This window comes from Pseudarthrobacter cellobiosi (assembly GCF_023913755.1).
GTDB lineage: Bacteria > Actinomycetota > Actinomycetes > Actinomycetales > Micrococcaceae > Arthrobacter > Arthrobacter cellobiosi.
This window is the reverse complement of record NZ_JAMXBJ010000044.1, coordinates 57672-114328: the sequence shown is the minus strand read 5'-3', so window position 1 is coordinate 114328 and position 56657 is coordinate 57672. Positions and strand designations below refer to the sequence as shown.

Annotated in this window: 56 protein-coding genes, 1 tRNA gene and 1 pseudogene (2 of these 58 cut by a window edge); 37 read left to right on the top strand and 21 right to left on the bottom strand. The window is 65.1% G+C overall.

Annotated features, from left to right (window positions below; all coding sequences use genetic code 11):
- The 3 genes in view from NG696_RS11000 to NG696_RS10990 are tightly spaced (each overlapping or abutting the next) and all read right to left on the bottom strand, a layout consistent with a single transcriptional unit that may run on beyond the window.
- Nucleotides 1–862: the 5' portion of an SURF1 family cytochrome oxidase biogenesis protein gene (locus tag NG696_RS11000; protein WP_252575386.1), read on the bottom strand. The gene continues 32 nt to the left of window position 1, outside the view; only the first 862 of its 894 coding nucleotides appear in the window; its start codon is at nt 860–862; its stop codon lies beyond the left edge, outside the window.
- On the bottom strand, nt 863–1138 hold the full coding sequence (locus NG696_RS10995) for a hypothetical protein (RefSeq protein WP_252565330.1): 276 nt from the start codon (nt 1136–1138) through the stop codon (nt 863–865).
- Nucleotides 1135–1569, bottom strand: a complete 435-nt coding sequence (locus tag NG696_RS10990; protein ID WP_252565332.1) for a DUF3099 domain-containing protein — start codon at nt 1567–1569, stop codon at nt 1135–1137. Before NG696_RS10990 ends, NG696_RS10995 begins: the two co-directional genes overlap by 4 nt.
- 144 nt (nt 1570–1713) lie before the next feature.
- On the opposite strand from NG696_RS10990, the gene fabG reads away from it, so the two are divergent.
- The 4 genes and pseudogenes from fabG to NG696_RS20965 all read left to right on the top strand — a co-directional run.
- Complete coding sequence (gene fabG, locus NG696_RS10985; RefSeq protein WP_252565333.1) at nt 1714–2439, top strand: 3-oxoacyl-ACP reductase FabG; 726 nt, start codon at nt 1714–1716, stop codon at nt 2437–2439.
- A 300-nt stretch (nt 2440–2739) separates the two neighbouring features.
- Entirely contained in the window at nt 2740–3492 is a 753-nt protein-coding gene (locus NG696_RS10980) for an SDR family oxidoreductase (protein WP_252565335.1), read from the top strand.
- A 190-nt stretch (nt 3493–3682) separates the two neighbouring features.
- Entirely contained in the window at nt 3683–4132 is a 450-nt protein-coding gene (locus NG696_RS10975; RefSeq protein ID WP_308291965.1) for a VOC family protein, read from the top strand.
- Nucleotides 4133–4165: 33 nt separating this feature from the next.
- Nucleotides 4166–4336, top strand: a pseudogene (locus NG696_RS20965) (VOC family protein); the annotation flags it as partial.
- 53 nt (nt 4337–4389) lie between these two features.
- Here NG696_RS20965 and serB read toward each other — a convergent pair.
- Nucleotides 4390–5283, bottom strand: coding sequence for a phosphoserine phosphatase SerB (gene serB / locus NG696_RS10970; protein ID WP_252565336.1), 894 nt, complete (start codon nt 5281–5283; stop codon nt 4390–4392).
- A 166-nt stretch (nt 5284–5449) separates the two neighbouring features.
- Here serB and NG696_RS10965 point away from each other — a divergent pair, with 166 nt between their 5' ends.
- The 5 genes from NG696_RS10965 (at nt 5450) to lplAB (ending at nt 9457) form a co-directional block, all read left to right on the top strand.
- Nucleotides 5450–6241, top strand: coding sequence for an ABC transporter ATP-binding protein (locus tag NG696_RS10965; RefSeq protein WP_252565337.1), 792 nt, complete (start codon nt 5450–5452; stop codon nt 6239–6241).
- An 18-nt stretch (nt 6242–6259) separates the two neighbouring features.
- A complete protein-coding gene (locus tag NG696_RS10960) occupies nt 6260–7045 on the top strand; it encodes a sulfite exporter TauE/SafE family protein (protein ID WP_252565338.1) in 786 nt (261 codons plus the stop codon).
- A gap of 7 nt (nt 7046–7052) precedes the next feature.
- The gene (locus tag NG696_RS10955) at nt 7053–7862 is read left to right on the top strand and encodes a TrmH family RNA methyltransferase (protein ID WP_252565339.1); all 810 of its coding nucleotides are present in this window, start codon (nt 7053–7055) and stop codon (nt 7860–7862) included.
- 137 nt (nt 7863–7999) lie between these two features.
- A complete protein-coding gene (locus NG696_RS10950) occupies nt 8000–8257 on the top strand; it encodes a type B 50S ribosomal protein L31 (protein WP_111909496.1) in 258 nt (85 codons plus the stop codon).
- A 108-nt stretch (nt 8258–8365) separates the two neighbouring features.
- Nucleotides 8366–9457, top strand: a complete 1092-nt coding sequence (lplAB, locus tag NG696_RS10945; RefSeq protein WP_252565340.1) for a lipoate-protein ligase LplAB — start codon at nt 8366–8368, stop codon at nt 9455–9457.
- Nucleotides 9458–9474: 17 nt separating this feature from the next.
- Here lplAB and pepN read toward each other — a convergent pair whose 3' ends face one another.
- Nucleotides 9475–12090: an aminopeptidase N gene (gene pepN, locus NG696_RS10940; protein WP_252565341.1), complete on the bottom strand. Its 2616-nt coding sequence runs from the start codon at nt 12088–12090 to the stop codon at nt 9475–9477.
- A gap of 53 nt (nt 12091–12143) precedes the next feature.
- A complete protein-coding gene (locus tag NG696_RS10935; RefSeq protein WP_252565566.1) occupies nt 12144–13133 on the bottom strand; it encodes a YeiH family protein in 990 nt (329 codons plus the stop codon).
- 205 nt (nt 13134–13338) lie between these two features.
- Here NG696_RS10935 and NG696_RS10930 point away from each other — a divergent pair, with 205 nt between their 5' ends.
- The 3 genes from NG696_RS10930 (at nt 13339) to NG696_RS10920 (ending at nt 16745) form a co-directional block, all read left to right on the top strand.
- Nucleotides 13339–14895, top strand: a complete 1557-nt coding sequence (locus NG696_RS10930; protein ID WP_104061462.1) for a circularly permuted type 2 ATP-grasp protein — start codon at nt 13339–13341, stop codon at nt 14893–14895.
- 75 nt (nt 14896–14970) lie between these two features.
- The gene (locus NG696_RS10925; protein ID WP_056339904.1) at nt 14971–15897 is read left to right on the top strand and encodes an alpha-E domain-containing protein; all 927 of its coding nucleotides are present in this window, start codon (nt 14971–14973) and stop codon (nt 15895–15897) included.
- Complete coding sequence (locus tag NG696_RS10920) at nt 15894–16745, top strand: transglutaminase family protein (protein ID WP_252565343.1); 852 nt, start codon at nt 15894–15896, stop codon at nt 16743–16745. Before NG696_RS10925 ends, NG696_RS10920 begins: the two co-directional genes overlap by 4 nt.
- 45 nt (nt 16746–16790) lie before the next feature.
- Here the strand turns inward: NG696_RS10920 and NG696_RS10915 are convergent, their stop codons facing one another.
- The 3 genes from NG696_RS10915 to glgC form a co-directional block, all read right to left on the bottom strand.
- Complete coding sequence (locus tag NG696_RS10915) at nt 16791–17318, bottom strand: pyridoxamine 5'-phosphate oxidase family protein (protein WP_252565345.1); 528 nt, start codon at nt 17316–17318, stop codon at nt 16791–16793.
- Between the two features lie 45 nt (nt 17319–17363).
- Nucleotides 17364–18815, bottom strand: a complete 1452-nt coding sequence (locus NG696_RS10910) for an SDR family NAD(P)-dependent oxidoreductase (RefSeq protein ID WP_252575384.1) — start codon at nt 18813–18815, stop codon at nt 17364–17366.
- 83 nt (nt 18816–18898) lie between these two features.
- Nucleotides 18899–20308 (bottom strand): glucose-1-phosphate adenylyltransferase, encoded by a 1410-nt coding sequence (glgC, locus tag NG696_RS10905; RefSeq protein WP_252575382.1) that lies wholly within the window; start codon nt 20306–20308, stop codon nt 18899–18901.
- A gap of 101 nt (nt 20309–20409) precedes the next feature.
- On the opposite strand from glgC, the gene glgA reads away from it, so the two are divergent.
- Entirely contained in the window at nt 20410–21606 is a 1197-nt protein-coding gene (gene glgA / locus NG696_RS10900; protein ID WP_252565351.1) for a glycogen synthase, read from the top strand.
- Between the two features lie 113 nt (nt 21607–21719).
- Here the strand turns inward: glgA and NG696_RS10895 are convergent, their stop codons facing one another.
- Both NG696_RS10895 and NG696_RS10890 read right to left on the bottom strand, forming a co-directional pair.
- Complete coding sequence (locus tag NG696_RS10895) at nt 21720–23837, bottom strand: acyl-CoA dehydrogenase family protein (RefSeq protein ID WP_252575381.1); 2118 nt, start codon at nt 23835–23837, stop codon at nt 21720–21722.
- Between the two features lie 53 nt (nt 23838–23890).
- Nucleotides 23891–24583 carry a TetR/AcrR family transcriptional regulator gene (locus NG696_RS10890; protein ID WP_374208656.1) on the bottom strand — a complete coding sequence of 231 codons (693 nt, stop codon included), beginning with the start codon at nt 24581–24583 and terminating at the stop codon, nt 23891–23893.
- A gap of 61 nt (nt 24584–24644) precedes the next feature.
- Here NG696_RS10890 and NG696_RS10885 point away from each other — a divergent pair, with 61 nt between their 5' ends.
- The 3 genes from NG696_RS10885 to NG696_RS10875 are packed head-to-tail and all read left to right on the top strand — an operon-like array spanning nt 24645 to nt 28270.
- Nucleotides 24645–26012, top strand: a complete 1368-nt coding sequence (locus tag NG696_RS10885) for an acetyl-CoA C-acetyltransferase (RefSeq protein ID WP_252575380.1) — start codon at nt 24645–24647, stop codon at nt 26010–26012.
- A gap of 9 nt (nt 26013–26021) precedes the next feature.
- Entirely contained in the window at nt 26022–27362 is a 1341-nt protein-coding gene (locus tag NG696_RS10880; protein ID WP_252575378.1) for a 3-oxoacyl-ACP reductase, read from the top strand.
- Nucleotides 27359–28270: a MaoC family dehydratase gene (locus tag NG696_RS10875; RefSeq protein WP_252575376.1), complete on the top strand. Its 912-nt coding sequence runs from the start codon at nt 27359–27361 to the stop codon at nt 28268–28270. The genes NG696_RS10880 and NG696_RS10875 overlap by 4 nt, the downstream gene beginning before the upstream one ends.
- Here NG696_RS10875 and NG696_RS10870 read toward each other — a convergent pair.
- The 4 genes from NG696_RS10870 to NG696_RS10855 all read right to left on the bottom strand — a co-directional run bounded on the left by NG696_RS10870 (nt 28267) and on the right by NG696_RS10855 (nt 32418).
- Nucleotides 28267–29319: an FUSC family protein gene (locus tag NG696_RS10870; RefSeq protein WP_252565568.1), complete on the bottom strand. Its 1053-nt coding sequence runs from the start codon at nt 29317–29319 to the stop codon at nt 28267–28269. The genes NG696_RS10875 and NG696_RS10870 overlap by 4 nt on opposite strands.
- A 93-nt stretch (nt 29320–29412) precedes the next feature.
- Entirely contained in the window at nt 29413–30522 is a 1110-nt protein-coding gene (locus NG696_RS10865) for a serine hydrolase domain-containing protein (protein WP_252575375.1), read from the bottom strand.
- Between the two features lie 17 nt (nt 30523–30539).
- Entirely contained in the window at nt 30540–31670 is a 1131-nt protein-coding gene (locus tag NG696_RS10860) for a glutathione S-transferase family protein (protein ID WP_252575374.1), read from the bottom strand.
- A gap of 10 nt (nt 31671–31680) precedes the next feature.
- A complete protein-coding gene (locus NG696_RS10855) occupies nt 31681–32418 on the bottom strand; it encodes a M50 family metallopeptidase (RefSeq protein ID WP_256472127.1) in 738 nt (245 codons plus the stop codon).
- 124 nt (nt 32419–32542) lie between these two features.
- Here NG696_RS10855 and NG696_RS10850 point away from each other — a divergent pair, with 124 nt between their 5' ends.
- On the top strand, nt 32543–33007 hold the full coding sequence (locus NG696_RS10850; protein ID WP_252575373.1) for a GatB/YqeY domain-containing protein: 465 nt from the start codon (nt 32543–32545) through the stop codon (nt 33005–33007).
- A gap of 111 nt (nt 33008–33118) precedes the next feature.
- Here NG696_RS10850 and NG696_RS10845 read toward each other — a convergent pair whose 3' ends face one another.
- The 3 genes from NG696_RS10845 to NG696_RS10835 all read right to left on the bottom strand — a co-directional run bounded on the left by NG696_RS10845 (nt 33119) and on the right by NG696_RS10835 (nt 34395).
- A complete protein-coding gene (locus NG696_RS10845; RefSeq protein WP_252565365.1) occupies nt 33119–33421 on the bottom strand; it encodes a DUF4193 domain-containing protein in 303 nt (100 codons plus the stop codon).
- 203 nt (nt 33422–33624) lie between these two features.
- On the bottom strand, nt 33625–34239 hold the full coding sequence (locus NG696_RS10840) for a hypothetical protein (protein ID WP_252575372.1): 615 nt from the start codon (nt 34237–34239) through the stop codon (nt 33625–33627).
- A 73-nt stretch (nt 34240–34312) separates the two neighbouring features.
- Nucleotides 34313–34395, bottom strand: a tRNA-Leu gene (locus NG696_RS10835).
- Between the two features lie 172 nt (nt 34396–34567).
- On the opposite strand from NG696_RS10835, the gene NG696_RS10830 reads away from it, so the two are divergent.
- On the top strand, nt 34568–35872 hold the full coding sequence (locus NG696_RS10830; RefSeq protein ID WP_252575371.1) for a M20/M25/M40 family metallo-hydrolase: 1305 nt from the start codon (nt 34568–34570) through the stop codon (nt 35870–35872).
- 12 nt (nt 35873–35884) lie between these two features.
- On the top strand, nt 35885–37045 hold the full coding sequence (locus NG696_RS10825) for an acyl-CoA dehydrogenase family protein (RefSeq protein WP_252565370.1): 1161 nt from the start codon (nt 35885–35887) through the stop codon (nt 37043–37045).
- 51 nt (nt 37046–37096) lie between these two features.
- Here NG696_RS10825 and NG696_RS10820 read toward each other — a convergent pair whose 3' ends face one another.
- On the bottom strand, nt 37097–37330 hold the full coding sequence (locus NG696_RS10820) for a DUF5703 family protein (RefSeq protein ID WP_056339951.1): 234 nt from the start codon (nt 37328–37330) through the stop codon (nt 37097–37099).
- A 39-nt stretch (nt 37331–37369) separates the two neighbouring features.
- Between NG696_RS10820 and NG696_RS10815 the strand changes: the two genes are divergently transcribed.
- Nucleotides 37370–37636 carry a hypothetical protein gene (locus NG696_RS10815; protein WP_056339953.1) on the top strand — a complete coding sequence of 89 codons (267 nt, stop codon included), beginning with the start codon at nt 37370–37372 and terminating at the stop codon, nt 37634–37636.
- A 74-nt stretch (nt 37637–37710) separates the two neighbouring features.
- Here NG696_RS10815 and NG696_RS10810 read toward each other — a convergent pair whose 3' ends face one another.
- On the bottom strand, nt 37711–38646 hold the full coding sequence (locus tag NG696_RS10810) for an aldo/keto reductase (protein WP_252565372.1): 936 nt from the start codon (nt 38644–38646) through the stop codon (nt 37711–37713).
- Between the two features lie 50 nt (nt 38647–38696).
- Between NG696_RS10810 and NG696_RS10805 the strand changes: the two genes are divergently transcribed.
- Together NG696_RS10805 and mshC are read left to right on the top strand one after the other, a co-directional pair.
- Nucleotides 38697–39530, top strand: coding sequence for an undecaprenyl-diphosphate phosphatase (locus tag NG696_RS10805; RefSeq protein ID WP_252575370.1), 834 nt, complete (start codon nt 38697–38699; stop codon nt 39528–39530).
- A 15-nt stretch (nt 39531–39545) separates the two neighbouring features.
- On the top strand, nt 39546–40823 hold the full coding sequence (gene mshC, locus NG696_RS10800; protein WP_252575369.1) for a cysteine--1-D-myo-inosityl 2-amino-2-deoxy-alpha-D-glucopyranoside ligase: 1278 nt from the start codon (nt 39546–39548) through the stop codon (nt 40821–40823).
- On the opposite strand, the gene NG696_RS10795 is transcribed toward mshC, so the two are convergent.
- The gene (locus NG696_RS10795; protein WP_056339966.1) at nt 40820–41725 is read right to left on the bottom strand and encodes a PAC2 family protein; all 906 of its coding nucleotides are present in this window, start codon (nt 41723–41725) and stop codon (nt 40820–40822) included. The two genes, mshC and NG696_RS10795, sit on opposite strands and share 4 nt — an antisense overlap.
- 150 nt (nt 41726–41875) lie before the next feature.
- Here NG696_RS10795 and NG696_RS10790 point away from each other — a divergent pair, with 150 nt between their 5' ends.
- The 15 genes from NG696_RS10790 to tatC form a co-directional block, all read left to right on the top strand.
- The gene (locus NG696_RS10790; RefSeq protein WP_256472126.1) at nt 41876–42613 is read left to right on the top strand and encodes an HAD family hydrolase; all 738 of its coding nucleotides are present in this window, start codon (nt 41876–41878) and stop codon (nt 42611–42613) included.
- A complete protein-coding gene (locus NG696_RS10785; protein WP_252565378.1) occupies nt 42610–43776 on the top strand; it encodes a site-2 protease family protein in 1167 nt (388 codons plus the stop codon). Before NG696_RS10790 ends, NG696_RS10785 begins: the two co-directional genes overlap by 4 nt.
- Before the next feature lie 113 nt (nt 43777–43889).
- The gene (locus tag NG696_RS10780) at nt 43890–44951 is read left to right on the top strand and encodes a tRNA (adenine-N1)-methyltransferase (RefSeq protein WP_252565380.1); all 1062 of its coding nucleotides are present in this window, start codon (nt 43890–43892) and stop codon (nt 44949–44951) included.
- A gap of 83 nt (nt 44952–45034) precedes the next feature.
- Entirely contained in the window at nt 45035–46786 is a 1752-nt protein-coding gene (arc, locus tag NG696_RS10775; protein WP_252565382.1) for a proteasome ATPase, read from the top strand.
- Nucleotides 46783–48456: a depupylase/deamidase Dop gene (gene dop, locus NG696_RS10770; protein WP_374208657.1), complete on the top strand. Its 1674-nt coding sequence runs from the start codon at nt 46783–46785 to the stop codon at nt 48454–48456. Before arc ends, dop begins: the two co-directional genes overlap by 4 nt.
- Nucleotides 48457–48538: 82 nt before the next feature.
- Nucleotides 48539–48742: a ubiquitin-like protein Pup gene (locus NG696_RS10765; protein WP_056339984.1), complete on the top strand. Its 204-nt coding sequence runs from the start codon at nt 48539–48541 to the stop codon at nt 48740–48742.
- 82 nt (nt 48743–48824) lie between these two features.
- A complete protein-coding gene (gene prcB, locus NG696_RS10760) occupies nt 48825–49646 on the top strand; it encodes a proteasome subunit beta (RefSeq protein ID WP_252565384.1) in 822 nt (273 codons plus the stop codon).
- A gap of 1 nt (nt 49647) precedes the next feature.
- Nucleotides 49648–50379: a proteasome subunit alpha gene (prcA, locus tag NG696_RS10755; RefSeq protein WP_252565386.1), complete on the top strand. Its 732-nt coding sequence runs from the start codon at nt 49648–49650 to the stop codon at nt 50377–50379.
- Between the two features lies 1 nt (nt 50380).
- Nucleotides 50381–51745 (top strand): Pup--protein ligase, encoded by a 1365-nt coding sequence (pafA, locus tag NG696_RS10750; protein WP_111907600.1) that lies wholly within the window; start codon nt 50381–50383, stop codon nt 51743–51745.
- Between the two features lie 110 nt (nt 51746–51855).
- Nucleotides 51856–52797: an FKBP-type peptidyl-prolyl cis-trans isomerase gene (locus NG696_RS10745; RefSeq protein ID WP_252565387.1), complete on the top strand. Its 942-nt coding sequence runs from the start codon at nt 51856–51858 to the stop codon at nt 52795–52797.
- Between the two features lie 41 nt (nt 52798–52838).
- Nucleotides 52839–53234: an FKBP-type peptidyl-prolyl cis-trans isomerase gene (locus tag NG696_RS10740; protein ID WP_056340002.1), complete on the top strand. Its 396-nt coding sequence runs from the start codon at nt 52839–52841 to the stop codon at nt 53232–53234.
- A gap of 106 nt (nt 53235–53340) precedes the next feature.
- Entirely contained in the window at nt 53341–55326 is a 1986-nt protein-coding gene (locus NG696_RS10735; protein WP_252575368.1) for a helix-turn-helix transcriptional regulator, read from the top strand.
- A 10-nt stretch (nt 55327–55336) separates the two neighbouring features.
- On the top strand, nt 55337–55690 hold the full coding sequence (locus NG696_RS10730; protein WP_252565389.1) for a hypothetical protein: 354 nt from the start codon (nt 55337–55339) through the stop codon (nt 55688–55690).
- Between the two features lie 32 nt (nt 55691–55722).
- On the top strand, nt 55723–55998 hold the full coding sequence (gene tatA / locus NG696_RS10725) for a Sec-independent protein translocase subunit TatA (RefSeq protein ID WP_056340008.1): 276 nt from the start codon (nt 55723–55725) through the stop codon (nt 55996–55998).
- A gap of 48 nt (nt 55999–56046) precedes the next feature.
- A protein-coding gene (tatC, locus tag NG696_RS10720; protein WP_252565390.1) for a twin-arginine translocase subunit TatC crosses the window boundary here: on the top strand, nt 56047–56657 show its 5' portion. It continues 184 nt past the right edge of the window; 611 of the gene's 795 nt are visible here — the first part of the coding sequence; the start codon lies at nt 56047–56049; the stop codon falls past the right edge of the window.

Below are 56657 nucleotides of genomic sequence, written 5' to 3'. Positions count from 1 at the left end.
CCTCTTCTTCGGCGGTCGCCTTCTTGCGCTTGCGGGCAACGGGCGGACGACGGCGGGCGGCGGCAGCCGCAGAGTGGACGGTACTGCCCGAATCCGTCAAGCCTTCTTCGGCTTCTGCGGCGTCCTCGGCGTCGATCGCGGCATTCCTGGCCTGCTGCCGTGCGGCGTAGCCGAAGCCCACGAACATCAGCACGCCGAAGGCGAACCACTGCAACGAATAGGACAGGTGCGTGCCTTCTTCGGTGGTCGGCTTCGGGAACGGGAACGGCATGTCAGCGGGGGCGGGAGATTCTGACGCCAGCTGTCCGTAAGCCCCGGTGAGCACCGGATATCCCAGCTGGTCCGCGTAAGTGGGGAGGTCGATGGAGGCAAGCTGGCCGTCGGGGGCGCCGCGGTCCAGTCCTGGCTCGCCGTGCTTGAGGCGGACCACGGCGGTCACGGGGCCGGCGGGAGGCGCCGGAATGGAATCGGGGCTGCCCGGGTTCTTGTTGCCGATGGGCAGCCAGCCGCGGTCAATTACCACGGTTTCGCCGGTCTCGAGCTTGAACGGGACAACCACCTCATACCCGGGCTGCCCGTTCAGCGGACGGTTGCGGACAACGCGCTGGCCGTCGGGATCGTAGGTGCCTTGGAGTTCCACCTGGGTCCATTCCTTCGACGGGTCCAGCGCGGCGAACTCGTCCCTTGCCTCGTCGAAGGAGATGGGAGTGGCGGAGTAGTTGGTGACCACGCGGTTGATCTCCGCGAGGGTCTCTGCGCGGCGGTCCATCTGCCAACGGCCAAGGAACACGCAGGCAGCTGCGAAGATGGCGGCCAGCAGGAGGTATCCCAGCCACTTGCTGGAAAAGAGGAAGCGGTACATTCAGCCGCCCTGCCCTACCGACGCCTGGCCGGCGTCCTGCCCCGAATGGAGGACCAGGGTTTCCTTCCAGAGCCCGCGGGTCTGGAGGTAGTCTTCGAGCCAGTCGCGGTGGTCGTTGCAGGCAAGCCAGGTTTTGCGGCGTTCCGGCGTATGGATTTTGGGGTTGTTCCAGAGCAATTGCCAGGAAGCTTCTGAGCGGCAGGCCTTGCGGGAGCACATGGCAGCCATGGCCGGCGGGGGACCAGCAGTCCCTGCAGCCAGGTCAAAAATGTTCATGAGGCGCGCCGTTCCTGTCCTTGCGTGGGTTCGTCGTCGTCATCAATGAGCTCGCCCTGGATGACCGCGGACGTGGAGCCGTCCTTTTCCGGCGGCCCGGACGGGCTTTCCAGCTCGGCAAGCGGCGCCGAGTCCAGCAGCGAGTCGCTGTGGACCTCCGCCTGGTCGCTGCCGTTCGCGATCACCACCGCGATCCATGGGAGGAAGACGGCACCGGCGACCATAACGAGCTTGAACCAGCCGTCCACCACAAAAATGAGGATGAGGCAGATCATGCGGATTCCCATGGCCAGCGCGTACTTGATCATGCGCTGGCGCATGTCCTCCGAGTGGGCAGCCGCCGCGTCCGTAATGCTGTGGACCCCGGAATCCCCAGAGAACCTTTCGGGGTCTCCGGGCACGGACTGTCCAGCATGGTTTTCAAGGGTCACGGCTGATTGATCACGCTCCAAAGGCTTGCCTCAATTCTCTCACCATCGGCAGTGGCGCCCAAACGCGGGCTAAGATCGGAGGCAGCAAAAATCACACCTGTTACTACCCGCGGCTGCACATGCCGCAGAATCCCGGAGCGTTTAATGTCTGAAGCAGCTACAACGGCCCGCAGTGTCCTGATCACCGGTGGAAACCGCGGCATCGGCCTGGCCATCGCGCAGGCTTTTGTGGCCAACGGCGACAAGGTGGCCGTGACTTACCGGAGCCCGTCGGAGCTGCCGGCCGGGATTCTGGGCGTGAAGGCGGATGTGACTGATGAGGCCTCTGTGGATGCGGCCTTCGCCGAGGTGGAAGCTGCGCACGGGCCCGTTGAGGTCTTGGTGGCAAACGCGGGAATCACCAAGGACACGCTCCTGATGCGGATGAGCGAAGACGACTTCACATCGGTGATCGACACCAACCTCACCGGCGCTTTCCGTGTCATCAAGCGCGCCTCGAAGGGCATGATTCGGATGCGCAAGGGCCGTGTGGTCCTCATTTCCTCGGTCTCCGGCCTCTATGGCGCGCCGGGCCAGATCAACTACTCCGCTTCCAAGGCCGGTCTGGTGGGAATCGCCCGGTCCCTGACCCGCGAGCTGGGTTCACGCGGGATCACGGCAAACGTGGTGGCCCCGGGATTCATTAACACGGACATGACGGCGGAACTGCCCGAAGCCACCCAGAAAAACTACCTTTCCGGCATACCTGCCGGCCGGTTTGCCGAGGCTTCGGAAGTGGCGAACGTGGTCCGTTGGATTTCCAGCGACGAGGCGGCCTACATTTCCGGCGCCGTCATCCCCGTTGACGGCGGACTCGGCATGGGCCACTGACCACAGAACACTGACCAAGAGGTCTTCCGGAACCGGCGCGGATTCCAGACGTAGGCGAAGCCGCGCCGGTTCGGGAATTCCGGCAGGTGAGTCCCTGAAGACCTCCTCCGGTGTGGATGCAGTTCCGGCGCTGCCCGTCATAGGGGGAGCATACGCCGGGCGGAACACTGCCAGGAGGCTTCGTGGAACTAGCGCAGCCGGGCTTCTTTGTCGGGGTCGAACAAGCGAATGTGGAGAAGGCGCTGGCATGATGGACTCCAGACCTCAAGCGATTTAGACGTTTCGAACAAAGGAGCCCATATGGGACTGCTGGACAACAAAACCGCCATTGTGACCGGATCCTCACGGGGAATCGGCGCTGAGGTGGCCAAGAACCTCGCTGCCGAAGGCGCTGCCATCGTAGTTAATTACCGCCAGAAGGCGCCGCGCGCCAACAAGGTGGTCGCAGGAATTGAAGCTGCCGGCGGCCGCGCCACTGCCGTGGGCGCGGACCTCACCACCCAGGAAGGCGTACAGGCCTTGGCCAGCGCGGCCATGGAGAACTTCGGTTCGCTGGACGTCCTGGTGCTCAACGCTTCTGGCGGCATGGAGTCCGGCATGGCAGACGACTACGCCCTGAAGCTGAACCGCGATGCCCAGGTCAACATGCTCAACGCCGCGGTGCCCCTGATGAAGGAAGGCTCACGCGTGGTCTTCGTGACCAGCCACCAGGCGCACTTCATCAACTCCGTGCCCACCATGCCCGAATACGAGCCCGTGGCCCGCAGCAAGCGTGCCGGCGAGGACGCCCTGCGTGAGCTCCTTCCGAACCTGGCTGAGAAGGGCATCTCGCTGGTGGTTGTGTCCGGCGACATGATCGAAGGCACCGTCACGGCGACGCTGCTGGACCGCTCGAACCCGGGCGCCATCGAAGCCCGCCGCGCCGAGGCCGGAAAGCTCTACTCCGTGGAGGAGTTCGCTGAAGTTGTGGCCAGCATGGCGACGGCGGATGTCGAATCCGGCCACACGGAGTACGCCGGCGGCTCCGACTACTTCGGCAAGGGCGCCGAGTAGCCCTTCCGGGCATCCCGGAAGGGCCGTATTTCCACGCGGCAAAAACCTCATCACCACGACGAGCTCCGGGCAGTACTCCTGCCCGGGGCTTTTGTCTGTCGCTGGAGCCTAGCCTGTCTGTCCGTGTGTCTGTGGAGGGCATTGTCGAGGGCGTTGTCTATGGGGGGCAGGGCCGCTTAGGGTTTTATGCATGGCACAGCAACCAGAGGTGACGGGCCGTAGCTATCCGGCAGGTGTTCCCTGTTGGGTGGACACCCAGCAGCCCGACGTGGAAGTCGCCATGCACTTCTACGGCGGAATCTTCGGGTGGGAGTTCGAGGACACCGCCCCGTCCGGCGGCACTGGCAGATCCCGACGGCGCCGAGTTCCGCATCTGGCAGACTCGCGGGCGACTCGGCGCCCAGGCGGTCAACCTTCCCGCGGATGGAACTTCAGTGACCTCCACACCACAGACACCGAGGCAGCAGTCGCCTTCTACACGAAGGCATTCGACTGGCAGTTCGACAACCTCGACTTCGGAACGATGATCCGCCGCCACCCCGGATACGGTGACCACCTCGAAGCCGCCGTGGACCCCAACATCCGGGTTCGCCAGGCGGGCGACCTCGTCCCCCGCGGCTTCGAGGACGCTGTCGCCTGACTTGCCTCCGCGGCGCCCGGTGAGCGTCCGCAGTGGCACGTGACGTTTACTGTCGCAGACCGGGACCGTACGGCCCGGGATGCTGAGCGCCTCGGCGCCGTCATCCTGGGGCAGGACGACACCGAATGGACGCGTACCGTCCTGATCCGGGATCCCGGCGGAGCCGTATTCACCGCGAGCCAGTTCACGCCGCCGACCGGCTGAGCAGACCCGGGTGATTTCGACCCGGCCGGCTGCGGGACGAGGCCTGCGGAGCTTCAGACGCCGGCGATGTGGCGCACGGCGTCGAGGTACGGCATGTTGATCGCAGAGTCCGCAACTGCCCGGACCGCAGGTTTGGCATTGAACGCCACTCCGATCCCGGCAGCCCCGAGCATGTCCAGGTCGTTGGCGCCGTCGCCCACGGCAATGGTGTGTTCCATCGCGATACCTTCGGCGGCCGCCCACTCGCGCAGGTACTTTTCCTTCGCCGCACGGTCGATGACGGCACCGAGCACCTTGCCGGTCAGGGCGCCATCCACAATCTCAAGCTCGTTCGCCAGCCAGTGGTCCAGGCCCAGATCCTCAGCGATGGGACCCAGGATCTGGTTGAACCCGCCGGACACCACGGCCACCACGTGGCCTGCAGCCTTGAACGCCGCAACCAGCTCAGCGGCACCTTCGCTCAGCTTCACTTCCGCCCGGACGGAATCGACGACGGCGGCCGGCAGCCCTGCGAGCACGGCCACCCGCGCGTGGAGGCTCTGCGCGAAGTCCAGTTCACCGCGCATCGCCGCTTCGGTAACTGCCGCCACCTCCTCCCGCTTGCCCGCATAGGCCGCCAGGAGCTCGATGACTTCCTGCTGGATCAGCGTCGAATCAACGTCCATGATCAGCAGCTTCCGCGGAGCCGCCCGCAGGCCAGCGGGAACGATGGCGGTGTCCAGGCCATCCTGCGCCGCCTCGCCCAACGCCCTGCGGAGGGCCGAAATACCAGCGTCCGTGCCATCGGCGAGGGCGAGCTCGGCAGTGTGGACCTCAAACCGGCTGTCCCCGCCCCTTGATTCGGATTGGAGCGTGGCGCCACTGCCCGTCAGGGCGGAGCGCAGCTTGTCGAGCCCGGAGGCAGTCAGTTTTGGGCCATAGCTGACCGCAGTCACGTTCGAAGTCATGGCTGCAATCTTAGCCAGCGGGGGAGAGCCGCCCGAATTGATTGCGCCACGTTGATGGCGAACCCGTGGGCCAGCCACCAGACGGGCGTGGCCGGGACTGTGACAAGCGTCGCTGTCCACGTTTCAGTTATCAGTCCGTCCCTGTTTTGTCCTAGTGTCTACTCTTATGAGTGATGTTCTTGAATTGGCCGCCGTCAGCGTTGTCCGTGGGTCTAAGACGCTCCTGAACAAGGTGGACTGGCAGGTCAAGGAGGGCGAGCGCTGGGTCATCCTCGGACCCAACGGCGCAGGCAAGACCACTCTCCTGCAGATTGCTGCAGCCCGTCTTCACCCCACCAGCGGCATGGCCGGCATCCTGGAGGAAATCCTCGGCTCCGTGGACGTTTTTGAACTCCGTCCCCGTATTGGACTGTCCTCTGCCGCACTGGCCAATCAGATTCCCGGACACGAAACGGTCCTCAACGTTGTTGTCACCGCGGCTTACGGCGTCACGGGGCGCTGGCGTGAGGGCTATGAGAAGGCTGACGAACGCCGGGCTTTCCGGCTGCTGAATGACTGGGGCATGGGTCCGTTCCTGAACAGGGCGTTCGCGTCCCTGTCCGAGGGTGAGCGCAAGCGCGTCCAGATTGCCCGTGCCCTCATGACTGACCCGGAACTCCTCCTGCTGGACGAACCTGCCGCCGGCCTGGACCTGGGTGGGCGCGAGGACCTGGTGCACCGCCTCAGCGAACTGGCCCGTGATGAGGCCGCTCCGGCCATTGTCCTGGTCACCCACCACCTCGAAGAAGTGCCGCCTGGCTTCACCCACGCCATGCTGCTCCGTGACTCCAACGTGGTGGCAGCCGGACCCCTCGAGGGTGTCCTGACGGCGGAGCACCTCAGCAAGACCTTCGGTGTGGACCTGGACGTCAGCGCCAACGCCGGCCGCTACACCGCCACCGCCACCGCCCGCCGCTAGGCCGCGGCGCCGCCAACCGTGGATCTTCTCAGCAGCATCTTTGTGTTTTTTGCCGGCCTGTGGGCCGGCACCATCAACGCCGTTGTAGGCTCCGGCACCCTTGTCACCTTCCCGGTCCTCATCGCCCTCGGCATTGCGCCGGTGACAGCGTCCATCAGCAATGCCATGGGGTTGGTGGCAGGCAATGCCGCCGGCGCGTGGGGGTACCGGAAGGAACTCAAAGGCCGGGGCCAGCAGCTGCTCAGGCTGCTTCCTGCCTCCCTGTTGGGGGGCATCAGCGGTGCTTGGCTGCTGCTGCACCTTCCGGAAAAGGTGTTCCACTACGCCGCTCCGGCCCTGATCGTGCTGGCACTGCTGATGGTGGTCTTCCAGCCCCGGCTCCAACAGTGGGTGCGCACCAGGGAGGAAAACCCCGAGCACGCCATCAGGGACAAACGCCACGGCCTGCTTCTGGTGGTACTGGTGTACTTGGCCGGCGTCTACGGCGGCTACTTCGTGGCCGCCCAGGGGATCCTCCTGGTGGGCATCCTGGGCGTGTTCCTCACCGGCACCATCCAGAACGCCAACGCCATGAAGAACATCCTGGTCCTGGGCGTGAACATCGTGGCGGCGGCCTCCTATCTTCTGTTCGCGTTCGGCCGCATCAACTGGGCTGTGGTGGCCATCATCGCTGTCAGCTCCCTCATCGGCGGCGTCGTCGGCTCCAAGGTGGGGCGCCGGCTTTCCCCGCCGGTCCTTCGCGGCGTGATCTTTGCGCTCGGACTGGTGGCGCTGGGCTTTATGATCGCTAACCTGCTGAAATAATCAGCCGGTGACAATCCACTATCTTGAATCCGCCGGGGACCCCCGCGTCTCCGACTACACGCAGCTGACGGACGTTCACCTGCGGAAGCTCCGTGAACCGGCTGAAGGAATGTACATCGCCGAATCCTCGCGGGTCCTCCGCCGGGCGTTGGCAGCGGGCCACCGGCCAAGGTCGTTCTTCCTGGCGGAGAAATGGCTGGCTGACCTGCAGGATGTCCTCAGCGACTATCCGGACGTTCCTGCATTCATTGGAAGCGCCGCCCTGCTCGAAGAGATCACCGGATTCCACCTCCACCGCGGCGCCATGGCAGCCATGCAGCGGCCCGAACCGGTGCCCCTCCGCGAGCTGCTGGCCGGCGCGCGCCGGGTCGCGGTCCTGGAGGACATTGTGGACCACACCAACGTGGGCGCCATCTTCCGGTCGGCCGCTGCCCTCGACATCGATGCCGTCCTGATTTCGCCGCGCTGCGGCGACCCGCTCTACCGCCGCAGTGTCCGGGTCAGCATGGGAACGGTCTTCCAGGTGCCCTGGGCGCGGCTGGAGTCCTGGCCGCAGGACCTGTCCCTGCTCAAGGACGCCGGCTTCACAGTGGCCGCGCTGGAACTCACAGAGGACGCCGTGGACGTGGACGCGCTGGCCGGGCGGAATCCGGACCGGCTGGCCCTGGTACTCGGCACCGAAGGCGCCGGCATGAGCGCCGGGACGCTTGCCGCCGTCGACCTCGCCGTGAAGATCCCCATGCGCCCTGGCGTGGACTCCCTCAACGTGGCGGCGGCCTCCGCTGTGGCGTTCTGGGAACTCCGGCCCCGCGGTTAGCAAGGTCTGCGTTGATCAGCTATTATTAACAGCTGGCTGTCCTGCGCTTTCTGCCTTGCGGCAGTGAAGCAGACACCAGCCATCCCATTCATACCTGGCAGCTGGCAAAATCCAGTTGTGCGAACAAAGGCCCCATTATGAAGTCTGATATCCACCCGAAGTACGAAGCTGTTGTTTTCAACGACCTGGCTTCCGGCGTCAGTTTCCTGACCAAGTCCACCGTGTCTTCCAAGAAGACCATCGAGTGGGAAGACGGAAACACCTACCCGGTTATCGACGTCGAAATCTCCTCCGAGTCCCACCCGTTCTACACGGGCAAGCAGCGCATCATGGACTCTGCAGGCCGCGTCGAGCGCTTCAACGCTCGCTTCAAGGGCTTCGGCGGCGCGAAGTAATTCACCCCCCAAGGTTCTTTGGAAAGCCCGCACCGGCAACGGTGCGGGCTTTTTGCGTCCGGGCTTTGTCGTTTCGGGGAGCCCTGATCATGGGGCAGGATGGGAGCCATGACTGCCTCGCCATTTGCCGCTGAAGACCGCCCCCGCAGCCACCACGGTGAGTACAAAGTCCCGGGCGGCAAACTTGTGGTGGTGGACTTCGATGTTGTGGACGGTGTCCTGGCCGACGTCTCCCTCAGCGGCGACTTTTTCCTCGAACCCGACGAGGCGCTCCCTGCCATCAACCGGGCGCTGACAGGACTTCCGGAAAGCACGACGGCGGCGGAGCTGTCCGCGGCCGTCACCGGTTCGCTGCCACCCGGCGCCGTCCTGTTCGGTTTTTCGGCCGACGCCGTGGCCGTCACCGTCCGCCGCGCCCTGGCGAAGGCAACGGCCTGGACCGACCACCACTGGAACATCATCGCCCCCACGGTACTGCCCACGCATATCAACGTGGCCCTGGACGAGGTGCTGACCGAAGAGGTGGGCGCCGGCCGTCGCAACCCCACCCTGCGGTTCTGGGATTGGGAGGAACCGTCCGTGGTGATCGGCAGTTTCCAGTCCTTCCGGAATGAGCTGGATCCCGACGGCGTGGCCCGGCACGGCATCAGTGTGGTCCGCCGGATCAGCGGCGGCGGAGCGATGTTCATGGAAGCCGGCAACTGCATCACCTACTCCCTGTACCTGCCGCAGACGCTCGTGGACGGGATCAGCTTCGCGGACTCGTACACGTTCCTGGACGCCTGGGTGATGGCCGCCCTCGAGAAGATCGGGGTGACTGCGTTTTACGTGCCCCTGAACGACATCGCCACGGACCAGGGAAAGATCGGCGGTGCTGCCCAGAAACGCCTCGCCAACGGGGGCATGCTGCACCACGTCACCATGAGCTACGACATCGACGCCGACAAGATGGTGGAGGTGCTGCGCATCGGCAAGGAGAAACTCTCGGACAAGGGGACGCGCAGCGCCAAGAAGCGGGTTGATCCGCTGCGCCGGCAGACCGGACTGGCCCGCACGGAGATCATCGCGGCCATGATGGAAGTGTTCAGCGAACGGTACGCCGCCACCCCCTCCGAACTCACGGCCGCCGAGCTCAGTGCCGCCCGGGACCGGGTGGTCACCAAGTTCGGCGCCGAGGATTGGCTGCACCGGGTCCCGTAAGCCCTTGCCGGTGTGACCTACTGCAGCTGTGCGGTGAGTGCCCGGAGCAAGTGGCTGCGCTGCTCAATGATGATCCTGCGCAGGGCCCGCGGAGCGTCGGTATTGGCCTCCAGCCAGGCATCCGCGCGGAGCACCATGGGGTGGTCCGCTGGCAGGGTCCCCGCCGGCAGATCCTGCGCCATGGGATACAGTCCCCGGACGATCCGGCTGGCGATTTCGATGCTCCGCTTGTCCCAGACACCGCGGAGGCACTCGAAGTAGGGCTCCACATAGGGGTCCAGCAGGGCAGCCGGAGCCGTGGCAAAGCCGACGATGGTGGCACTGAGAAGCTGGTTTGACAGCCCCGTCCCCTCCACGGCCTCCTGCCAGGCGGCGGCCTTCACCTCAGGCTCCGGACGGGCGGCCAGCGCGGTGGCGTGGCCCGCCCGGCCCGAGGCGGTGGTGTCCCGTTCGAGTTCTGCGTCCAGCTCGTCGGGGGTGGCCTGCCCGTTGGCCGCCAGGGCGTGCCAGAGGCTCCAGCGCAGCTCGGCGTCCACGGCCAGGCCGTCCACCACCACCGTGCCGTCCAGGAGGCCCCTGAGCCGGGGGAGGAGGGCAGCGTCGTGACGGCTGACGGCGGCGAGCGTCCGCGCCCAGGCCAGCTGGTAGTCCGAGCCCGGCGCTGCCTTACCCAGCTGGGCGTCGGCCGCCGCCAGGAAGGCGCCGCGTACCGCGTCGCGTTGGGCCAAGGGGGTGTAGCGTTCGACGGCGGTGGCGGCGTTCTCGAGGATGTTCAGCAGCACGCCGACTCCCGTCTCGGACGGCCCGAACGACGTCACCGCCTCCACGTAGCGGGAGGCCGGGCTTTCGCCGTCGCGGGCGGAGTTCCACAGCGCGGTCCAGCAGAGGGCTCGGGCCATGGGATCGGTGATCCGGTCCAGCGAGGCCAGGACCGTTGCCTCGGACACCGGGTCCAGCCGCACTTTGGCGTAGGTGAGGTCATCGTCGTTGACGAGCAGGAGGGCGGGCCGCGGCTGCCCGGCCAGTTCCGGGACCTCCGTCCGCGCTCCGGCAACGTCCGTTTCGACACTCCCCGTGCGGACCAGGGCGCCGTCGGCGTCGAAGTTGTACGAGCCCACGCGCAGCCGGTGCGGCCGCAGTTCCTCCCGTCCGGTGACGGGGTCCACCGCATCCTGGACGATCGTCACGGCGCCCAGTTCGCCGTCGTGCGTCCCGGTCTCCACGGACAGCGTGGAGATGCCGGAGGTCTGCAGCCAGGCGGCGGCCCAGCCGGCAAGGTCGCGGCCGGAAGCAGCAATGAGGGCTTTCAGGAGGTCCGCCAGGGTGGTGTTCCCGTAGGCGTGGTCGCGGAAGTACTGCCGTGAGCCGGCGATGAACGCGTCAAACCCCACGTACGCCACCAGCTGCTTGAGCACGGACGCGCCCTTGGCATAGGTAATGCCGTCGAAGTTCTGCTTGGCGGCCTCGAGGTCGGGGATGTCGGCCACGATCGGGTGGGTGGTGGGCAGCTGGTCCTGGACATAGGCCCAGGCCTTGCGTTTGTCGGCGAAGTTCACCCACGCCGTGTCCCAGTCGGTGGCGCGGTCCACGCCGAGGGTGCCCATATAGTCCGCGAAGGACTCCTTCAGCCACAGGTCGTCCCACCACTGCATCGTGACGAGGTCGCCGAACCACATGTGGGCCATTTCGTGCATCAGCGTATTGGCCCGTGCCTGGTACTGCGCGTCGGTGGCGCGGGACGTGAACACATAGCTTTCGGTGAAGGTGACCAGCCCCGGGTTTTCCATCGCGCCCAGGTTGTATTCCGGGACAAAGGCCTGGTCGTATTTCCCCCAGGGGTACGTGTAGTCGAACAGCCGGTTGAAGAAGTCCAGCCCGTTTTTGGTCAGGCGGAAGACCTCAGCAGCATCGAAGGATTCCGCCATGGAAGCCCGGCAGTACAGGGCCAGGGGCACCCCCAGCGGTGTGCCGTCGTCGAGTGTGGCGCTCCAGTGGTCCTGGGCTTTGAAGTAGGGCCCGGCAAGGACTGTGGTGATGTAGGTGGACATGGGGCGTGTGGTGGCGAAGTCCCAGCGGCTGGTGTCCGGATCGCTGGTCAGCTGCGTGCGGGCAGCTTCCACACCGTTGGAGGCCACCTCCCAGCCGGACGGTGCCATGACGTGGAACGTGTACTCGGCCTTGAGGTCGGGCTGTTCAAAGTTGGCGAACACGCGCCGGGCGTCGGCGGGTTCGTACTGCGTGTAGAGGTAGCACTGGCCGTCGGCGGGATCCACAAAGCGGTGCATGCCCTCGCCGGACCGGCTGTAAAGGGCGGTGCCGGTGACAGTGACCTGGTTTTCTGCCTGCAGGTTGTCCAGGCGGATCCGGGAACCGTCCACCACGTCGGCCACGGGGAGTCCTTTGCCGTTGAGGAACACGCTGTGGACTTCGCCGGCGATGAAATCCAGGAATGTGGACGCCACCTGCCCCTGGACCGGCACGGCTGCGGAGAAGTTGATAACGCTGCGGCTGGTGTAGCCCGCCACGTGCGGGTCCGCTGCCTGCCGCACATCCAGGGAGACGTCGTAACTGTGGGTGCTGATCAGGGCTGACCGTTGAGCGGCTTCATTGCGCTGCAGATTCTCATGTGACACTCAGCTATCTAATCACGGGATCCGGGCCTGCGGCTCACCATCCGGACGCCGGCCTAGGCGGTCATCAGCAGGGCCGCTGCCAGGCCCAGCAGCGCGATCAGCAGCCATGCCGCCAGCGCCGCTAGCAGTGCCCTTGCTCCGGTGTGCAGCAGCGTGCGGATCCGCACGGCGGACCCGAGCCCGAACAGCGCCGCCCCCAGGAGAATGTCCTGCAGCCCGGCACCGGCGTCGAGCCAGCCGTCGGACAGCCAGCCCGTGGACCGAAGCCCCACCATGGCCACGAACCCCACTACGAACAGGGGCACCAGCGGCGGCAGCGCGTGTTGGCCCGATGTGCGCATGCGGTGGTGCAGGCCCGCCACGGCAACCACCGGTGCCAGGAGCAGCACGCGGGTGAGCTTAACGACGACGGCGATGCCCAGTGCCGCGGTGCCGGCAGTTTGCGCCGTGGCCACCACCTGGCCGACGTCGTGCACCGACGCACCCGTCCAGGCGCCGAAAGCGAGCGGGCTCAATTGCAGGGGATGCATCAGCAGCGGCAGGATGCCGATCGCCAGCGTGCCGCACAGTGTCACCAGCGCCACCGGCAGGACGGTATCCGCATGCCGGATCCGGCGCACGGCCGCCATGGCTCCGATGGCGGACGCCCCGCAGATCGAAAAGCCGGTGGCCACCAGCAGTGCCGTTTCACTCGGCAGCCGGAACAACCGCACCATCAGGTATGTGCCGCCGAAACTCAGAAGCACCACGCCCGTGATGAGGACCATGGCCAGCCAGCCCAGGCCCAGGATGTCCATGATGCTCACTTTGAGGCCAAGCAGGACGATGCCGCCCCGCATCAGGTGCTTGCCCGCGAAGTCCAGGCCCGGGCGCGCCCGGCCAGCGATCCAGACGGCTGTGCCGGGCAGGTTTGCGGCGAGCAGGCCCAGCGCAACGGCACTGGTCATGGCCGGCAGTGCCGGCGCCACGGCATGTACAGCGAAGGCAACGGCCAGGGCGGGGACCGCCGTTAGGAGGCCCGGCAGGAGCCTGCGGGAACGCATCGCCACACCGCGAAGGCTGGCCCGCAGGGCGCTTCGGCGGCCTTTGTTCCCGCCGGCTCCCGAGCTCCCTGGATTACTTGTCTCTGGCACTCACTAACCTTGCCGGATAGGACACGGATTCAACGAACCGCTGATGCCCAGCGGCAACACGCCACAATGGATGGCGGTAATGATTTCGAAACAAAAAGATGGTTGGCTAAAGGACATGTCAGACCTATTCCAGGATTACTCCGAGGCCGCCGGGCGCACGGGCGCCTACGACGAGATGTTCACTCCCGGCCAGGAAGCACGCGAGTCGTACGGCCAGGTGGCCGATGCCCTAAGCAAGCTCTCCCTCGCCGACGTCAGCGCCCGGGCGGACTCCATGGCACGGACCTTCCTGGACCGCGGCGTGACCTTTGACTTCGCGGGGGAGGAGCGGCCGTTTCCGCTCGACATCGTCCCCCGCGTTATCCCCGCCGATGAGTGGACCGTGCTGGAAAAGGGCGTGGCGCAGCGCGTCCGGGCCCTGGAAGCGTTCCTCAACGACGTCTACGACAAAATGAACGTGGTGGCAGACGGCGTCATACCGCGCCAGCTCGTCACCACCAGCGCCCACTTCCACCGCCAGGTGCACGGCTTCGAGCCGGCCGGCGGAGTCCGCGTGCACATCTCCGGCATCGATGTGGTGCGCGACGCCGCTGGCACCTTCCGCGTCCTGGAAGACAATGTGCGGGTGCCGTCCGGCGTCAGCTACGTCCTGGAAAACCGGCGGGCCATGGCCAAGGGCCTGCCCGAAGCGTTTGGCCAGCAGCTCATCCGGCCGGTCGAAGAGTACCCCCGCCGGCTGCTGTCTGCCCTGCGCAAAACGGCTCCCGCCGGCGTCGACGATCCCACGGTAGTGGTGCTGACCCCCGGCGTCTTTAACAGCGCCTACTTCGAACACACCCTGCTGGCCGGCCTGATGGGCGTCGAACTCGTCGAAGGCCGCGACCTCATCTGCCGCGGCAACCGCGTCTACATGCGCACCACGGCCGGTGAACAGCGCGTGGACGTGATCTACAAACGCATCGACGACGAGTTCCTGGACCCCCTGCAGTTCCGCTCGGATTCCATGCTCGGCTGCCCGGGACTGGTCAACGCCGCCAGGGCCGGCGGCGTGACCATCGCCAACGCCGTGGGCAACGGCGTGGCCGACGACAAACTTGTCTACAGCTACGTTCCGGACCTCATCCGCTACTACCTCAGCGAGGAGCCCGTCATCGCGAACGTGGATACGTTCCGGCTGGAGGAGAAGGATTCCAGGGAATATGTCCTGGACAACCTGGCTGAGCTTGTGGTGAAGCCCGTGGACGGCTCCGGCGGCAAGGGCCTGGTCATCGGGCCGGACGCCTCCAATGATGAACTCGAGGCCCTGCGCAAGCGAGTCGTCGCGGACCCGCGCGGCTGGATCGCCCAGCCGGTCCTGCAGCTTTCCACAGTGCCCACGCTCGGCGGGGACAAGTTCGGCCCGCGGCACGTGGACCTGCGCCCCTTTGCTGTCAACGACGGCGACGACGTCTGGGTGCTTCCCGGCGGACTCACCAGGGTGGCGCTCAAGGAAGGCTCCCTCATTGTGAACTCCAGCCAGGGCGGCGGCTCCAAGGACACATGGGTGCTGGCAGACTCACCCCAGGTGCCGGTCGAAACTGTTCCTCGGCCCACAATTTCCATCCGTGAGCGGGTGTCCGTCTGGCCAGTGGAGAGCAACTGGCGCGACCGCCAGTCGGAGCAGCAGCAGTGAGCCGGGCCATCGAACCGGCACAATTGGTCACGGGGGCATCCCCACAGATTTCGGACGCGCAGGAGGTCACCGCGAATGCTTAGCCGTATTGCTGAGTCCCTATTTTGGATCGGACGCTATGTGGAGCGGGCCGACGGCACCGCCCGGATCCTGGACGTGCACCTTGAACGCCTGAACCACCTCCCCATGGACGAACGCCGCAGGGTGGCCCAGGAACTGCTCGCAGTCATGGGTGCCCGGCCGCAGAGCGAAGACTTCGGCCTGCCCGAACTCCTCCACGCCCTGGCATACGACAAAACCAGCGCAACGTCCATCGCTGGGTCGCTGGGCGCAGCCCGCGAAAACGCACGGCGTGCCCGCGAGACCGTGTCCTCGGGCCTCTGGGAAAGCCTCAACACCACCTACTACGGGCTGAGCCAGCACCGCAAGGACGTAGTGGGGACGTACCGCTTCTGCAACTGGACGCTGGAACGGACGGCCATGGTCAGTGGCCTGGCCGACACCACGGTTAGCCATGACGAAAGCTGGCTGTTCCTGGTGTTGGGCCGGTCCCTGGAGCGCGCCGACATGACCGCGCGGATGCTCTCCACTCGGGATGTCCTCTCTGCGGGCATGTCCTGGGTCAACATGCTGCGGTGCGCGGGCGCCTATGAGTCGTTCCTGCGGACGCGCCGAGCCGCCTTCGGGGACCAGCACGCCGCCGAGTTCCTCCTGCTCGACCGGCTGTTTCCACGGTCCATCGTCTACGCCCTGCGGGACGCCGATGAGTGCCTCGCCAAGCTGGACCCTTCTGCACAGCGCGTGGGCTTTATCAACGACGCCCGCCGGATCGTGGGCCAGGCCCGTACGTTTCTCGAGTTCCACCGGACGGACGATCTAATGTCCGAACTGCCCGAGCACATGGAACGCGTGCAGAAGGCCGTCTCACAGGCCTCGGACGCCATTTCCCGTAAATACTTCAATCAGGCAGACGAACTGGCCTGGGTGGGAGAAGTTTCATGACCCGGCTGAGCATCATCCACACCACGGCTTACAAGTACAACAAGCGCGTCACGCTGTCCTACAATGAGGCGCGCATGACGCCCCTGACCGATCCGCAGCAGGTGGTCCTTGAGTCCGTGCTCAAGGTCTCGCCGTCGCAGGCGGCCGTAAGCAACTACCGGGACTACTGGGGCACACGGGTCACAGCATTCGACATGCAGATGCCGCACGACCACCTTGAGGTCGTTTCCAACATCACCGTTGAAGTGCACCGGGCGGAAAAAATCCCCGCCGACGCTGACATCGCTGGCTGGGACGTCCTGGCATCGAAGGAGTCGTTGAATACGTTCAGTGACTGGCTGCCGCAGTCCCAGCTGAGTGGTCCCGGCGTCGAGGTACTGGGAATCATTCCAGGTGTCGTAGAGGGCAAGAACCCGCACGAGGCCGCCATGGCCATCTTCGAATGGATGCGCGGCGAGATGACGTACATGTCCGGCTCCACCGCGGTCACCACCAACGCGGAGGAGGCCTGGGGCCAGCGGCAGGGTGTCTGCCAGGACCTCGCACACCTCGCCATCGGCGCGCTGCGCAGCTGCGGCATTCCCGCCCGGTACGTCTCGGGATACCTGCACCCGAGGTCGACGGCGGCCATCGGCGAGACAGTCGCCGGCCAGTCACATGCCTGGCTGGAGTTCTGGGACGGGGACTGGCGCAGCTGGGATCCCACGAACCACAAGCCGGCAGGCGATTACCACGTCACCGTCGCCAGGGGCCGGGACTACCGGGACGTGCCGCCGTTGAAGGGCATCCTGTCCGGCGGCGGCGGTTCGGCGCTGAGCGTGAGCGTGGAAATTACCCGCCTCGCTTAGGCAGTCGGGGGCATTTCCTCGTCGTGCCCAAGGTCCTGCCCAGGACTACTCCGGAGCTGCCTTGGCCGCTCCGGAGAGCTGGGTCCACCAGGTCATGGGTGCTGTGACTTTGAACCGGCGCCCGGTCACTGTTCCCGGGCTCACCCGGACAAAGGTGTCCTTCTTCCCGGCCTGCCATGGGAAAAGATACAGGGCTGCGGAGTCCAGGATGCCCTCGGTTCCAGTGATGGCCTTTGCCGGTCCCTTGACCACCACGCTCCAGGCGAGGCCACTGACGGCATCCACGCCGTCGGCCTCCAACGCCACAGCGGCACCTCCTGAGGCGGCGGCCAGCTTCGTTCCTGCGCCGGTGCGGAAGACTAACGTTCCGCCATCCACCGTGTAGTTGATGGGGAAGATATCAGGCTGGCCGTCCACCAGGACGGCCAGCCTGCCGACGGAAACCGTCCGCAACAGTGCCCAGCATTCATGGTGTTCCAGGTTCTGGACCTGGGACGTGGACTCGTTGGAGTTGGACTCGCCGGACGTTGGGTCGCTGGACGTTGGGTCGCTGGACGTTGCTTCGCTGCTCATGCCGCCGAGCCTACGCCCAACCCTCCGGCCAGGAAAGTGTCCGTCCTACCAGGGGCTGGGCTTGTAGTCCTTGAGGAAGACCCCGTACTGGTCCTCGCCGTTTTCGCCCATCACGATCGGATCGTAGACGCGGGCGGCGCCGTCCACCAGGTCCAGAGGCGCGTGGAAGCCCTCCTCCATGAGGCGGACCTTGGTGAAGTGCGGCCGTTCGTCAGTGATCCAGCCGGTGTCCACCGCAGTCATCAGGATCCCGTCGGCGTCCAGCATTTCCTGGGCGCTGGTGCGGGTCATCATGTTCAGGGCTGCCTTGGCCATGTTGGTGTGCGGATGCCCGGGGCCCTTGTAGGCGCGGGAGAACTGGCCTTCCATGGCGGAGACGTTGACGATGTACTTCCGGTGCGCCGTGGAGCGCTTCATGGCGTCCCTGAGCCTGCTAACCAGCAGGAACGGGGCCGTGACGTTGCAGAGTTGGACTTCCAGCATTTCCAGGGGGTCAACCTCGTCCACCACCTGGGTCCAGCTGTTGATGTCGGCCAGGTCCGGGACGAGCCCGCCGGCGTCGATCGCTGTTCCGGAGGCGATCCGCTCCAGCGAGGCCGAGCCGGTGGAGAGCGCCAGCGAAGTGATGGCGTCGCCGGCCAGCACCGGGTGATCCGTGACACTGCTCGCCAGGGCGAGGGGGTGTTTGTCGTGGGCGTGGCCGAACGTCACCAGTTCCGGTCCGCCGTTGGCCGGCTCCAGCGCGGCGGGCAGCGGCTCGTCCTCCGCGTCCACCAGGGGTTTGTAGGCGTTGCCGGATCGGCGCACCGTTTGGGCGGCGTTGTTGATGATGATGTCCAGGGGGCCCGCGGCGTTGAGCGAATCCGTCAGGGCCATCACCTGTGACGGGTCGCGCAGGTCGATGCCCACGATCCGGAGCCGGTGCAGCCACTCGCTGCTGTCTTCCATTGCCGCAAAACGGCGTGCGGCGTCTTTGGGGAACCTGGTGGTGATGGTGGTGTGCGCGCCATCCCGGAGCAGGCGCAGCGCGATGTACATGCCGATTTTGGCCCGCCCGCCGGTGAGCAGCGCACGCCGGCCTGTCAGGTCGGTGCGGGCATCCCGCTTGCTGTGGCTGAAGGCGGCGCATTCGGGGCAGAGCTGATGATAAAAGGCGTCCACCTGCGTGTAGTGCTTCTTGCAGATATAGCAGGGGCGGGAACGGATCAGGTGCCCGGCCACCTTGCCCGTCGCCGAGGTCTCCAGCTTGTTGCCGCGGGTCTCGTCGTCGATCCGGTCCGGTGCTGCCGTTGCCGTCTGGGCGATGACGGCCCGGTCGGCTTCGGAGATCAGGTCCCGTTTGGTGACGCGGCGGTGACGCTTCACGGCCTTGAACAACTTCCCGGTGGCACGGCGCACCGAGACATAGTCGGGGTGTTCCTCGTCATAGACGTGGATGGTGTTCAAAACCTTGAGGCAGGCCTGGATTTCCTCAGGCGACAGATCGGGGGAGCTCATTGTACCGATTTTACAGCCTGGGGAAGATCCGGCCCGACCGGGTCCAGCTGTTCGCTGTCCTGCCGGGCCTGCCCGTCCCTCGCCTAGGAGCGGCGGCCGCCCGGGGCGGCCTGGGATGCCGCCTCCGCATGGACCGCAGCAACCTGTTCCACAGATTCGCGGATTTCTGGATAGTTGGCCGTGGCCGCTTTGATGGCATTGGGTACAAGGTGAAGGTTCCTGGCGGCAAGCGCCCGTTCCGCCTCCCCGGGCTCAGGCACCTGCTGGCCCTTGGCGAGCACGGTGATGCCGGACTCGGTCACCTTGAATCCGCGGGCGCGGTCCAGGTCATGGTCCAGGCCGATCGCGGCGCCAGCCGGCACCTTCACGTTTTTGTCCAGGATGGCCCGGTTGACTACGGCGCCCTTGCCGATGTTCACCTTGTCCATCAGGACCGAGTCGATGACCCTGCTGCCGTTACCCACAAAGACGTCATTGGACAGGACGGATCCCTCCACCACGCCGCCGGAGATGACCACGCCGCTGGACACAATGGAGTCCAGGGCGGTGCCCACGGTGTCGTTTTCGCCGCGGACGAACTTGGCCGGCGGGGAGATGCTCTGCCGCGTGTAAATGGGCCATTCAGAGTTGTAGAGGTTGAACACCGGCAATGGCGAGATGAGGTCAATGTGGGCGTCGTAGAACGAATCGATGGTGCCGACGTCGCGCCAGTAGGTCCGGTCGCGTTCCGTGGAGCCGGGAATGTCGTTGAGGGTGAAGTCGTAGACTCCGGCCTCACCCTGGCTGACGAAGTAGGGGATGATGTCCCCGCCCATGTCGTGCTTGGTGTCGAGCCGTTCGGCGTCCACGTGAAGGGCATCCACCAACGCGTCGGCGTCAAAGACGTAGTTGCCCATGGAAGCCAGGAACTGGGTGGGATCAGCGGCCAGGCCAGGAGTTGTGGCGGGCTTTTCCACAAATGCGGCGATCTTCTGCGGGTCCTCCTGGTCCACCTCGATCACACCGAACTGGTTGGCCATGCTCAACGGCTGGCGCACGGCGGCCACAGTGGCCTTGGCACCGCTCTGCACATGCTGCTCCACCATCTGGGCGAAGTCCATGCGGTACACGTGGTCCGCACCAACCACGACGACGATGTCGGGGTTGGCGTCATGGATCAGGTTCAGGGACTGGTAGATGGCGTTGGCGCTGCCGAGGAACCAGCTCTTGCCGACGCGCTGCTGCGCCGGCACGGACGCCACATAATTGCCCAGCTGCGTGGACATCCGCCAGGTCTCGGAAATGTGGCGGTCAAGGCTGTGGGACTTGTACTGGGTCAGGACCACGATCTGCAAGTAGCGTGAATTCACCAGGTTGGACAGCGCAAAGTCGATCAGCCGGTAGCTGCCGGCAAAAGGCACTGCAGGTTTCGCCCGGTCTGCCGTCAGCGGCATTAGCCGATTTCCCTCGCCGCCCGCGAGGACAATGGCCAGGACTCTTTTATTCAACGGCATGGTAGTAGCTCCTGTACGCCTTCGTAACTCCCCAAACAGTCCGGCACGCCCGGACCCCTTCACACTAGAACAGATAGTGCGGAAGGACTACCTTGGGTAACGTGCGAATAGACATTGTGACTAAAGAGTTCCCGCCCGAGATCTACGGAGGCGCCGGAGTCCACGTAGCGGAATTGAGCAGGGTGCTTAGTAAGCATGTTGACCTGCAGGTTCGTGCCTTCGGTGCACCCCGCGACGCCGATTACCACGGTGCCGGGGTGACCTCCTATTCCGTTCCCGAAGACCTGGGCTCGGCCAACGCCGCCGTCCAGACGCTCGGGGTGGACCTGCGCATCGTGCCGGACGTGGCAGGCGCCGATCTGGTCCATTCGCACACCTGGTATGCGAACATGGCCGGCCATCTTGCGTCTCTGCTCCACGGCATCCCGCACGTATTGAGCGCCCACAGCCTGGAGCCCCTGAGGCCGTGGAAGGCCGAGCAGCTTGGTGGCGGCTACGCGTTGTCCTCCTGGGTCGAGAAAACCGCCTACGAGGCAGCAGCGGCGATCATCGCCGTTTCGGAAGGCATGCGCCAGGACATCCTCCGCAGCTACCCCGACGTTGACCCTGCCAAAGTCAGGGTGGTCCACAACGGCATCGACGTCAAACTGTGGCAGCGCGACGAAAACCAGGACACCGTCCGCGCCCTGGGCATTGATCCGGACAGGCCGAGCGTGGTGTTTGTCGGCCGCAACACGCGCCAGAAGGGCGTGCCTTACCTCCTGCGTGCCGCCGCGAAGCTTCCGGCCGATGTGCAGCTCGTGCTGTGCCTTGGGGCGGCGGATACCCCCGAGCTCGCCGCAGAAACTGCACGCCTGATCGAGGAGCTACAGAGCCAGCGGACCGGCGTCGTGCTGATCGAACGGATGCTGCCGCGGAACGAACTCATCCAGGTCCTCAGCCACGCCACAGCGTTCGCCTGCCCGTCCATCTATGAACCGCTGGGCATCGTCAACCTCGAGGCGATGGCCTGCGGTGCTGCCGTGGTGGCCAGCGCTACGGGCGGTATTCCCGAGGTGGTCCAGCATGGCGAGACTGGCCTGTTGGTGGACCTCGAGCAGGTCACCGACGGTACCGGCACACCGCTTGATCCGGAGAAGTTCGTGACGGAATTTGCCGCCGCTCTGACCGAGGTGGTGTCCGATCCCGAACGGGCACGTGCCATGGGCCAGGCCGGCCGCCGCCGCGCGGAGGAGCACTTCTCCTGGGACTCCATCACCGAGACCACCCTAGAGGTCTACCGCTCAGTGCTTTCCTGACGGACGGCAGGAACAGCAGCACTAGTGACCCAACAGCGCACGACGGCGCCGCCCCCCACAGAGGGGAGCGGCGCCGTCGCGCGTTGCCCCGCGAGTGGAACGCGGAGCTGCGGTCAGTTCGGCTGGGTGAGGCCGCCGGCTGATGTGCGCGCCAGCAGCACCTTTTCGTCGACGGGTGCGTTGCCGCTGGCCCGCTGTGCTCTGACGTAGGCGCGGGCCTCGTCCTGCCGGGCCTTCTCGGCACCGGTGGCGATCGCCGCCCGCACGTGGTCATCGCCGTACCCGAAGGCGTCCACAAGGTCCAGGGCGTGGGGCCTGATCTTGACCAGGAGCCGGTTGATGTAATCACCCACGGTGCGTGCCCGTTGCATGGAGAGCCGGCCGTTCATCAGGTACCAGGACAGGTTCTTTTCGATCAGCGACAGGCCGAACAGATCGCGCAGCCAGGTCAGGACCCTTTTGGTGCCCGGGTCCGTGACATCTTCCAGGGCCTCCGTGAACGCCTCCCATTGCAGGAGCTCGGCGTGCGCCTGGGCGGCATCGATCAGCTCGTTCTGGTGCTGGTTGAAGAGGGCCGCCCCCTTTTCGACGGGCAGTTTGTTGGCGCCTTTCAGGGCCGACCCGACGTCGGCCACCATGGTCTGGACGCGGTCCGTCAGGAGGGCGCGCTGGCCTTCCTCGTCCCGGAGCGCAATGGCAGCCTTCTGGACTGATCCGGTATCGGCGACGAACTGTGCCACCTGCCGCAGGCCGGTGCGATGGATCGCGACGCCCGTTGCCTGGGCAACCACGTAGCGTGCAAGGACGCCAAAATCGACATTCCTGAACTCCTTGGCGTAGTCGGCCAGGAGGCGCTTGGCCACAAGCTGGAGCAGCACGGTGTTGTCGCCCTCAAACGTGACGTAGACGTCCAGGTCCGCACGAAGGGAGGCAAAGCGGTTTTCGATCAGGAAGCCGGCGCCGCCGCACGCCTCACGGCATTCCTGCAGGGTGTCCAGGGCATGCCAGGTGCTCAGCGGCTTCAGGGCTGCGGCGAGTGTTTCCAGATCCTGCCTGTCCTCATCGGTATCGTGGGCGCCGGAAAAGACGTCGTCGAATTTCTGGAGGAGCTGCTCGTGCGCGAAGCCCGCGGCGTACGTGGTGGCCAGCCTGGTAAACAGGCGCCGCTGGTGGCGCTGGTAGTCCAGGAGGACCTCTTCGTCAGTGTGCGAGGACGCGTTGAACTGGCGCCGTTCGGTGGCATAGCGGATGGCTGCCGTCAGTGCGACCTTCGACGCCGCCACGGCAGCGCCGTCCAGCGACACGCGGCCCTGGACGAGGGTTCCCAGCATGGTGAAAAAGCGTCGGCCGGGGCTGGCAATGGAGGACGTGTAGGTCCCGTCAGGTGCCACATCGCCGTAGCGGTTCAGGAGGTTCGTGCGGGGAATGCGGACGTTGTCGAAATGCAGCCGGCCGTTGTCGATCCCGTTGAGGCCGCCTTTGATACCGTCGTCCTCACCACCAATCCCGGGCATGAATTCCTTGGTCTGGGGGTCCCGGAGGTCAACGTAGAAGGCATGCACTCCATGGTTGACGCCGTTTGTCACGAGCTGGGCGAAAACGACGGCGCCGAGGCCGTCGATGGCTGCATTGCCGATGTAGTCCTTCCACGCAGCCCGGAACGGTGTGTGGACCAGAAATTCCTGGGTTTCGGCGTCGTAGGTCGCAGTGGTGGCGATGCTGGCCACATCGGAACCGTGGCCGGTCTCCGTCATGGCGAAGCAGCCGGGGATCTCTAGGCTCATGATGCCTGGCAGCCACTTGGTGTGATGCTCCTGCGTGCCCAGGTGCATCACGGCCGAGCCGAAGAGACCCCACTGGACGCCGGCCTTGATCTGCAGGGACGGATCGGCGGTGACCAGTTCCTCGAACCTGGCCACGTTGCCGCCGTGATCATCGGAACCGCCCAGTGCTGCCGGGAAGGCCCGCTGCACGGCGTTGTTGTCCACGAGGTACTTCAATTGGCCGAACGCCCGCGTCCGGTGTTCGGTGTGCGTCAGTCCTTCGATCTTGTGCAGTGCCGGGTCGCTGGCCAGCGCGCGCGATTGCCGGCGGGATTCCGCCCATTTACCCAGGAGCTGCTCGCCGAGCGCGGCAACGTCGACGGCGGGCTGCGCAGCCGTTCTGTGGCCGGCGGTGGGGTTGGTGACGGCGGCCTCCGGGCCGGTGGTGCGGTCCACTACTTCGGTCATGTCAATGTCCTTCGTTGGTTCTGACAGGAGGGTGTGAGGTTCTTGGGGCGGAATCATGGCGCGCTGGCAGGGTTAAGCTCGGGGGCGATTCCCACACATAGCCAGGCCGTGATCTGGCGGGCCATGGCTTCCTGGTCCGGCTTCGCCGCCGAATCAGGTGTGCTGAGCCATTGCTCGCCGGCATTCCGGACCAGGCCGATGGCCGCCGTGGGCCAGTAGCCAATCACCGCTTCTTTGCCATCCCCGAGGTGGGTCCGCATCGGCGCCGCAATCATCTCGGCGATGGAATCAAAGAAGTGTCCTAGGGCTCCGGAGATGGCCGCCGATCCCTGCGGACCGTCTGCGTCCACTGGCGCATAGCGGGTGACGAAGCTATAGACGTTGGGGCTGGTTTCCGCCATCTGGAGATAGGCCGAAATCATGGCAAGCAGCCCTTCCCTAGGCGTCTGGGCACCCTGGGCCGCTTCGCGGATCTTGCGCTGCATCTGGCTCAGGACAACTTCCCCGACAGCGTGCTGCAGTCCTGCCTTGTCGCCGAAGTAGCGATAAAAGACCGACTTTGATGTGCCGGAGGCCGCTGCAATCTCCTCCATAGAGGCATCGCTGCCCAGCGCGTGAACCGCGCGGCGTGCGGACTTGATGAGCTCCCGGCGTCGTTCCTCCCGATGCGTCTGCCAGCGGGCCGAACGGCCGTCGGCATTTGAGCCGGTGGCCGGCGTCTGGACTTCTGAGTGGAGGTTGTTCACGATACTCAGCGTATCAGGTACGCTGGGTATCGGTAACCGTCGCAGATCAGAGGAGTCACCCATGTCCGTCAATGGACAGTCCGGCACCGGACCCCACGAATTCGCCAGCCCCACGACTTCCGGCGCGGCGCGTCCAGTCCGCCGGGCCGTAATTGTGGGTGGTAACCGGATCCCGTTTGCCCGGTCCGGCGGGGCCTACACGAAGTCTTCCAACCAGGACATGCTCACCGCCGCACTGGACGGTCTTATCGCCAGGTTTGGCCTCCAGGATGAGCGGATCGGCGAGGTTGCGGCCGGGGCCGTGCTCAAACACTCGCGCGACTTCAACCTCACCCGCGAGGCAGTCCTGGGTTCGGCGTTGTCGGCGGAAACCCCCGCCTACGACCTGCAGCAGGCGTGCGCCACCGGCCTCGAAACGGTTCTAGGCCTGGCCAACAAGATCAAATTGGGCCAGATCGATTCCGCCATCGCCGGTGGTGTCGACTCGGCGTCGGATGCCCCCATTGCTGTCAGTGAGGGCCTCCGCGAGATACTCCTGGACCTCAACCGCGCCAAGACCCTTCCCCAGCGCCTGCAGGTGCTCAGCCGGCTGCGGCCCAAGGACCTGGCCCCCGATGCTCCGAGTACGGGGGAGCCACGCACCGGCCTGTCCATGGGCGAGCACCAGGCGCTGACCACCGCGCAGTGGAACATTTCGCGGGAGGCGCAGGATGAGCTGGCTTTCAACAGCCACCGCAACCTTTCCGCCGCGTATGACGCAGGATTCTTCGATGACCTCCTGACGCCATACCGCGGCCTCGCCAAGGACTCCAACCTGAGGGCGGACACCACACTGGAGAAGCTGGCTACACTCAAGCCCGTCTTCGGGAAGAGCCTCGGCGCCGAGGCCACCATGACGGCGGGAAACTCCACACCGCTGACCGACGGGGCCTCCACGGTCCTGCTCGCATCCGAAGACTGGGCTGATGCACATGACCTGCCGAAGCTCGCCACCGTCGTGGATGGTGAAGCTGCCGCCGTGGACTTCGTCCACGGCAAGGACGGACTGCTTATGGCCCCCGCGTTTGCGGTCCCCAGGTTGCTGGCCCGCAACGGACTGACGCTGGATGACTTCGACTTCTTTGAGATCCACGAAGCCTTCGCCGGGACTGTCCTGAGCACCCTGGCCGCTTGGGAAGATGATGAGTTCGGCCGCACCCGGCTGGGACTTGAGGGTGCCTTCGGCAGCATCGACCGCACCAAGCTGAACGTCAACGGCTCCTCCCTGGCCGCGGGCCACCCGTTCGCAGCCACCGGCGGACGCATCGTGGCCTCGCTGGCCAAGATGCTGCAGGCCAGAGGCGCCGTCGAGGGAAGGCCTGCGCGCGGACTTATTTCCATCTGCGCCGCCGGCGGCCAGGGCGTCGTCGCAATACTCGAAGCACTCTAGGGGCACCGGATGACGGATAAATACACCACGCTCGTCAACCAGGGCGTAGGCAAGAGCATCGCCAAACGGCTGGGCCTGCCCCAGCCTGCCGTGCTGCGGCGCTTCAAGCCGGGCCAGCCCCTGGTCGCCGGCCCCGTCCTGGTCCAAGGCAACACCGCCGGTGCCGACGAACTGGCCGCCAAGCTGCTCTCCTGGGACCTGGACGTCCGGCGCCACGCGGTGCCCCGCGAAAAACTTGGCGCGATCATTCTGGTCCTGGATGAGCTGACCCGGCCCGAGGATCTTGAAAAGCCTGTGCTGTCCGCCGCGGCTTCACTGCGTGATCTCGGCCCCAGCGCCCGCGTCATCACCATCTCCCGGCCGGCCGCCGAAACCGCGTCCCCTGCACAGTCGGCTGCCCGGCAAGGCGTGGATGGCTTCCTGCGGTCGCTGGCCAAGGAACTCCGGGCCGGCGCAACAGCGAACGGCATCGTCCTGGCAGAAGGTGTCCAGAGCACCAGCCCCAGCGCTCTGGCAGCCCTGCGGTTCTTTCTGTCCGGCCGGTCGGCATTTGTGGATGGCCAGTTTCTGACTGTGGCAACCGAGCAGGGCCACCTCCCCCCGGACTTCGAGAAGCCGCTCGCCGGCAAGGTTGCCGTGGTCACCGGCGCCGCCCGCGGCATCGGTGCGGCTATTGCCCGGACCCTCCACCGGGACGGGGCCACCCTGGTCCTCGTAGACATCCCGGCAGCCGGGGACCATTTGGCTGCCGTTGCCAACGAAGTCCGCGGCACGGCGCTTCAACTGGATATCAGCAGCGCAGATGCCGGCCAGCGGATCATCGAGCACGCCGTGCAGCGTCACGGCCGTCTGGATATCGTCATCCACAACGCAGGAATTACCCGGGACAAGCTGCTCGCCAATATGGACCACAGCCGCTGGACCTCCGTCCTGAACATCAACATCGCCGCCCAGCTCAGAATCAACGAAGCGCTCCTTGCTTCTGAACACTTCCGTAATTCACCACGGATTGTCTCGGTGGCATCCACCAGCGGCATCGCGGGCAACCGCGGCCAGACCAACTACGCGGCGTCCAAGGGCGGCGTGATGGGTATGGTGCGCGCTTCTGCGCCCCTTCTGGCGGCGAACGGCGGGTCCATTAACGCGGTGGCGCCCGGATTCATCGAAACAGACATGACAGCACGGATCCCGTTTGCCGTCCGCGAAGTGGGACGGCGGCTGAACTCGCTGCAGCAAGGTGGCCAACCGTCCGACGTCGCGGAGGCCATTGCTTTCCTGGCGAGCGACGCCGCGGGGGGCATTAACGGCGACGTGCTGCGCGTCTGCGGACAGAACCTGGTGGGGGCATGAGTACAGTCCAGCCGGTCATCCTGGGGGAGATGCCTTCCCTGTCCAAGCTGTACGTCAATGCCGCCGCGCAGGCGGCGCGGCGGCGCGTCTTGGGCACGCACAACGGATCAAACCTTCCGGCCACTAGCCACGAAGTGCGCGGGGTAAGGGCCGACGTCGGCAACCTCACCGCCTACCAGCACCTCATCGGGCTGACTGCCAGGGACACCCTGCCGGCTGGCTACCTCCACGCACTGGCATTCCCGCTGGCCATGAGTGTGATGAACCGCGACGATTTCCCGCTGCCGCTCCTGGGCATGGTCCATCTCAGCAACCATGTGGAGCAGAGGTCGCCGGTGCTCTTCACGGAATCCCTGGACATCCAGGCCAGGGTTGAGAACCTCCGGGGCCACCGGGCCGGCACACAACTTGACGTTGTGTCCGAGATCCGTGGCGCGTATACGCCGGACATCAAGTGGACCGGGCGCTCCTCCTACCTGGCCAAGGGTGTGTTCCTCCCCGGCATCGACAAGCCAACGCCGCACAACCGCCAGGCCGATTTCACGCCTCCGGACCCCACCGCGCTTTGGCAGTTGGGGGTCGACACCGGAAGGGCGTATGCCGCTGTTTCCGGTGACTTCAACCCGATCCACCTGAGCGTTCTTTCTGCCAAGGCCCTGGGCATGCGCCGCTCCATCGCGCACGGGATGTACCTTGCCGCGAGGGCCCTCGCGGATGTCGGGCCAGCCAAAGGCGAAACATTCACGTGGGATGTCACGTTCGAGGCTCCAGTGTTCCTGCCGGCCCGCGTTGCCTTGGATATCACCACGGCGCAGACGCCTGGCGAAGGCTGGCAGCGGGCCGAATTTGTGGCGTGGAACCCCCGTTCCGGCCGTCGCCACTTCAGCGGGTCCGTGGCACCGCTCTAGGACGCCGGCCGCACGGCCCTGAGGATACGGTGCAGGCTCAGGAGGATGGACTCGGACGCTGTCACGGCCGAATCTTCCTGGGCCCGCTCCGCAACCGTTGCCATGCCGGCCTCCACCGCTGACTTTGCGGCAGCAAACAGCCGCCGCTGGTCTGCTTCATCCTCGCCGTCGAACGAGGCCAGGAGTTCGCCGGTGGCGGTCATGGCCGCGGCCAGGGGCGCACTGTCGTTGAAAGGCACCGTGTAAGGTGCCTCGTCTGTCCAGATGACATCGGACAGGACTTCTGTCATGTCCTGGATGTGGAACGTCACCCTCTCCAGATCACGAAGGTTGTGGTAGTCGAGATCCACATCGCGGGGATGGAGCCGCCGGCGCGGATTGGCCCGCTGGCTCGCGTCAGCCTCCTGCACGAGATGGCGGACCGAGCTGGCTGCTTCGGCCAGCTCGGTCGACCGGCGGGACCAGTCCTCATGCTCAGGAGGCCACTTTTCAGTCAGGGCCGTTCCCATGTCAGTCAGCTGCCGCCCGAGGGCCAGCCGGAGTTTGCCCAGGCTGGTGGCTGCCGCATTGAAGCGCAGGGGCGGAAAGACCAGGAAGTTGACGGCGATGCCCACCGCGACGCCGACGCCCATCTGAAGGAGGTAGCCGAAGGAAAAGTCGTCCCGGTTGCTTCCCCCCACCAGCAGGACCAGCAGCGCCGCCGTCGGAATCCAATCGCTGCCCGAGCCGATGCGGGGGAGACCGCCGAGCAGCACGCCGAGTCCCATAACGACCGCAACAGACAGCGGTGACGGATCACCGACACTGACCAGCGCAAAGGCGAGCCCGATACCCAGGGCGAGTCCGACGAGCGCCTGGAGACCCTGCCGGAAGGATCCGGCCACGTTGTGGTACATCGACACCAGGGCGCCGAGCGGTGCGTAGTACGGATACTCGGCAGCGGATCCTGGCATCAGGGGAGCAATGGCGAAAGCGAGGCCGGCGGCCAGAGCTGCCTTCGCCGCCAGCTGCAGGCGCTGTACTGTGAATGCCGACGAGAGACCGGCCACCGAATTCCGCAGGATTCGGGTTCCAGCGGAGGGCCGGCCCTGCGGCTGCGTTTGAGTGTCACCCATCAGCCCCACACTAGGTGCACCCGTGTACTAGGACAAGGCCGACGCCGCCCGCCGGACCTCCGCAGCCAGCCGATGAGCTTTGCCCTGGGTGCGTCCGTCCTCCGCCCGCTGCGGGATGTATCCGAAGCCGAGGCCGTACGCGGGATCGGCGAACCCCAGCGCAGCGTTGGCTCCCTCGTGGCCGAAGGCGCGGTGGCTGCCGAAATTCCGCGACACGTGTGGCTTCATAAAGACCACGGCAAAGGCGTTGTCCAGTCCGGACAGGCGGTCCAGGCCCCACACCTGCTCCTGGGACATGGCGCTGACGGTCTCAGGGGTCAACAAGGGGTCCCGGCCGTCCACACCGGTGATGGCCGCGGCGTAGAGCCTGGCCAGGCCCTCCGCCGTACCCACACCGCCGGCGGCACTCATCCCCGCGGCGCGCACGGCCCGTTGATTGGGAAGTTCCATGATTGTGCTGACTGCCGCGTTGCTGTTAAGCCCGTCCAGGCTCAGTGGATCCAGCCATGGTTGAAGGGGATCGACGTCGTAGAGGACGTCACGGTAGCGCGGTTCCAGCTTTTCGGGCAGCCCCAGGAAGAAGTCGATGCCGTAGGCCGTGCGGATGCGCTGGTCATAAAGGCTCTGCAGGCTGGTGCCCGTGACCCGCCGGCAGAGTTCCTCCATGATGATTCCGATGGTGAGAGCGTGGTACCCGAAGCAACTGCCGGGACGCCATGCGGGGCTCGCCGCTGCCAACCTTGCCGCGGCCCGGGACGTGGTGAATTCGTCCAGGGCGAAGCCTCCCTCGACTCCCACCAGGCCGGCCTGATGGGACAGGGCTTCATGCACCAGCAGGCGGTCCTTGCCGTGGCAACCGAACTCGGGCCAGTAGTGCGCCACCGTCCGGTCAAGGTCCAGCAGCCCGTCCTGGACGAGCAGCGAAATCACCAGCGCCGCCACGCCCTTGGAGACTGAATACGCCCCCGTGATGGAATCGGCGGTGATGTGGGGCCCGCCGAACAGGTCCACGATCTTCACGCCGTCGCGGTAGGCAGCCAGTTGGGCGCTGTACTGCGGATCCGCGGCGAGAAGGGCCTCGAACAGATCCAAAACGCCTTCATAACCGGGCACTGCAAAGCCAAGAGAATTCTGCATGGGCTTAGCCTAACCGGTTAGAAAGCGGTTTCCCGATGCGGCGCCGCTCCATGGCATGGGGAAACTTCTTCGCCGGGGCGCACCGGCCCCGGGGGAGTGCCGTCACCGAACGGCCGGCCGCCCAGTGATTCCCTGCCATGGGACTCCAGCCAGCCCTCCGGATCAGGACCCTGCGGCACCATCCGGGTGGGATTGATGTCCTCGTGGACGATGTAATAGTGCTGCTTGATCTGGACAAAATCGATCGTGTCTCCGAAACCGGGAGTCTGGAAAAGATCCCTTGCGTAGCCCCACAGGGCCGGCAGTTCGGTCAGCTTCTGCCGGTTGCACTTGAAATGCCCGTGATAGACGGCATCGAACCTGGCCAAGGTAGTGAACAGGCGGACATCCGCTTCCGTGATGGTGTCACCCACGAGGTACCGCTGTCCGGTGAGGCGTTCCTCGAGCCAGTCGAGCGCGGCCCACAGCCGGGTGTAGGCCGAGTCATAGGCCTCCTGGGAGCCCGCAAAGCCGCAGCGGTAGACGCCGTTGTTGACCTCGGTGAAGACGCGCTTGTTGACGGAGTCAATTTCGGCGCGGCGGTGTTCCGGGTAAAGGTCAGGCGCCCCGACCCGGTGGAAACGGGTCCATTCGGTGGCAAAGTCCAGGGTGATCTGAGGGAAGTTGTTGGTGACCACCGCGCCGCTGGCAATATCAACGATCGCTGGCACCGTGATGCCGCGCGAGTAATCCGGGAAGCGCCGGAAATAGGCGCTCTGGATGCGCTCGATGCCAAGCACGGGGTCCACCCCGCCCGGATCGAGGTCAAAAGTCCACGACCGGGCATCGTGGGTAGGGCCGGGCTGGCCAAGGGAGATGGAGTCCTCCAGGCCGAGGAGCCTACGCACAATCACGGCCCGGTTCGCCCACGGGCATGCCCGCGCCGCAATCAGCCGGTACCGGCCAGCTTCCACTGGCCACCCCGGCTCGCCGTTGACGCCGGGACGGCCGTCGTGGGTGATCCGGTCCTCAATGTAATTCGTTTCCCGGTTGAACTCGGCACCGCCGGTCACATATGCGCCCAGGGTGCTGTGCTCGGTGCTGGTGTCCGTGCTGTCGGCAGCGGTGGCATTCGTGGCCTGCGGCCCGCTCGGAAATTCCTGGCTCATGCGGACCAGCCTAGGCTCCGGCGGCCAGGATTGCCGAGATGGGCTGCCAGGCGACCAGCCAGGAGCCGGCAATAACGACGACAAAGAGCGCGATCCAGATGCCGGAGGGTATGGACGTTGCGCGGTACAGGATATACGCGTCGGAACTGGCCAGCGTGTCACGGCGCCGCAGGTGCACATTGGTGAGCTTCGCGAGATCCCGGACGGCGGCCACAAGCAGGGCCACGCCAAGCACGACTGCAACATGGCCGGTGAAGCTGCTGGGCACAACGAGGATCAGCACCCCGCCGCCTGCGACGGCAAGGCCTGTGATCAGCAGCCCCGCGAAGTTCCTGATGAACACGAGCGAAACCAGGAGGATAAGGGTGCCTGTGGCCAAGGCGGCCGGACCCCAGCCGGCAAAACCGGAGGTGACCAGGGCAGCGCCGGTCAGGGCAGGTACAGGATAGCCCCAGAATCCGGACCAGACGGCGGCGGCCCTGCCCCGGCTGTAACTGGTGGTTGTGCCTGAGTGGTCCAATCGGAGCCGGATCCCGCTCAGTCTTTGGCCGCTCATGACGGCGGCGAAAGCATGGCCGAGTTCGTGCGTGGCGGTGGCCAGGAGCCCAAAGTACTTCCAGGTGGCACGGGGGATGGACAATGCAGTTGCCAGCGCCAGCACCACAGCCAGTTCGGCCACCGTGACTTGGGGGATGGCGGCACGGCTGAAGGCTTCAACGATCCGTTGCCACAATTGCTCGGGAATCAAGGTCGTTTCCCGCCGGGCCGGGAGTAGTGATTGTCAGCCATAGCCCTCTACGGTACTAGAGGGATGGTTCACCACTGTCCTGCCGCCCTGCCGCCCTGGGGCGCCCAACGAATCGAGGAATGCCGTGACCACTTTGAAGGAACGCCTGCACGCTGATGTTGTGATGCACATGAAGGAGCGGAACAAAACCGCCCTGACAACGGTGCGCAATGTCCTGGGCGAGATCGAAACACGGGAGAAGTCGGGAAAGACGCCCATTGTCCTGGACGACGCCCAGGTGACCTCGTTGTTGCAGAAAGAGGCTGCAAAGCGACGTGACACCGCAAGGATCTATATGGAAGCCGGAGAATCCGAGCGGGCCGCGGCCGAGATCGCCGAGGCCGAAATCATAGAAGCGTACTTGCCGCAGCCGCTGACAACAGCCGAAGTCGAGGCGATTGTTGACGAGACCATTGCCGGGCTGCGGAACGAAGGCGTAGAGCCCGGCATGCGTCAGCTGGGCGCCGTGATGAAGCCTGTCACGGCCAAAGTCGCCGGACGCTACGACGGCAAGGCCGTCAGCGAGATCGTCCGCAGCCGCCTCGCCTGAGCCGTCAGCTCGAGCCTGTTAACGGGAAAGGCACGCCTACTGAACGTGGGCGTGCCCTAACTTCCTGTTGGCGGAACTCGGCCGCCACGGAAAAGTGTCCGGTTTCTTGAATCAGCCTTCGCAGTCAATGCAGTAGCTGTGTCCGTCTTTCTGCCGCGCAATCTGGGAGCGGTGCCGCACCAGGAAGCAGGAGTAGCACGTGAACTCGTCCTCAGCCTGCGGGATAACCTGCACGACCAGTTCCTCGGCAACGAATTCGCCTCCCGGAACGCCGGCGCCATCCAGCCCGTCGGCCTCATCGAGCTCGAGGACGACGCTGCGGGCGTCCGGTGCATTGGCGGACTGCAGTGCCTCGAGTGAGTTGTCCTGCGACTCCTTGACGTCGGAGCGAAGTTCGTCGTAATCGGTTGCCACTTAGGTGTATCTCTTTTCTTTGGTTCGTCTGTCGCGTATGCAACCTACAGCATCCGGCGGGTATTCCCCAATAGCCTGGCAAGAAAATTTCTCTGCGGCGGCTATATTTCCGTGAGGACACCCGCTGGGATGGGCGTCGGGTGACATTGGGCACCATGGTGCCCGGGACCGAAAGTCAGCGCACGGCGGCCGAGCCGCGAGACCTAGTTAAGTTCCTTGGCCAAGGCCGTGGTCTGAGGCGGGGTAACCCGCCCCAGGCGCTCATCGAGCGTCACGCGCAGCCGGGCGGCCGCCACCTGAACCCGGTAGTCGGCAGGGGTGACCTTCCCGTCCGGCGCAGAGGCGGCATTCGGGCGTGCTTGGACGTCCTTGTGTTCAGACGACCCTGCGCTCACGGTCCAGTCACTATCGTCCCCGCCCGGCACGTACTCCCACGCCGCGTCGAACAGTTCGAGCTCCTCGGTACGGGCCAGCTCACTGCCTGCGAGGACGTTTAATGTCGCAAGCCCCAAGGCCTTGGTTCCTTGATCTTGATCCAAGGCGCGGTCCAGGGCCCACTGGGTGCGCCGCCACCATTCCGCCCGGCTGTCCGCTTCGGTTTGTTGCCGGAGCGACTGCTCGTCGGCGTCGCGTTTCTGGTCCAGCGCTGTCTTATCGGCCGACGTGCGCTGGGCCAGGGTGCGCCAGTTGATGTAGAAGGCCAGCAGGGCCGCGATCAGGACAGCCAAGGGGCCAAGCCCGGCAAGGATCACCCACCAGTCGGCCGCCCCGGAGTCGACGACGACTTCAAGCGGGCCAGGCGGCGGGGGTGGATTCACGGCTCCAGCTTAGGCCGCCGAAGGAAACAGAAAAACCCCTGAAATCCTTGGATTCCAGGGGTTTTCCCATTTGTGCGCGGAGGGGGACTTGAACCCCCACCCCCTTTCGAGGACTAGCACCTCAAGCTAGCGCGTCTGCCATTCCGCCACCCGCGCAGGTGGTATTTCGGAGATCGTTTCCGCCTTTCAGCGTTTCGCTTTTCTCCGAAGCAGCGAGAAAAACTCTAACACGAACTTTCCGGAAACATGGAATCGGGGCTGATGGGTAGGCTGAGGGCACACGAGAACGCAGGTTGTTTGCAGCCTTCCCACTGCCCAAGGAGTATCTATGTCTGACATCCGTGCCGAGGATGAAGTTGTCCGGATTTGCCAGGAACTCATCCGGATAGATACCTCGAACTACGGTGACGGCTCGGGTCCGGGGGAGCGGGTGGCCGCGGAATACGCAGCCGGGCTCATCGAGGAAGTAGGCCTCGCAGCCGAGATCTTCGAGTCGGCGCCCGGCCGCGCAAGTGTTGTGACTCGGATGGCCGGTGAGGATCCGTCCGCCAGCGCGTTGGTGGTGCACGGGCACCTCGATGTAGTGCCCGCCCTGCGTGAACAGTGGTCGGTGGATCCCTTTGGCGCGGAGCTCAAAGACGGACTCATCTGGGGCCGCGGAGCCGTGGACATGAAGGACATGGACGCCATGATCCTTGCTGTGATGCGGGATTTGGCCAGATCCGGGCGCAAACCCAAGCGCGACATTATTTTTGCCTTCTTCGCCGACGAGGAAGCCGGCGGTGAGTATGGCGCCCGCTACGCAGTCGACACGCGGCCCGAGCTCTTCGAAGGCGCAACCGAAGCCATCTCGGAAGTAGGCGGCTTCTCGGCAACCATCGGCGGGCAGCGCACCTACCTCCTGCAGACGGCTGAGAAGGGCATCTCCTGGCTCCGGCTGGTGGCGCACGGCCGGGCTGGCCATGGCTCCCAGATCAATACGGACAACGCCGTCACCCGGCTGGCTGCGGCGGTAACCCGGATCGGCGAATACAAGTGGCCGATTGAGCTGACACCCACCACACGGCAGTTCCTGGACGGCGTGACTGAACTCACAGGGGTGGAGTTCGATCCGGACAATCCGGACCGCCTGCTCGACCAGCTCGGCACCGTGGCGCGCTTTGTGGGGGCAACCCTGCAGAACACCACTAATCCCACGCTGCTCAAGGGCGGCTACAAGCACAACGTCATCCCCGAATCGGCTGAGGCCCTGGTGGACTGCCGGACGCTCCCGGGCCAGCAGGACCACGTGCTGGAGGTCGTGCGCGAGCTTGCGGGCTCCGGTGTCGAGGTCAGCTACGTTCACAACGACGTCTCGCTTGAGGTCCCGTTCGCCGGAAACCTGGTGGATTCCATGATCGACGCCCTGCACACCGAGGACCCGGGGGCGAAAGTGCTTCCCTATACGCTCTCCGGCGGCACGGACAACAAATCATTGAGCCGGCTCGGTATCACCGGCTACGGCTTCGCTCCCCTCCAGCTACCCGACGATCTCGATTTCACCGGGATGTTCCACGGTGTGGACGAGCGGGTTCCGGTGGATTCGCTGAAGTTCGGCGCCCGGGTGCTCAACACGCTCCTCACCAATTACTGAGCCGGCCCGGACATGACTCCCGAGGAAGTCCTGCCGGAGCCCTTGCTCCAGGCCATCCGCGGCCGTGCTGCGGGCTACGACCTGGACAACACCTTCTTCTTTGAAGACCTCGAAGAGCTGACCGCCGCCGGCTACCTCAAGCTCTTTGTGCCGGCGTCCGACGGCGGCCTGGGGCTCGGGCTGGAGGCGGCAGCACAGTGCCAGCGGCGGCTGGCAACGGCGGCCCCGGCCACCGCCCTGGCCATCAACATGCACCTGGTGTGGACCGGCGTCGCCCACGTCCTGGCCGCAAAGGGGGACCATTCCCTTGGCTTCGTCCTGCAGGAGGCCGCCCACGGCGAGATCTTCGCCTTCGGCAATTCCGAAGCCGGCAACGATTCGGTCTTTTTTGATTCAAAAACGGCAGCCGTTCCCTTGCCGGGCGGAGCGTACAGCTTCACTGGTACCAAGATCTTCACGAGTCTTTCGCCCGCCTGGACCCGGCTGGGAATCTTCGGCAAGGACGGCCAGGCAAGGGAAGGCGCAGGGGAGCTCGTGCACGGATTCATCACCCGGACTGCCGCGGGCTACTCCATCCTGGATGACTGGAACACCCTGGGCATGCGGGCCAGCCAGTCAAACACCACCGTCCTGGACGGCGTCGAGGTCCCCCCGGACAGGATCTTCCGCAAACTCCCGGTGGGACCCAACGCCGATCCGCTGATTTTCGCCGTCTTCGCGTGCTTCGAGACATTGCTGGCTGCCGTGTACACCGGCATTGGCGAACGTGCCCTGAACCTGGGTGTTGAGGCCGTCAAGCGCCGTACATCCTTCAAGAATGCCGGCCGCAGCTATGCGCAGGATCCGGATATCCGCTGGAAAATCGCGGAGGCCGCCATGGCCATGGATATCCTCTACCCCCAACTGCTGACCGTCACCCGCGATGTGGATGCGCTCGTTGAGCACGGGCCGCAATGGTTTCCCAAACTTGTGGGGCTGAAGGTCAATGCAACTGAAACGGCCCGCCGCGTTGTGGACCTGGCCATCAGGGTAAGTGGCGGCTCCAGTTACTTTCGTGGGTCGGAGCTTGAGCGCCTGTACCGGGACGTGCTGGCCGGGATGTTCCACCCATCAGACGATGAGTCGGCGCACAACACCGTGGCGAACGCGTGGCTGGGTCCGTTGGAGGACTGAAACAGGCCCCTGGCCCGTCAACCCCTACACGGTCCGCTGGCCCGTTAATCCCTATACGGTCCGCTGGACCTGCATCACCCGGCGGCGGAGCCAGAAGCGCCTGCCGCCGCCCAAATACAGCTTGCTGCGTTCCAGCTCCCACTTGCCGTACTCGGAATGCTCCACAAGCCGGCGCCTGGCGTCAGGCAGCGAATCGTCAGGGCTGACCGTCAGGACGAGGTACTCGTACTGCCTAAGAATGTCCCGTTCGCGCTGGACCGAGCTGGTGAGAAAATGTTCCTTCATTGCTCTCCATTTTCGTCCTTTTCCGGCTAACGTGAAGGCATGAGCATCGATCCGCGTGTCGCGCTTCAGTCCTTGACAACCGCCTTGGAAGAACACCTTATAGCAGCATCCAACCGGCGTGGAGATGGCGATCCCGCGGTGGAAGCGGCTTTTTTTGCGGTCGCAGATGCTTTCGAGGTTTATGAAGACGCACTCTACGAGGCTTACAGCGAAGTTACACCCCTTCAGGTCTTCGATGATGAAGAAGACGAGGACGATGAAGCCGGCATCGATGACGACGAGGACCTGGAAATCCTCGAGGACTGAGAACTCCACGCCGCCATCGCGGGCAACGACCTAACGCCGCGGCCCTGAACAGCGTGTCAGCCGGGCACGGAAACTCAGCCGGGCAGGGAAACGTCCTCGAGAGCGCGGGCAATTTCGGGAGGCAACCTGGTCAGTTGGGCCGCCATGATTTCTTTCGCCTGCACGGGCGTCCTGGGTCCGATGATGGCCGTGGCCACGCCATGCTGTGACAACAGCCAGCTCAGCGAAACATCCAGCGGTGTCCTGCCCAGGCCCTTGGCAGCCATGGCCACGGCTTCCACAACGCTGGACGGCTGCGCCTCCAGATACGGCTCTACGTAGGGTGCGGAGTCTGCTCTTGCCGCCCGGGAATCGGCGGGAATGGCGCCGCGGTACTTGCCGGTCAGGACGCCGCGTCCCAGCGGAGCCCAGGCCATCAGCCCCAGACCGGCATCTTCGACGGCGGGAACCAGTTCCGCTTCCGCCTTTCGCTGCAGGAGTGAATATTCAGCCTGCGCGGCTACGAGCGGAAATCCGGCCACCGCCGCGGCCTTGGCGCTTTGCCACCCGCTGAAGTTGGAGATGCCCGCATAACGGGCGCGGCCGCTCCGGAGCGCGAATTCAAGCGCAGACAGGGTCTCGTCCAGCGGGACGTTGCCGTCCCAGGCCTGGGCAAACCAGATATCCACGTAGTCAGTCCCCAGCCTCGCCAGGCTGGCGTCCAGGCCGGTGAGCATCGCGTTGCGCGACGTGTCCACCGTGCGCCGGCCGTCCGACGTCGACATCCCGGCTTTGGTGGAGATGCAGACTTCGGTGCGGGAGACAACGTCACCCATGAGGGACCCGATCATCGCCTCTGCGCGGCCGTCGGCGTATGACGCCGCGGTATCTATGAGTTTTCCGCCACCATCGATAAATGTCCGCAATATCTCCGAGGCGTCCTGTTCGTCGGTATCGCCGGACCAGGACATGGTGCCGAGGGAAAGGGCGGAGACTCGCAATCCACTGTTGCCGACGTAACGCTGCTGCATAGCTGCAAGCTTACGGGGAATCAACAGGGTCCATGACGTAGGGTCTTAGCGTGAACTGGTTTGAGGCGGCCCTGCTGGGCCTAGTGCAGGGACTGACCGAATTTCTACCGATTTCATCGAGCGCCCACCTGCGGATTGTGGGGCAGTTTCTGCCCAACGCATCCGATCCCGGGGCCGCGTTTACCGCCATCACCCAGCTGGGTACTGAAACGGCGGTGGTGATCTACTTCTGGCGTGACATCGTGCGGATCGTCAGGGCGTGGGCGGGATCGCTGACCGGAAAGGTCTCCCGCCAGGACCCGGACGCCCGCATGGGCTGGCTGGTGATTTTGGGCAGCCTCCCCATCATCGTGCTGGGTCTGCTGTTCCAGGACCAGATTGAGTCGGTGCTGAGGAGCCTGTGGCTGGTAGCAACCATGCTGATCGTCTTTGGGCTCTTTCTGGCCGTGGCCGACGCGATCGGAAAGCAGGACCGGGACCTCACCCAGCTCACCTACAAACACGGCATTTTGTACGGCTTCGCCCAGGCCCTGGCTCTTATTCCCGGTGTGTCGCGATCCGGCGGCACCATCACCGCAGGTCTCCTGATGGGCTACACACGCGAAGCCGCCGCGCGGTATTCGTTCCTCCTGGCTATCCCGGCGGTGTTCGGCAGCGGCCTTTACCAGCTGTACAAAGTGGTCTCCAAGGAAGGCATCACCGGCCCCTACGGCCTTCCGGAGACGGCGCTGGCCACCGTCATCGCCTTGGTGGTGGGCTACGTGATCATCGGTTGGTTCCTCAAGTTCATTTCCACCCGAAGCTACCGGCTCTTCGTCTGGTACCGGATCTTCCTGGGCCTGGCCCTGTATCTCTTGCTCGGTTTCAATGTCATCAGCGCCTAGCCGTAGGCTTAGGCTGTGAAATCCTGGACCTCCCGCCCTGTCCCTGCGCTGCCCGGCGCCATGCCTGCCATCCGGCTGTTCGATACCGCTAAGGGGAGTGAGGTCACGCTCCGGGCCGGGGGAGAGCAATCCATGTACGTCTGCGGGATCACTCCCTACGACGCAACCCACATGGGCCATGCGGCCAGCTACGTGGCCTTCGACCTGCTGAACAGGGCCTGGCGTGACGCCGGCCAGCAGGTTTCCTACGTCCAGAACGTCACCGACGTCGACGACCCCCTGCTGGAGCGCGCGACTGCCACCGGTGTGGACTGGCGGGACCTGGCCGCGAGCCAGATTGAACTCTTCCAGACCGATATGGAGGCCCTGAACGTCCTCTCGCCGGACCACTACGTGGGTGCCGTTGAATCAGTTGACATCATTGTTCCGGCCATCGAACGGCTGGTCCGGCTGGGGCTGGCCTACCGCGTCCCTGGTACGGCAGGGGAGCCCGGCGGCGACGTCTACTACGACGTCGAAGCTGCCGGCAAGCAGTCGGTCGCCCCGGATGCCTGGACCCTGGGCTCGATCTCCCGCCTTGGTGAAGCCGAAATGCTGGAACTGTTCGCCGAACGCGGCGGCGACCCGGGCCGGGCCGGCAAGCGGCAGGCCCTGGACCCCCTGCTCTGGCGGGTTGCCCGTGACGGCGAGCCCAGCTGGCCGGGCGGCGGGTTGGGCCAGGGCAGGCCTGGCTGGCACATCGAATGCACGGTCATCGCCCAGCAGTACCTGCCGGCTCCCTTCACTGTCCAGGGCGGCGGCTCTGACCTCATCTTCCCGCACCACGAGATGGGCGCCGGTCACGCCTATTCCCTCGCCGAAGTTCCGCTGGCCCACCACTATGCCCACGCCGGCATGGTGGGCCTGGACGGCGAAAAGATGAGCAAGTCCAAGGGCAACCTGGTCCTGGTGTCCAAACTTCGGGCCGAGGGAGAAGATCCGGCTGCCATCCGCCTGGCCATCCTGGCCCACCATTACCGTTCAGACTGGTCCTGGACCGCTGAAGGGTTTGAAGCCGCGAAGGACCGCCTGGCTGCGTGGCGCAGCGCCGTCGCCACCTCGCCGGAAGGATCGGCCCCCGGCCTGATCGCAGAAATGCGGTCCGCCCTTGCATCTGACCTGAACGCGCCGGCCGCCCTGGAAGCTGTCGACCGCTGGGCTGCCTCGGCGGACTCCGCCGCGGCAGCGGGCAGCCAGCATGATCAGGCCCTGGTCAGGGACGCCCTGGACGCCTTGCTCGGCGTCGTACTCTAGGGCTTGTCCCGGCCCCGACGCTTGAGATAGCGCTCAAACTCCCGCGCGATGGATTCGCCGCTCGCCTCCGGAAGATCGGCCGTATCTTTTGCCTCTTCCAGCTGGCGGACGTACGCGGCGATCTCAGGATCCTCGGTAGCCAACTCATCGACGCCGCGCTCCCACGCAGCTGCCTCTTCCGCCAGTTCGTGCGTGTCCAGCGGGACTTGGATCAATTCCTCGACCCGGTGCAGGAGAGCCAGCTGCGCCTTGGGTGACGGGGCCTGGGCCACGTAATGCGGGACGGCTGCCCAGAGGGAAACAGTAGGAAGGCCCGCCAGGAGGGACACTTCTGACAGTACTCCGACGATGCCGACGGGACCTTCATACTGGGATGCTTCAAGGTTGAGGCGTTCCCGCAACACAGCGTCGTCAGAGGAGGTGCTGACCGGAATCGGCCTGCTGTGCGGAACGTCTGCCAGAAGGGCCCCCACCAGGACCACGTAGTCCACCTTCAGCGCTTCGGCGTGGACCAGCAGTTCCGCCGTATAGGCCCGCCACTTGTAGGACGGCTCAATGCCCTGGACGAAAATGACGTCCACGTTCGAATCCGGCGCACTGGCCTTGTAGATCCGTGTGGAGGGCCACTTGATCTTGCGTTCCCCCGAGGCGTTCCTTCGGACCGTGGGACGCGTGAACTGGAAATCGTAGTATTCGTCGGCGTCAATGGACGCGACCTTCTTGCCGCCCCAAACCCTGTTCAGGTAGCGCAAGGAATCACTGGCGGCTTCGCCGGCATCGTTCCAGCCTTCAAATGCGGCCAGCATCACAGTAATGCGCTCCCCGTCCGCCACTGGCAGCAGGAACTGCTCCGGTTCAGGTGCGGCACCCGGTTCCGCGGTGTCTCCGTCGAAGCTATTCATCTCATCACCCTACGTCCAAGAACCGGCGCGACGCATTGAATGAAGAGCCAAAAAGTGCGCCGGGGCGCGTGCGCGCCCAAAGACAATGCTGATATTCGCCGAGGGCGTATCCACCGGCTGGCGTTCAGGTGCGCCCCGTAGACTGGGAACATGCGATCCCTACCCTCCGTTTCCCCGCTCAGAGCCGTTCTTTGGGATATGGACGGCACCATTGTGGACACTGAACGCTACTGGATTGCCGCGGAGCACGCCCTTGTGGAAGCGCATGGCGGCACCTGGTCACATGGGCAGGCCATGCAGCTCGTGGGTCAGTCGCTGACGTATTCGGCCGGAATCCTGCAGGCAGCCGGTGTCCGGCTGGAGCGCCGGGAGATCATCGACACCCTGACCTCTGAGGTCATCAGGAGCGTCCGGCACTCTGTTCCTTGGCGTCCCGGGGCGCGGGAACTGCTGGATGACCTGCACGTCGCCGGAGTGCGGTGCGCGCTGGTGACCATGTCGGAGGAGCCGTTGGCCCGCGAAATTGTCGCGAGCCTGCCCAAGCCTTACTTCGAATTCCTGGTCACGGGGGACACCGTCACCCAGGGCAAGCCGCACCCGGAAGCATACCTGAAGGCAGTGGAGCTGCTTCAGGAAGCGGACCCGGACCTGACCGTGGATCACTGCGTCGCCCTTGAGGACTCCGCACCGGGAGTGGCTGCTGCGGTGGCCTCGGGCGTCGCCACCGTCGCCATTCCGCACATTGTCCCGATCCCCGACGATCCCAGGCACACCACCTGGGAATCCCTGGCCGGCCGCACCGTTTCCGAGCTGGAGGCCATCGCCGCGGGCAGCCTGGCCGCCGCGGCGTCTGGATCTGCCGTGCTCGTGACGGGGACCCCGTCATGAGCTCCAAGCCCGCCCCCGCCCGCCGCGAAGGAATACCGCTCGGCAGGATCGCCGGAATCCCGGTCATTCTGGCCTACTCGTGGTTTGTGATCGCCGCCTTTACCGTCATTGTCTACGGGCCCCTGCTGTTGGAGCAGAATCCGGCACTGGGCATCTCCGCCTACTACATGGCGTTCGCGTACGCCCTGCTGCTCCTGATCTCCGTCCTGGTCCACGAACTAGCGCACGCCCTCACGGCCAAGATTTACGGCTGGCCCACGCAGAAGATCGTGTTGAATCTCTGGGGCGGCCACACCCAGTTTGAAAATTTCACGGCGACGCCGGCGCGCTCGGTCATTGTGGCCTTGGCAGGGCCGGCAGCCAACCTGGTCCTCGCCGGCGGTGCCTGGGTGGTCCTGTCCACCACCAGCATGGGCACTGTGGCCGAGATCCTCACGAACATCTTTATGTGGGCCAACTTCGTCATCGGCATCTTCAATGTCCTGCCCGGACTCCCGCTGGACGGCGGCAGGATCGTGGAGTCGGCCGTGTGGAAAGCAACCGGGAGCCAGGCCAAAGGCACCGTCGCCGCCGGCTGGGCCGGCCGTGTCATCGTGGTGGCGCTGGGCTTCTGGTTCATTGCCCGGCCGCTGCTGGCCGGTGAGACACCTGATTTCAGCCTCCTCATGATCACCGTCCTCGTTGGCGGCTTCCTCTGGATGGGTGCCAGCGCGTCCATCCAGCAGGGCACACTGCGCGGAAGGATGCATCTGGTCAGCGCCGCTGCCCTGGCGGCTCCCGCCGTCGGAATTCCAGCCACCGCCACTGTGGCGGACATCCGCAGGCTGTCACCGGACGGCTCACGGGCCGTTGTGGTGTGCGGGCCGGAGGGGCGCCCGCAGGGTGTAGTGGACGCAGGCGCCCTCGCCGCTGTTCCTGACCACGCGGCCGCCTCCACGCCTGCCACGGCAGTGTCCTATGCCCTTGCGGCGGGAGCCTACGTGCCTGAGTCCTCCCAGGGGCAGGAGCTGATCCAGTACCTTTCCCAGCTTGAAGGTCACGAATATGCAGTGGTGGACCGTCATGGAACGGTCACCGGCCTTCTGGCGCAGAACGTGGTGGTGGCCGCCATCACCGGCAAGGCTGACCGGTCGAATAGGCATCCGCAGGGTCAAAGCCGGTAGAGTTACGTGCCGGCCGTGCATTGCCGCCGCGTGGCCGCCCGGAGGCCTCCGCCGTACCGGGCGGACCTATTTCGATGCGTGGCCCCACAGTTTTACAGGAGCGAGGAAAATCCATGAGCAGCGAAACTGCCGCCGAAGCCGCAGCACCATCCACCACCGGTGTTGCCGCCAATGGCACCCAGCCGGTGGGAGCTGCCCGCCGACGCGGACCGTTCCGTGAAGGGGAACGGGTCCAGCTGACCGACGAGCGCGGTCGCATGAACACCATCACCCTTGAGAGCGGCGGCGCCTTCCACACGCACCGCGGCTTCCTGAACCACGACGAGATCATCGGAAAAGCTGATGGCTCAGTCGTCGTGAACAACGTCGGCCAGCAGTACCAGACGCTGCGCCCCCTCCTCTCGGATTTTGTCCTCTCTATGCCGCGTGGCGCCGCAGTGGTCTACCCGAAGGACGCCGGCCAGATCGTCACCATGGCCGATATCTTTCCCGGCGCCAGGGTTGTTGAAGCCGGCGTTGGCTCTGGAGCGCTGTCCATCTCGCTGCTCCGGGCCGTTGGCGACAACGGATACCTCCACTCGTTCGAGCGCCGTGAGGAATTTGCGGACATTGCCCGGGGGAATGTGGAAACCATCTTTGGCGGCCCGCACCCGGCGTGGAAGATTTCACTCGGCGACTTCCAGGAGGAAGTAGTCCGCAGCGAGGCGCCCGGATCCGTGGACCGTGTAGTGCTGGACATGCTGGCACCTTGGGAGTGCCTTGATGCCGTCGCCACTGTCCTGGCACCAGGCGGGGTCTGGATCAACTACGTGGCCACGGTCACCCAGCTCTCCCGGACCGCGGAGGCCATCAGGGCTGACGGCCGCTTCACCGAACCCGATGCCTGGGAGTCCATGGTCCGCGGCTGGCACCTTGAGGGCCTGGCCGTCCGTCCGGACCACCGCATGGTGGCCCACACCGGCTTCCTGTTGGTCACCCGCCGGCTTGCCGACGGCGTCACCGGCATCTCCGTCAAGCGCCGTCCCTCGAAGACTGGCTTCAACGAAGAAGACGTCAACGCCTGGACCCCGGGTGCCGTGGGCGAACGCCTGGTCTCCGACAAAAAGCTCCGCCGAGCCGCGCGCGATGCCATTGCCGGCACCAACGTCAAGGACGAACCGGAGATCACGAACTAGTCCACATTTCGGGAGTCTCCAGCAGTACCTGCCAACTTGGGGCTAAGGTCTTAAGAAGAAGAGCAGGAAGGGGCTGATGCACCATGGAGACGCCGAATCAGGACTCCGGACGTACACCGGCGGAGCAGTCGGCCGCCAACGAACTGTCGGCTGCAGAGCGGCAGGCCAATGTCCTCCGCGACAAACTCAGGCACATTGACCGCCAGCTGGCAGCCGCCACGCAGAACAACGCCAAGTTGGTCAGCATGCTGGAAGCGGCCAAGGCCGAGATCCTGCGGCTGAAAAATGCCCTGGACCAGGAGGGCCAGCCCCCGTACAGCTTCGGCACCGTCCTGCAGCTCAATCCCAGGCGGCTGCCGTCACCGGGCAACAGCGGCCAGGCGGCCACCGAGGAATCGGTGGACATTTTCAACGCCGGCCGGAAGATGCGGGTGGGCATCAGCCCCCTAGCCAACATCAACCAGCTGGCGGTCGGCCAGGAGGTCCTCCTCAACGAGGCACTGCTGATTGTGGCCGGCCTCGGCTATGAACGCGCCGGCGAACTCGCGACCCTCAAGGAAATGCTCGGAACGGACCGCGCACTGGTGGTGGGGCGGGCCGACGAAGAACGTGTCATCAGGCTCTCCGGAGCCCTGCTCACCGAAAAGCTGAGGGTGGGGGACGCGCTGTCCATCGACTCCCGCACCGGCTACGCCCTCGAAAAAGTGCCCCGCTCCGAAGTGGAAAACCTCGTCCTTGAAGAAGTCCCCGACATCACGTACGAGGACATCGGCGGACTTGGTCCGCAGATCGAGCAGATCCGGGATGCTGTGGAACTGCCGTTCCTGCACCCGGACCTCTACCGCGAGCATGGGCTGAAAGCCCCAAAGGGCATTCTGTTGTACGGCCCGCCAGGTTGCGGCAAGACCCTGATCGCGAAGGCTGTTGCCAACTCCCTCGCCGCCCGTGCGGCGGAGCGGTCCGGCAATGTGGACCTGAAGAGCTATTTCCTCAACATCAAGGGTCCGGAGCTTCTGGACAAGTACGTGGGCGAGACGGAGCGCCACATTCGCCTGATCTTCTCCCGGGCCCGCGAGAAGGCCTCGGACGGCAGCCCCGTGGTGGTCTTCTTCGATGAAATGGATTCGCTGTTCCGTACGCGCGGGACCGGGATCTCCTCGGACGTCGAGACCACCATCGTCCCGCAGTTGCTGAGTGAGATCGACGGCGTGGAGCGGCTCGACAACGTCATTGTGATCGGTGCATCCAACCGCGAGGACATGATCGACCCCGCCATTCTCCGTCCCGGCCGCCTGGACGTGAAAGTCAAGATCCAGCGCCCCGATGCAGAGGCCGCGGCGGACATCTTCAACAAGTACATCACCACGGACCTGCCGTTCCACGAGTCCGACCTCGCCGAGCACAGCGGCGACGTCCAGGCGACGGTGGACGCCATGGTCCAGCGCACGGTTGAAGCCATGTACTCCACGGAGAAGTCCAACGAGTACCTGGAAGTCACCTATGCCAACGGCGATACGGAAATGCTCTACTTCAAGGACTTCAATTCAGGCGCCGTTGTCCAGAACGTTGTGGACCGGGCCAAGAAGTACGCCATCAAGGATCTCCTGACCCTGCACCAGAAGGGTCTCCGGATCGAGCACCTGTTGCGTGCCGTGGTGGATGAATTCCGCGAACACGAGGACATGCCCAACACCACCAACCCGGACGACTGGGCCAGGATCTCAGGCAAGAAGGGCGAACGGATCACCTACATCCGCACCATCGTGCAGGGTAAGGCAGGCCAGGAGCCCGGCAAGTCCATCGAAACGATGCCGAACACAGGACAGTACCTGTGACGGCAGCCCCGGAACGCGCCGGCGGGGGAGGGCTCCCGGCCGGCGGGGCCATGCGCGTCATGGGGGCGGAAACGGAATACGGCATCCACGCCCCGTCTGCGCCCGGAGCAAACGCCACCATGATGTCCGCCCGCGTTGTCCAGGCTTATGCCCAGGTAACGCGGCAAAGGGCAGCCGGAGGGGCAGAGACCCGGTGGGATTACACGGACGAGGAGCCCCTCCACGACGCCCGTGGCTGGACCCTGGAACGGGCCTCCGCCCACCCCAGCCAGCTGACAGACCAGCCGCCGGTACTCGACGCCGAAGCGGTGGCGCTTGCCTACGGCCGCGAGGAATTGGAACTGGACGGCGACGACGAGGCCGGCAGCCTCCTGATGAACATGGTCCTGGGCAACGGAGCCCGCCTGTACGTGGATCATGCCCATCCGGAATACTCCAGCGCAGAGGTGACCAACCCCCGCGATGCGGTGATCTGGGATGCAGCCGGGGACCTCGTAGCGCTGGCGGCCGTCCGTCGCCTGGCCGCGGATCCCGAGCTGCCTCCGGTCAACCTGTACAAAAACAATACGGACAACAAGTCCGTCTCCTACGGCTCCCACGAGAACTACCTCATGCCGCGTTCGGTGCCCTTCGGGGACATCGTTCGGGGGCTGACGCCATTCTTCGTCACGCGCCAGATCATGTGCGGCGCCGGGCGGGTGGGTCTGGGGCAGGACAGCTCCACGCCCGGGTACCAGATCAGCCAGCGGGCAGATTTCTTTGAGGCGGAGGTGGGCCTGGAAACCACCATCCGGCGTCCCATCATCAACACCCGGGATGAGCCGCACGCCACCGCCGACAAATACAGGCGCCTGCATGTGATCATCGGTGACGCAAATCTGAGCCAATCCTCGAACTACCTCAAGTTCGGCACCACGGCCATGGTCCTGAGCCTGATCGAGGCCGGGCTGGCGCCCAAGGTGGAGGTGCACGAACCCGTCGCTGCGCTTCAGGCAGTCAGCCACGATACGTCGCTGACAGCCAAACTAAGGCTGCTGGACGGGCGCCGCGTGACGGCCCTGGACCTGCAATGGATATACCACGAGGCGGCGGCCAAGCTGGCGCAAGACACCGGCGTAGCCGATGCCGTGGACGGGGACGGCCATACGCATCAGGTGCTGGAGCGCTGGGCTGCCACGCTGACCCAACTCGATTCCGACAGGAACGCGGCGGCCACCTCCGTGGAGTGGTTGGCCAAGCTCTCCCTCCTCGAGGGTTACCGGAACCGCGACAACCTTGCCTGGGGTGACGCGAGGCTCGGCCTTGTGGACCTCCAGTGGGCAGACATCAGGCCGGAGAAGGGACTGTATTACCGGTTCCTGGCAAGGAACCGCATGCAGCGGATCGTCGACGACGGTGCCATCGCCGCAGCGATGACCGAACCGCCGTCGGACACGCGTGCCTTCTTCCGCGGACGGTGTATCAGCAGCTTCGGCAAAGACGTGGTAGGGGCCAGCTGGGACTCGGTCATCTTCGATGTGCCGGGCTACGGCCGGCTTCAGCGCGTGCCGACCCGGGAGCCCCTGCGCGGTACCAAGGCGCTCACGGGAGGGCTCTTTGCCCGCCACCGGACGGCAGGTCCGTTCCTCGCCGAACTTTTGGGGCATAACACCGCTCCACCTGCGGCGTAAACCGCGCCGTCGGGCGGACAGCGTGGCAATATGGGCGTATCAGCAGATCCGCCCGGATCCGAGGATTTTAGAGGAGATCACCATGGCAGGCCAGGAGCAGCAGAAGCCACAATCACACGACAGCCAGGTCGAGGACGAGATCCCGGAGGCGCCTCCGGCAGCCCCGGAAGCCCAGGCATCGGCTGCCACCCAGGGCGTCGACGACCTTCTTGATGAGATCGACGGCGTCCTGGAGTCAAACGCCGAGGAGTTCGTCCGCGCCTTCGTCCAAAAGGGCGGCCAGTAACCCGGATCCGGATGGGTGGCGGAAGCCGCGTCCGGCCGGAATCTGTACCGACGTTGAAGGACCACGTACAAGGAGTGCATCAGTGCAGGAAACAACCGCCAACCAGGTAGCCGGCAACGCGACATCCTCATTCACCGAGCATCTGCAGCGCGACCGGCCGGACCTGCTTCCGTACAACCGTGCCATGCCTGCTGCAGCGGCGGCGACAGCTCCCCTGCAGGTGCCCCATGCCACCACGATCGTGGCGATGAGTTATGGCGGCGGTGTCCTGATGGCCGGTGACCGGCGGGCCACCATGGGCAACGTCATTGCCAGCCGGCACATCGAAAAGGTGTTCCCGGCCGACAGGTATTCGGTGCTGGGAATCGCCGGAACGGCCGGCATCGCGATTGACCTGACGCGGCTCTTCCAGGTGGAGCTGGAGCACTACGAAAAGATCGAGGGCACCCTGCTGAGCCTCGACGGCAAAGCCAACCGGCTGGGGGCCATGATCCGCGGGAACCTGCCGATGGCCCTGCAGGGACTCGCGGTCGTGCCGCTGTTCGCCGGCTTCGACACGACTGCCGGCGAGGGCCGGCTCTTCTCCTACGACGTCACCGGCGGCAGGTATGAGGAACGCGAGCACCACACGGTCGGCTCCGGTTCCGTTTTTGCCCGCGGCGCGCTGAAGAAGCTCTGGCGGCCCAACCTGGCCGAAGCCGAGGCAGTCTCCGTGGCGGTCGAGTCCCTTTACGACGCGGCCGACGACGACTCCGCCACAGGTGGTCCGGATCCCGTCCGTCAATTGTGGCCGGTGGTGTACACCGTGAACAGGGATGGCGCCCGGCGTATCCCCGAATCCGAGCTCGCCGCTGTGGCGGGCAGGATTATCGAAGCCAGGTCCGCCGAACGGCGGGAGGCCTAAGATGACGCAGCAGTTCTATGTCTCGCCTGAACAACTGATGAAGGACCGTGCGGACTTCGCACGGAAGGGCATCGCCCGCGGCAGGTCCGTGGTGGTCATCAGCTGCCAGGACGGTATTGCCTTGGTCGCTGAGAACCCCTCACCCTCACTGCATAAAATCGGCGAGATCTACGACAAAATCGCGTTTGCCGCCGTCGGCAAGTACAACGAATTCGAAAGCCTGCGCCAGGCCGGAGTGCGGTACGCGGATGTCCGTGGTTACTCCTACGACCGTGAGGACGTCACTGCGCGCGGGCTCGCGAGTGTCTACGCGCAAAGCCTCGGTGCCGTCTTCACCGCAGAACAGAAACCCTTCGAAGTGGAACTGGCCGTCGCCGAGGTTGGCCCCACGCCGGAACTGGACCACCTCTACCGGCTCACCTTCGACGGGTCCATCGCCGACGAGCACGGCTTCATCGTGATGGGCGGCCAGGCGGAGCGTGTCTCGGCGGTCATCGCTGAGGGCTGGCGACCGTCGCTGCGGTTCGCAGGCGCTGTACGCCTGGCTACCCGCGGCCTGGCCAGCGGCCCAGACCCGGCCGCTGAACAGGGCGGAGCGGGAGCAACCCTTCCCGCCAAGGCCGTGGAGGTTGCCGTGCTGGACAGGCAGTCGGAGACCTCCCGGGGTTTCCGCAGGGCCTTCCGGCGGCTCAACGATTCTGATATCACGGCACTGCTTGCTGAGGAGGACTGAGATGGACAAGAGAATCTTCGGTATCGAGACCGAGTTCGGAATCTCGTATTCGAGCCCCGATTCGAGGCCGTTGGCCCCGGAAGAAGTGGCCCGGTACCTGTTCCGCAAGGTGGTCAGCTGGGGACGGTCATCCAACGTGTTCCTGACCAACGGTTCCCGGTTGTACCTCGACGTCGGCTCACACCCTGAGTACGCCACGGCCGAATGTGATGATCTGGCCCAGCTCATTGCGCACGACCGCGCGGGCGAGCTGATCCTGGACGACCTCGTTGACGAGGCACAGGCAAGGCTGGCGGCGGAAGGATTCAACGGCACCGTCTACCTGTTCAAGAACAACACCGATTCGGCCGGCAACTCCTACGGCAGCCATGAAAACTACCTCATCCCGCGCCGCGGCGAATTCTCCCGGCTCGCGGAGATCCTGATTCCCTTCCTAGTGACCCGCCAGCTGATCGCCGGCGCAGGGAAAATCCTGAAGACTCCGCACGGGGCCACGTACGCGTTTTCCCAGCGGGCAGACCACATCTGGGAAGGCGTCTCCTCCGCCACCACCCGGTCACGGCCCATCATCAACACCCGCGATGAACCGCACGCCGACGCCGAATTTTTCCGCCGGCTCCATGTCATTGTGGGCGACTCCAACATGTCCGAAACCACAGCCCTGCTCAAGGTCGGCACCGTGGACCTCATCCTGCGCATGATTGAGGCGGGAGTGATCATGCGCGACATGAGGATGGAAAACCCCATCCGCAGCATCCGCGAGATTTCCCACGACCTCAGTGGAAGGGCGCTGGTCCGTCTGGCCAACGGCCGCCAGCTCACGGCCCTGGAGATCCAGCAGGAGTACCTCACCAAGGTCACGGCCTTCGTTCAGGAGCACGGGGCCCACAATCCCCACGTACCGTTCATCCTTGATCTTTGGCAACGGACCCTGAACGCGATCGAAAGCGGTGACACCAGCACCATCGACACGGAAATCGACTGGGCCATCAAGAAAAAACTGATGGACAACTACCGGCAGCGGCACGGCCTGGGCCTGGACGCGCCCAGGATTGCCCAGCTGGATCTTACGTACCATGACATTTCGCGGAGCCGCGGGCTGTACTACATCCTGCAGTCCCGGGGTGCGGTTCGGCGGGTTGTGGACGATACCGTGATCAAAGACGCGGTGGACGTGCCACCGCAATCCACCCGGGCCAAGCTGAGGGGCGATTTCGTCCGGCGTGCCCAGGAACTGGGCAGGGACTACACAGTTGACTGGGTGCACCTGAAGCTGAACGACCGCGCGCACCAGACCATCCTGTGCAAGGATCCCTTCCGGAGCGTCGATGAGCGGGTGGATGCCCTGCTGGGCTCTATGGGCTGACGTTCAGGTTCACGGGCTATCCTTGATGGGGCCGTTCCTTGGCCTTGCAGCGGTGCCGGGCGCCTGATTCCGGCTCCGCGTCCACCCTGCCCCGACGAAAGTTCTCTTACGTGCGCCGACTCCTAGCAATCCTGATCCCCGGCCTGCTGCTGCTTACCGCTTGTGGCGGTTCGCCCGCAGCACCGGAACCCACCAGCCAGTCTGCCGGTGACACTGCCAAGTTCGACTCCCTGAAACTGACGGACAACGGGGACAAGAAGGCTCCCGGTGTCGAGTTCTCCAAGCCCCTCGAAGTCACCGAACCCACCATCAAGGTGGTCACCGAAGGTGACGGTGACCGGGTCAAAGAGAACCAGATCGCAAACATCTCCATCCTCGCGCTCAGCGGTGCGGACGGATCCACGCTGGAGGACACCTTCCCCGGCGAGCCCGAACCGCTGCAGCTGAACGAGGAACTGAAGACCGGAAGCCCGGTTATCTACAGCGCGTTTGTTGGCTCCAAGGTCGGCTCCAGCCTTGCCCTGGCCATCCCGGGCCAGGCCGCAACCGCTGAAGGCGCCCCCGCCCAGCCAACGCAGCTTCTCCTGATCAAGGTGCTCTCCACCAAGGACGCACCGCAGACTGTCGCTCCGCTCGCAAAGCCCGAAGGCGAGACTGTCACCCCGCCGGCCGGCCTGCCGACCGTGAAGGACAACGACCAGGGCGTGCCGGAGATCTCCGTTGACGGAATCGCCGCGCCCACAGCCCTCGTGTCCCAGGACCTGATCAAAGGCACCGGCGCGGAGGTTAAGGAAACCGACACGTTGACCGTCAACTATGTTGGCGTGAACCTCGTGGGCGGCACTAAATTTGATTCAAGCTTTGACCGCGGCGAGCCGGCCAGCTTCCCGTTGACCGGCGTCATTCCGGGCTGGACCCAGGGACTGGCGGGAAAGACGGTGGGCTCCCGGGTCCTCCTGGTGGTCCCCAAGGACCTCGCGTACGGTGATGCCGGCCAGGGCGAAGCCAAGGGTGACCTTGTCTTCGTTGTGGACATCCTCGGCGTCAAGTAAACAGCAACACATCACCCACCCAAATAATCAAAGGAGCAACCATGTCATTTGGTCAGCGCGATTTCGACCGCCAGAAGCCGGAAATTGACTTCCCGCAAGGCGATGTCCCCACCGAACTGGTTATCACCGACCTCATCGAGGGTGACGGTGCCGAGGCCAAAAAGGGCGACACCGTCTCCACCCACTACGTCGGTGTGGCCTGGTCCACCGGCGAAGAGTTCGACGCTTCCTGGGGCCGCGGCGCCCCGCTGGACTTCCGTGTGGGCGTGGGCCAGGTCATCCAGGGCTGGGACCAGGGCTTGCTGGGCATGAAGGTGGGCGGCCGCCGTCGCCTGGAGATTCCTTCCGAACTGGCGTACGGCTCCCGCGGGGCCGGCGGAGCCATTGGCCCCAACGAAGCGCTGATCTTCGTGGTGGACCTCGTGGGCGTCCGCTGACCGAAGCATCGTAACGCTGGAAGGCGCGGTAACAATCAGGGTTTTGTTTTCCTGTTGGTTGCCGCGCTTTCTGCTTTCCGCGGAGGAGTTTAGTAACGTAGCCAGCGTGTCCGTCTCCCGTACTGAACGCCTGCTGAACCTCCTGATAGCCCTGCTGAACACCAAATACGGCCTGCGCCGGGCAGAGTTGCGGGCGAAGGTCTACCATGACACGTCCGGTAACGACGTGGCCTTCGGCAGGATGTTTGAGCGGGACAAGAATGACCTCCGGCAGTTCGGCTTCGATGTGGAAACCGTCACGGACCTCGGCTGGAGCGAAGATGATCCGGCCACCACCCGCTACCGCATCGGCAAGGAATCGAACCGCCTGCCTGATGTCCAGCTCAGCCCGGGGGAGTGGACCGTCCTCCTCCTGGCGTCCCAGTTGTGGGAGCGTGCCGCCCTGGGAACCGCCGCTGCCAGCGCCCTCCGCAAGCTCCAGGCCTCCGGTACCGTGTCCGACGTCGAACTTCCGGTTGGTGTTCAGCCGCGGATCCGGCCGGCGGGCCAGGCCTTTGATGATGTGGTGGCTGCCATGCACGCCCAGCACCCCGTCAGCTTTCGCTACCTGGCAGGCACCACCGGCCAGGAAGAGCAACGGACGGTGGAGCCGTGGGGCCTCGGCAGCCGCTTCGGCCAGTGGTATCTGACCGGCTACGACCGCTCGCGCAAGGCACCGCGCCACTTCCGGCTCTCCCGGTTCACGGGCCCCGTCACCGTGCTGGAGAAGGAAACCTACTCGGCTCCGCCGAACTTCAATGTCCGCGCAGAACTGGACCGGCTTCCGGAGCTCCCGCTCCGGACCGCCGTCGTGGACGTCCGGGAGGGCCGCCTCCTTGGCCTGCGCCGGCGCGCCACGCCGGTTGCCGACGGGAGTGCCGGAACGCCCGACGCCGGCTACGAACGGCAGCAGGTCAACTTCAGGGACGCTGAGGTGCTGGCCGAGGAGCTCGCATCCTATGGCCCGGACGCTGTGGCACATGCTCCCGACGAGCTGGTGGCAGCCGTGCGGCACCGGCTGCGCAACGCTGCCGCCTTCTGCGCCGCTCCCAGCCCTGCCTATCTGTTTGCGGACGCACCGCGGGGCCGCGCCATCCGGAAACGCACGTCTGAGGACCAGCTCAAGCGCATGCTGCAGCTGGTGCCTTTCCTGGTCCACAACCAGGGCCTGCATATCCACGACGTCGCAGCCCGCTTCGGTGTCACGCCCGCGGAGCTGGAAAGCGACCTGCGGATCCTCATCTGCTCCGGCCTTCCCGAGGGATACCCTGACGACCTCCTGGACATCCATTGGGAGGAAGGCCACGTTTACATCACCCAGGACCTGGATCTCAAGAGGCCGGTCCGGTTTACGGTGGACGAGGCCTGCGCGCTGCTGACCGGGCTCGAGACGCTCAATGGGCTTCCCGAACTTGCCGAAGGAGGTGCCCTGGAGTCGGTGACCCTCAAACTGATGGCAGCGGCCGGCGAAGAAGGGCTGCGGTCCGGTTCGCTTGCCGGTCCGGAGGTGGGCCCGTCGGATTCGGCCCTCCTTGACGTTGTCCGTGGTGCAATCCAGGAGCGGTCGCAGCTACGGCTCGTGTACTTCTCCGCCCAGCGCGACCAGGTCTCCGAACGGGACGTGGATCCGCTCCGCCTGTATTCCCTGGACAACACCTGGTACTTCGAGGCCTACTGCCATTCGGCCCAGGGGCTCCGGAACTTCAGGCTGGACCGGGTGCAGGAGGTCCACCCGAACGGAAATCCCGCCTCCACGCAGGTCCGGGCCGGGGAAAGCTTTCCGGCCAAGCTGTTCACGCCCAACGACGACGACACCACGGTCCTCGTACAGCTCACCAGGCAGGGCGCCGGCTTGGCGGACGATTATTACGCCGAACGTGTGGCACCCCTTCCCCACGGCGGCCTCGTAGCCGAGATCCGCTTCGGCAGCACTGCCTGGCTTCCCATGTTCGTGGCCCAGCACGGCGGGGCCGCCCGGATCCTCGAACCTTCCGAGCTGGGGGCGGCAGCGCTGGACTGGATCGAGGCGGCCCTGGCCGGGTACGGCGGCTAGACTCGTCAGCATGCCTTGGTGGTCCTGGATCCTGATCTGGATTGCGCTTATTGCGCTCTCCCTGCTCTTTTATGTCCTCCTGGGCATCCGGCTGTACCGCCAGTTCATGGCGGTAATGAAGGACCTGGGCGCCGCCGGAGCTAAAGTGGCACACCTGGCGCCGGCAGCGGCCACCGTCGATGACGGCTCCCAGCCGCCAGGGTCAGCTCCGCCCGGTGCGGCTGTTTTTGCCTCACCGGCCCAGATGCGTCATGATTACGACGCATCCAAGTCATCCCGCCGGGAGGGCCGCCGCCAGAGGCGCGTCCAGCGTAAGCACGATCGGGGCCAGCCCCAGTCACTTCGCGATCTCAATCTCAGTTAGACGTAGGATGTTGTTAGAGGAAAGGATTTCCCGTGGGAAGACTCTTTGATGGCCCGTGGCCAATTGTCATTATCATCGTCGTTGCGCTGCTGCTTTTCGCCGCGCCCAAACTCCCTGCCATGGCCCGCAGCCTTGGCCAGTCCATGCGGATCATCAAGTCCGAGGTCAAGGAAATGAAGAACGACGGCAAAACCGACTCCACCGACACGGCTTCCGGCCCGGTGGAAGGCAAGATCGTTAACCACCCGCCGGCGAAGCCCGGTGAGCCGACCGACGGCACTGACGTTCCGCCGTCGACCCGCGCCTAACCCGAAGTGGCACTGACGCGGGGCCGTAAGTCCAACCCTGAGGGGCGGATGGCTCTTTGGGACCACCTCAAAGAGCTCAAGAACCGGCTGATCAAATCGGCGATTGCTGTGCTGGTTGCCGGCGTGGGCGGCTGGTTCCTTTACGATCCAGTCGTGGCCAGCCTGTCGGACCCGCTGATTTCCATTGCCCGGGATACGGGGCGCACCGCGGTCCTGAACTTTGCGACCATCGCAGATCCTTTTGCCTTCAAGATCCAGATTGCCATCCAGATAGGGCTGGTTATCTCCAGCCCTGTCTGGATCTATCAGGTGTGGGCTTTTATCACCCCGGGTCTGACCAAGAAGGAACGCGGCTACACGCTCGGCTTCATGGCGGCCGCTGTGCCCCTGTTCCTGGCCGGTGTGTTTGTAGCCTGGCTCGTGTTCCCCACCGTGGTCAGGGCGCTGCTACAGTTCACACCCGCCACCGGCGCCAACAACATCTCGGCCACCGACTACCTGACGTTTGCCACGCAGATGTTGCTTATCCTCGGGATCTCTTTCCTGGTCCCCGTGATCCTGGTCGGCATCAACATGGCCGGTGTGGTCAGGGGCCGGACCATCCTCAAAGCCTGGCGGATTATCGTCTTCCTGGTCTTTGTCCTGGCGGCACTGGCCGC

Coding starts and splice junctions, on each gene's coding strand:
- NG696_RS10785 (WP_252565378.1), top strand. CDS start 42,610: ATGAGCTCCAAGCCCGCCCCCGCCCGCCGCGAAGGAATACCGCTCGGC.
- arc (WP_252565382.1), top strand. CDS start 45,035: ATGGAGACGCCGAATCAGGACTCCGGACGTACACCGGCGGAGCAGTCG.
- NG696_RS10880 (WP_252575378.1), top strand. CDS start 26,022: ATGACGGATAAATACACCACGCTCGTCAACCAGGGCGTAGGCAAGAGC.
- NG696_RS10920 (WP_252565343.1), top strand. CDS start 15,894: ATGACCCGGCTGAGCATCATCCACACCACGGCTTACAAGTACAACAAG.
- NG696_RS10815 (WP_056339953.1), top strand. CDS start 37,370: ATGAGCATCGATCCGCGTGTCGCGCTTCAGTCCTTGACAACCGCCTTG.
- NG696_RS10825 (WP_252565370.1), top strand. CDS start 35,885: ATGACTCCCGAGGAAGTCCTGCCGGAGCCCTTGCTCCAGGCCATCCGC.
- pafA (WP_111907600.1), top strand. CDS start 50,381: ATGGACAAGAGAATCTTCGGTATCGAGACCGAGTTCGGAATCTCGTAT.
- NG696_RS10895 (WP_252575381.1), bottom strand. CDS start 23,837: ATGACCGAAGTAGTGGACCGCACCACCGGCCCGGAGGCCGCCGTCACC.
- serB (WP_252565336.1), bottom strand. CDS start 5,283: ATGACTTCGAACGTGACTGCGGTCAGCTATGGCCCAAAACTGACTGCC.
- fabG (WP_252565333.1), top strand. CDS start 1,714: ATGTCTGAAGCAGCTACAACGGCCCGCAGTGTCCTGATCACCGGTGGA.
- NG696_RS10865 (WP_252575375.1), bottom strand. CDS start 30,522: ATGCAGAATTCTCTTGGCTTTGCAGTGCCCGGTTATGAAGGCGTTTTG.
- NG696_RS10975 (WP_308291965.1), top strand. CDS start 3,683: ATGGCACAGCAACCAGAGGTGACGGGCCGTAGCTATCCGGCAGGTGTT.
- NG696_RS10860 (WP_252575374.1), bottom strand. CDS start 31,670: ATGAGCCAGGAATTTCCGAGCGGGCCGCAGGCCACGAATGCCACCGCT.
- NG696_RS10935 (WP_252565566.1), bottom strand. CDS start 13,133: ATGCGTTCCCGCAGGCTCCTGCCGGGCCTCCTAACGGCGGTCCCCGCC.
- NG696_RS10950 (WP_111909496.1), top strand. CDS start 8,000: ATGAAGTCTGATATCCACCCGAAGTACGAAGCTGTTGTTTTCAACGAC.
- NG696_RS10730 (WP_252565389.1), top strand. CDS start 55,337: ATGCCTTGGTGGTCCTGGATCCTGATCTGGATTGCGCTTATTGCGCTC.
- NG696_RS10995 (WP_252565330.1), bottom strand. CDS start 1,138: ATGAACATTTTTGACCTGGCTGCAGGGACTGCTGGTCCCCCGCCGGCC.
- lplAB (WP_252565340.1), top strand. CDS start 8,366: ATGACTGCCTCGCCATTTGCCGCTGAAGACCGCCCCCGCAGCCACCAC.
- prcA (WP_252565386.1), top strand. CDS start 49,648: ATGACGCAGCAGTTCTATGTCTCGCCTGAACAACTGATGAAGGACCGT.
- NG696_RS10740 (WP_056340002.1), top strand. CDS start 52,839: ATGTCATTTGGTCAGCGCGATTTCGACCGCCAGAAGCCGGAAATTGAC.
- NG696_RS10915 (WP_252565345.1), bottom strand. CDS start 17,318: ATGAGCAGCGAAGCAACGTCCAGCGACCCAACGTCCAGCGACCCAACG.
- NG696_RS10820 (WP_056339951.1), bottom strand. CDS start 37,330: ATGAAGGAACATTTTCTCACCAGCTCGGTCCAGCGCGAACGGGACATT.
- NG696_RS10980 (WP_252565335.1), top strand. CDS start 2,740: ATGGGACTGCTGGACAACAAAACCGCCATTGTGACCGGATCCTCACGG.
- NG696_RS10790 (WP_256472126.1), top strand. CDS start 41,876: ATGCGATCCCTACCCTCCGTTTCCCCGCTCAGAGCCGTTCTTTGGGAT.
- NG696_RS10885 (WP_252575380.1), top strand. CDS start 24,645: ATGTCCGTCAATGGACAGTCCGGCACCGGACCCCACGAATTCGCCAGC.
- NG696_RS10875 (WP_252575376.1), top strand. CDS start 27,359: ATGAGTACAGTCCAGCCGGTCATCCTGGGGGAGATGCCTTCCCTGTCC.
- NG696_RS10925 (WP_056339904.1), top strand. CDS start 14,971: ATGCTTAGCCGTATTGCTGAGTCCCTATTTTGGATCGGACGCTATGTG.
- NG696_RS10780 (WP_252565380.1), top strand. CDS start 43,890: ATGAGCAGCGAAACTGCCGCCGAAGCCGCAGCACCATCCACCACCGGT.
- NG696_RS10810 (WP_252565372.1), bottom strand. CDS start 38,646: ATGCAGCAGCGTTACGTCGGCAACAGTGGATTGCGAGTCTCCGCCCTT.
- glgC (WP_252575382.1), bottom strand. CDS start 20,308: ATGCCGTTGAATAAAAGAGTCCTGGCCATTGTCCTCGCGGGCGGCGAG.
- NG696_RS10930 (WP_104061462.1), top strand. CDS start 13,339: ATGTCAGACCTATTCCAGGATTACTCCGAGGCCGCCGGGCGCACGGGC.
- NG696_RS10795 (WP_056339966.1), bottom strand. CDS start 41,725: ATGAATAGCTTCGACGGAGACACCGCGGAACCGGGTGCCGCACCTGAA.
- NG696_RS10830 (WP_252575371.1), top strand. CDS start 34,568: ATGTCTGACATCCGTGCCGAGGATGAAGTTGTCCGGATTTGCCAGGAA.
- NG696_RS10910 (WP_252575384.1), bottom strand. CDS start 18,815: ATGAGCTCCCCCGATCTGTCGCCTGAGGAAATCCAGGCCTGCCTCAAG.
- NG696_RS10965 (WP_252565337.1), top strand. CDS start 5,450: ATGAGTGATGTTCTTGAATTGGCCGCCGTCAGCGTTGTCCGTGGGTCT.
- NG696_RS10765 (WP_056339984.1), top strand. CDS start 48,539: ATGGCAGGCCAGGAGCAGCAGAAGCCACAATCACACGACAGCCAGGTC.